43 protein-coding genes and 1 pseudogene are annotated in these 47,004 nt (G+C 65.5%); 31 read left to right on the top strand and 13 right to left on the bottom strand.

Going from position 1 to position 47,004, the window contains the following annotated elements; translation table 11 throughout:
• Positions 1-600 precede the first annotated feature (600 nt).
• Positions 601-2,022, bottom strand: coding sequence for a dihydrolipoyl dehydrogenase (locus ACTCB7_RS11885; RefSeq protein WP_463006834.1), 1,422 nt, complete (start codon positions 2,020-2,022; stop codon positions 601-603).
• Between the two features lie 289 nt (positions 2,023-2,311).
• Here ACTCB7_RS11885 and ACTCB7_RS11880 point away from each other — a divergent pair, with 289 nt between their 5' ends.
• From ACTCB7_RS11880 to ACTCB7_RS11865, 4 genes are all read left to right on the top strand, one after another.
• Positions 2,312-2,761 carry an OsmC family protein gene (locus ACTCB7_RS11880; protein WP_463006833.1) on the top strand — a complete coding sequence of 150 codons (450 nt, stop codon included), beginning with the start codon at positions 2,312-2,314 and terminating at the stop codon, positions 2,759-2,761.
• Positions 2,762-2,787: 26 nt separating this feature from the next.
• Positions 2,788-3,588, top strand: coding sequence for an enoyl-CoA hydratase (locus ACTCB7_RS11875; RefSeq protein WP_463006832.1), 801 nt, complete (start codon positions 2,788-2,790; stop codon positions 3,586-3,588).
• A 109-nt stretch (positions 3,589-3,697) separates the two neighbouring features.
• A complete protein-coding gene (locus ACTCB7_RS11870) occupies positions 3,698-5,338 on the top strand; it encodes an acyl-CoA synthetase (protein ID WP_463006831.1) in 1,641 nt (546 codons plus the stop codon).
• 128 nt (positions 5,339-5,466) lie between these two features.
• On the top strand, positions 5,467-6,414 hold the full coding sequence (locus ACTCB7_RS11865; protein WP_463006830.1) for a LysR family transcriptional regulator: 948 nt from the start codon (positions 5,467-5,469) through the stop codon (positions 6,412-6,414).
• 115 nt (positions 6,415-6,529) lie between these two features.
• Here ACTCB7_RS11865 and ACTCB7_RS11860 read toward each other — a convergent pair whose 3' ends face one another.
• From ACTCB7_RS11860 to ACTCB7_RS11830, 7 genes are all read right to left on the bottom strand, one after another.
• Positions 6,530-7,432: a hydroxymethylglutaryl-CoA lyase gene (locus ACTCB7_RS11860; protein WP_463006829.1), complete on the bottom strand. Its 903-nt coding sequence runs from the start codon at positions 7,430-7,432 to the stop codon at positions 6,530-6,532.
• A complete protein-coding gene (locus ACTCB7_RS11855; protein ID WP_463006828.1) occupies positions 7,432-9,489 on the bottom strand; it encodes an acetyl/propionyl/methylcrotonyl-CoA carboxylase subunit alpha in 2,058 nt (685 codons plus the stop codon). Before ACTCB7_RS11855 ends, ACTCB7_RS11860 begins: the two co-directional genes overlap by 1 nt.
• Positions 9,486-10,319, bottom strand: a complete 834-nt coding sequence (locus tag ACTCB7_RS11850; RefSeq protein ID WP_463006827.1) for an enoyl-CoA hydratase-related protein — start codon at positions 10,317-10,319, stop codon at positions 9,486-9,488. Before ACTCB7_RS11850 ends, ACTCB7_RS11855 begins: the two co-directional genes overlap by 4 nt.
• A 167-nt stretch (positions 10,320-10,486) precedes the next feature.
• Complete coding sequence (locus tag ACTCB7_RS11845) at positions 10,487-12,094, bottom strand: carboxyl transferase domain-containing protein (RefSeq protein WP_463006826.1); 1,608 nt, start codon at positions 12,092-12,094, stop codon at positions 10,487-10,489.
• Between the two features lie 141 nt (positions 12,095-12,235).
• Positions 12,236-13,405 (bottom strand): isovaleryl-CoA dehydrogenase, encoded by a 1,170-nt coding sequence (locus tag ACTCB7_RS11840; RefSeq protein ID WP_463006825.1) that lies wholly within the window; start codon positions 13,403-13,405, stop codon positions 12,236-12,238.
• Between the two features lie 203 nt (positions 13,406-13,608).
• On the bottom strand, positions 13,609-14,958 hold the full coding sequence (locus ACTCB7_RS11835; RefSeq protein ID WP_463006824.1) for a uracil-xanthine permease family protein: 1,350 nt from the start codon (positions 14,956-14,958) through the stop codon (positions 13,609-13,611).
• 67 nt (positions 14,959-15,025) lie between these two features.
• Positions 15,026-16,381, bottom strand: coding sequence for an 8-oxoguanine deaminase (locus ACTCB7_RS11830; protein ID WP_463006823.1), 1,356 nt, complete (start codon positions 16,379-16,381; stop codon positions 15,026-15,028).
• A gap of 257 nt (positions 16,382-16,638) precedes the next feature.
• Here ACTCB7_RS11830 and ACTCB7_RS11825 point away from each other — a divergent pair, with 257 nt between their 5' ends.
• Together ACTCB7_RS11825 and ACTCB7_RS11820 are read left to right on the top strand one after the other, a co-directional pair.
• On the top strand, positions 16,639-16,812 hold the full coding sequence (locus tag ACTCB7_RS11825) for a hypothetical protein (RefSeq protein ID WP_463006822.1): 174 nt from the start codon (positions 16,639-16,641) through the stop codon (positions 16,810-16,812).
• A gap of 87 nt (positions 16,813-16,899) precedes the next feature.
• A complete protein-coding gene (locus ACTCB7_RS11820) occupies positions 16,900-18,189 on the top strand; it encodes a D-amino acid dehydrogenase (protein ID WP_463006821.1) in 1,290 nt (429 codons plus the stop codon).
• 247 nt (positions 18,190-18,436) lie between these two features.
• Here ACTCB7_RS11820 and bioA read toward each other — a convergent pair whose 3' ends face one another.
• Positions 18,437-19,741, bottom strand: a complete 1,305-nt coding sequence (bioA, locus tag ACTCB7_RS11815) for an adenosylmethionine--8-amino-7-oxononanoate transaminase (protein ID WP_463006820.1) — start codon at positions 19,739-19,741, stop codon at positions 18,437-18,439.
• A 285-nt stretch (positions 19,742-20,026) separates the two neighbouring features.
• Here bioA and ACTCB7_RS11810 point away from each other — a divergent pair, with 285 nt between their 5' ends.
• The 8 genes from ACTCB7_RS11810 to ACTCB7_RS11775 all read left to right on the top strand — a co-directional run bounded on the left by ACTCB7_RS11810 (position 20,027) and on the right by ACTCB7_RS11775 (position 26,197).
• Positions 20,027-20,404 (top strand): histone-like nucleoid-structuring protein, MvaT/MvaU family, encoded by a 378-nt coding sequence (locus ACTCB7_RS11810; RefSeq protein ID WP_463006819.1) that lies wholly within the window; start codon positions 20,027-20,029, stop codon positions 20,402-20,404.
• Between the two features lie 257 nt (positions 20,405-20,661).
• Positions 20,662-20,907 carry a hypothetical protein gene (locus ACTCB7_RS11805; RefSeq protein ID WP_463006818.1) on the top strand — a complete coding sequence of 82 codons (246 nt, stop codon included), beginning with the start codon at positions 20,662-20,664 and terminating at the stop codon, positions 20,905-20,907.
• 163 nt (positions 20,908-21,070) lie between these two features.
• Positions 21,071-21,889 carry a motility protein A gene (locus tag ACTCB7_RS11800; protein WP_463006817.1) on the top strand — a complete coding sequence of 273 codons (819 nt, stop codon included), beginning with the start codon at positions 21,071-21,073 and terminating at the stop codon, positions 21,887-21,889.
• Positions 21,882-22,823: an OmpA family protein gene (locus ACTCB7_RS11795; protein ID WP_463006816.1), complete on the top strand. Its 942-nt coding sequence runs from the start codon at positions 21,882-21,884 to the stop codon at positions 22,821-22,823. The genes ACTCB7_RS11800 and ACTCB7_RS11795 overlap by 8 nt, the downstream gene beginning before the upstream one ends.
• 71 nt (positions 22,824-22,894) lie before the next feature.
• Positions 22,895-23,128 (top strand): hypothetical protein, encoded by a 234-nt coding sequence (locus ACTCB7_RS11790; RefSeq protein ID WP_163650551.1) that lies wholly within the window; start codon positions 22,895-22,897, stop codon positions 23,126-23,128.
• 103 nt (positions 23,129-23,231) lie between these two features.
• The gene (locus ACTCB7_RS11785) at positions 23,232-23,741 is read left to right on the top strand and encodes a hypothetical protein (RefSeq protein WP_463006815.1); all 510 of its coding nucleotides are present in this window, start codon (positions 23,232-23,234) and stop codon (positions 23,739-23,741) included.
• Positions 23,742-23,826: 85 nt separating this feature from the next.
• The gene (locus ACTCB7_RS11780; RefSeq protein WP_463006814.1) at positions 23,827-24,834 is read left to right on the top strand and encodes an NAD-dependent epimerase; all 1,008 of its coding nucleotides are present in this window, start codon (positions 23,827-23,829) and stop codon (positions 24,832-24,834) included.
• Between the two features lie 22 nt (positions 24,835-24,856).
• Positions 24,857-26,197, top strand: coding sequence for a UDP-glucose dehydrogenase family protein (locus tag ACTCB7_RS11775; protein WP_463006813.1), 1,341 nt, complete (start codon positions 24,857-24,859; stop codon positions 26,195-26,197).
• A gap of 78 nt (positions 26,198-26,275) precedes the next feature.
• Here ACTCB7_RS11775 and ACTCB7_RS11770 read toward each other — a convergent pair whose 3' ends face one another.
• Positions 26,276-27,274 carry a YeiH family protein gene (locus ACTCB7_RS11770; protein ID WP_463006812.1) on the bottom strand — a complete coding sequence of 333 codons (999 nt, stop codon included), beginning with the start codon at positions 27,272-27,274 and terminating at the stop codon, positions 26,276-26,278.
• Positions 27,275-27,386: 112 nt separating this feature from the next.
• On the opposite strand from ACTCB7_RS11770, the gene ACTCB7_RS11765 reads away from it, so the two are divergent.
• From ACTCB7_RS11765 to suyB, 3 genes are all read left to right on the top strand, one after another.
• Positions 27,387-28,277 carry a LysR family transcriptional regulator gene (locus tag ACTCB7_RS11765; RefSeq protein WP_463006811.1) on the top strand — a complete coding sequence of 297 codons (891 nt, stop codon included), beginning with the start codon at positions 27,387-27,389 and terminating at the stop codon, positions 28,275-28,277.
• Between the two features lie 227 nt (positions 28,278-28,504).
• Complete coding sequence (locus ACTCB7_RS11760; RefSeq protein WP_163650557.1) at positions 28,505-28,789, top strand: UxaA family hydrolase; 285 nt, start codon at positions 28,505-28,507, stop codon at positions 28,787-28,789.
• 2 nt (positions 28,790-28,791) lie between these two features.
• Entirely contained in the window at positions 28,792-29,961 is a 1,170-nt protein-coding gene (gene suyB / locus ACTCB7_RS11755; protein WP_163650558.1) for a (2R)-sulfolactate sulfo-lyase subunit beta, read from the top strand.
• 52 nt (positions 29,962-30,013) lie between these two features.
• Here suyB and ACTCB7_RS11750 read toward each other — a convergent pair whose 3' ends face one another.
• Positions 30,014-31,051: a LacI family DNA-binding transcriptional regulator gene (locus ACTCB7_RS11750; RefSeq protein ID WP_463006810.1), complete on the bottom strand. Its 1,038-nt coding sequence runs from the start codon at positions 31,049-31,051 to the stop codon at positions 30,014-30,016.
• 176 nt (positions 31,052-31,227) lie between these two features.
• Here ACTCB7_RS11750 and ACTCB7_RS11745 point away from each other — a divergent pair, with 176 nt between their 5' ends.
• The 7 genes from ACTCB7_RS11745 (at position 31,228) to ACTCB7_RS11715 (ending at position 37,781) form a co-directional block, all read left to right on the top strand.
• Positions 31,228-31,434, top strand: coding sequence for a hypothetical protein (locus ACTCB7_RS11745; protein WP_224414826.1), 207 nt, complete (start codon positions 31,228-31,230; stop codon positions 31,432-31,434).
• Positions 31,435-31,498: 64 nt separating this feature from the next.
• Positions 31,499-32,683: a TRAP transporter substrate-binding protein gene (locus ACTCB7_RS11740; protein WP_224414827.1), complete on the top strand. Its 1,185-nt coding sequence runs from the start codon at positions 31,499-31,501 to the stop codon at positions 32,681-32,683.
• Entirely contained in the window at positions 32,676-33,221 is a 546-nt protein-coding gene (locus ACTCB7_RS11735; protein WP_463006809.1) for a TRAP transporter small permease, read from the top strand. The genes ACTCB7_RS11740 and ACTCB7_RS11735 overlap by 8 nt, the downstream gene beginning before the upstream one ends.
• A gap of 11 nt (positions 33,222-33,232) precedes the next feature.
• A complete protein-coding gene (locus ACTCB7_RS11730) occupies positions 33,233-34,540 on the top strand; it encodes a TRAP transporter large permease (RefSeq protein ID WP_163650563.1) in 1,308 nt (435 codons plus the stop codon).
• 155 nt (positions 34,541-34,695) lie between these two features.
• Complete coding sequence (gene hisD, locus ACTCB7_RS11725) at positions 34,696-36,009, top strand: histidinol dehydrogenase (RefSeq protein ID WP_224414828.1); 1,314 nt, start codon at positions 34,696-34,698, stop codon at positions 36,007-36,009.
• A gap of 1 nt (position 36,010) precedes the next feature.
• Complete coding sequence (locus tag ACTCB7_RS11720; RefSeq protein ID WP_463006808.1) at positions 36,011-36,772, top strand: SDR family NAD(P)-dependent oxidoreductase; 762 nt, start codon at positions 36,011-36,013, stop codon at positions 36,770-36,772.
• 19 nt (positions 36,773-36,791) lie between these two features.
• On the top strand, positions 36,792-37,781 hold the full coding sequence (locus ACTCB7_RS11715) for an alcohol dehydrogenase catalytic domain-containing protein (RefSeq protein WP_463006807.1): 990 nt from the start codon (positions 36,792-36,794) through the stop codon (positions 37,779-37,781).
• A gap of 90 nt (positions 37,782-37,871) precedes the next feature.
• On the opposite strand, the gene ACTCB7_RS11710 is transcribed toward ACTCB7_RS11715, so the two are convergent.
• Positions 37,872-38,597, bottom strand: a complete 726-nt coding sequence (locus ACTCB7_RS11710) for a GntR family transcriptional regulator (RefSeq protein WP_224414831.1) — start codon at positions 38,595-38,597, stop codon at positions 37,872-37,874.
• Positions 38,598-38,978: 381 nt separating this feature from the next.
• Here ACTCB7_RS11710 and ACTCB7_RS11705 point away from each other — a divergent pair, with 381 nt between their 5' ends.
• From ACTCB7_RS11705 to ACTCB7_RS11680, 6 genes are all read left to right on the top strand, one after another.
• The gene (locus ACTCB7_RS11705; protein ID WP_224414832.1) at positions 38,979-39,962 is read left to right on the top strand and encodes a tripartite tricarboxylate transporter substrate binding protein; all 984 of its coding nucleotides are present in this window, start codon (positions 38,979-38,981) and stop codon (positions 39,960-39,962) included.
• A gap of 58 nt (positions 39,963-40,020) precedes the next feature.
• Positions 40,021-41,532 (top strand): tripartite tricarboxylate transporter permease, encoded by a 1,512-nt coding sequence (locus ACTCB7_RS11700; protein ID WP_463006806.1) that lies wholly within the window; start codon positions 40,021-40,023, stop codon positions 41,530-41,532.
• Positions 41,522-42,004, top strand: coding sequence for a tripartite tricarboxylate transporter TctB family protein (locus tag ACTCB7_RS11695; RefSeq protein WP_163650569.1), 483 nt, complete (start codon positions 41,522-41,524; stop codon positions 42,002-42,004). The genes ACTCB7_RS11700 and ACTCB7_RS11695 overlap by 11 nt, the downstream gene beginning before the upstream one ends.
• A gap of 17 nt (positions 42,005-42,021) precedes the next feature.
• Positions 42,022-42,951, top strand: coding sequence for a hydroxyacid dehydrogenase (locus tag ACTCB7_RS11690; RefSeq protein WP_463006805.1), 930 nt, complete (start codon positions 42,022-42,024; stop codon positions 42,949-42,951).
• A complete protein-coding gene (locus ACTCB7_RS11685) occupies positions 42,948-43,952 on the top strand; it encodes an Ldh family oxidoreductase (RefSeq protein ID WP_463006804.1) in 1,005 nt (334 codons plus the stop codon). Before ACTCB7_RS11690 ends, ACTCB7_RS11685 begins: the two co-directional genes overlap by 4 nt.
• A gap of 133 nt (positions 43,953-44,085) precedes the next feature.
• Positions 44,086-44,850 (top strand): aldolase/citrate lyase family protein, encoded by a 765-nt coding sequence (locus ACTCB7_RS11680; RefSeq protein ID WP_463006803.1) that lies wholly within the window; start codon positions 44,086-44,088, stop codon positions 44,848-44,850.
• A gap of 72 nt (positions 44,851-44,922) precedes the next feature.
• Here the strand turns inward: ACTCB7_RS11680 and ACTCB7_RS11675 are convergent, their stop codons facing one another.
• Entirely contained in the window at positions 44,923-45,918 is a 996-nt protein-coding gene (locus ACTCB7_RS11675) for a YjbH domain-containing protein (protein WP_263479101.1), read from the bottom strand.
• A gap of 41 nt (positions 45,919-45,959) precedes the next feature.
• On the opposite strand from ACTCB7_RS11675, the pseudogene ACTCB7_RS11670 reads away from it, so the two are divergent.
• A pseudogene (locus tag ACTCB7_RS11670) lies at positions 45,960-46,684 on the top strand (IS5 family transposase); the annotation flags it as partial.
• Positions 46,685-47,004 lie beyond the last annotated feature (320 nt).

Raw genomic sequence — 47,004 nt, 5'->3', positions numbered from 1 at the left:
AGTCGGCGCTGTATTGCCTGCGTTTCCTGCTCATGATCAGGTTCTCCTGTCGGAATGATCAGAGCTTAGCGCCTGGTCCGAATTTCGGGGTCCACTTCATGCTTGATGACTGACAGTGTCTTCATGTTTAAACCGGTGGCCCGCTCAGCAACAAGTGCCGTTGTCGCTTGTGCCAGTGAACAGGCACGAACCCGATACCCGACCTCTTGGATCACGCCATTTTCGATCACTGCATCAATGGTGACGCTATCCTTGCTTTCTGACTGGCTTGTAAGAGTGATCGTGCGAACATTGCTGCCTTGGAGGCGTCGGTCACGACGAACTCGAGATGCATATTCCCTAAGTTGAAGGATGAAGTCAGGATCCTCGGTTCCACCATTCATGCTGTCCAATTCATACCTCATAAACAGTGAGTGCGATTTTAAGAGTCACTGTCAAATAAACCCGAATGCCTCATTATGGTGACCCAATGGGATTCCGAAGCTCTCTTGGATGCTCACGGGCTTTCCGTACAGCGTGTACCCATAACCCGGGGTTCTGGTTTTGTCTGAATTGAGCGGGTATGCGATCGCAGAGTGACTTTTCTGAGGGCCTGACATGCTACGTCGGTGTAGTCAGGCGCATTGTCTCTGCTTCGTGCCGCCTGTGCTTTTTCCGGGCATCGATCAATACATCTCGCAGCAACTCTTCGGCACTGGGGTGATAGATGGGCATCGCCAGTACCTGTTCCGCCGTCATGCCGTGCGTGATGGCCAGGGCGAGCAGGTGTGCCAGGTGCTCGGCCTGGTATCCCAGCAGCTCGGCGCCCAGGATGACGTCGGTTCGTGCGTCTAGGTAGACCTGCATGCGCCCGTGCACCTTGTTCCAGACCACATGGCGGGCGCTGGTGAACGGCAGCTCACCGATGACGATCTCCCGGTCCTGAAGCTGCTGGTAGCTCTGGCCGATGACGGCGATCTGGGGGTCGGTGAAGAAGACCATCAACGGCGGTCGACGTTCTGCAGGGGTGGGGGACGGGTAGTTCAGCGCATTGTCGGCTGCGATTCGCCCCTCGTCGTAGGCTTCGTGCCATACCGGCAGGTGATCGGTGGCATCGCCGGCAATGAAGAGGGGCAGGTTGCCGCAGCGCATCGTGTGCGGATCGAAATTCACCTCGCCACGATCGGTGACCTCCACGCCTGCATGCTCCAGCCCCAGCCGGTCCAGGTTGGACACCCGTCCCGTGGCGACCAGGATCCTGTCGAAGACTCCGGTGATCCGCTGGCCATTCGACTGCTCGTACTCGATCCAGGCCCCGTCCGCGTCTTCCCGGGTGCTCAGCACCTGGCCACATGGGTGGATGTCCAGTTCGGCGGAGAGCACATCGAGCGCCTCGCGCTGCATGGTCGGATGGGTGAGGGCGTTGATCCTGCCGGAGCGGCCGTAGAAGGTCGTTTCGACACCCAGCCGATGGAGGGCCTGACCCAGTTCCAGCGCGATGACGCCCATGCCGATCACGGCAATCGAACGGGGAAGGTCTTCCAGCTCGAATATCGTGTCGCTGGTGAGAACGCGGGACATCACCGGGTTGAATACCTCACCGATCGCGGGGCGTGAGCCGCAGGCGAGGATGACCTTCTTCGCCCTGACCTCGACCGATTCGCCCACCATCAGGCGCCCCGGCCCGATAAACCGGGCGCGCCCCTCGAGCTTGTGATGGTCCGGAATCCTGTCGATGTAGCGGAGGTTGCGGGCGACGAACCGGTGGTCTCGCTCTCGGCGCATCCGCTCCAGTACCTTGCGTCCTTCCACGCGGCCCGAGGTTGGGACCCCGAAGAACTCGCTGGTGTGCAGGTGATGGGCGTGGTCGGCGGCGGTGATCAACAGTTTGCTGGGCATGCAGCCGACCCGCGCACAGGTGGTGCCGTAGGGGCCGTCCTGGATCATCACCAGGCTGTCGGTCCGGCGGCTGATCCGTGAATAGGCACCCAGGCCGCCGGTGCCGGCACCGATGATCGCGTATTCAACATCCATGGTCTTCATGCTCAATCGCCCTGTCCCGCGTGATCTCATGACGCATGCAGGCTAGCCGCGGCCATTCATGGGGGTAAAGTGACCCTTTCTAAGGGTTTGGCTTACTTTTTGTCATTCATCCATGTTCGCTATAGTCACTGGTCTCCCGCTCTCTACTGCCATGACGCCGCCGATTGGCCGGCCGCGGACTGTTCGATAAGTTTTGCGTTAGGTGGGCTAACCCTAGTGGTTAGCAATCGTCGTTTTACGGCTATCCTTCGGAGGGCATAGCCTGCGGGCATGCTCAGGAGGTGTTTCTATGTCAGTCCATCAGTCCGTCATCCGTTGGCAGCGTGCCCCGCACGAAAGCGATGCAAGCACCTATTCGCGTAACCACCGAATTACGTTGAACGGTGGTCAGCAGGTCGATGTTTCTGCATCGACCGAATTCAAGGGTGATCCAGACTGTGCCGACCCGGAACAAATGCTGATCAGCGCGGTGTCCAGCTGTCATATGCTGTTCTTTCTGGCGATCGCCGAGTTTCAGGGGTATCAGGTCGAAGCCTATGAGGACGATCCGGTCGGCTATCTGGAGAGCAACGATAAAAAGGGGCGGGAGGTGACGCGTATCGAGCTGTCGCCGCGCATCACTTTTAGTGGTGATGCCATGCCGGACCAGAAGGCAATATCCCGGATGCATGCCGGAGCCCACCGAAACTGTTTCATTCGCAATTCGATCACTGCCGAAGTGACGATCAATCACCTTTAATACTCGACTTTTGTCGCGAGGCATGTATGACTCTCAGTCACACTAGGGACGATATCCTTCTCAGGGAAGATAACGACGGGGCCGTCTATCTCACGCTGAACCGCCCGGACAAGTTCAATACTCTTTCCCAGGCGATGCTGACCGCATTGCAGCGGGAACTGGATACGATCGCTGATGATCCTGCCGTCCGCTGCGTGGTCATCGGCGGCAATGGTCGTGGCTTTTGTGCCGGACACGACCTGCGCGAAATGCGTGCCAATCCTGACAAGGCCTACTATCAGGAATTGTTTCGCAGCTGTAGCCGGGTGATGCAGAGTATCGTGGCCCTGCCGGTCCCGGTCATCGCCAGGGTCCAGGGCATGGCCACGGCGGCGGGGTGCCAGCTGGTGGCCAGCTGTGACCTGGCCATCGCCGGCCGGTCGGCCAGCTTCGCGGTGTCGGGCATCAATGTCGGGCTATTCTGCTCGACTCCGGCCGTCGCGCTGTCACGCAGCATCTCTCCCAAGCGGACGTTCGACATGCTGGTGTCGGGCGATTTCATCGATGCGGACACGGCCTTTGAGTGGGGGCTGCTAAGTGCGGTGACCGATGATGACAACCTGGACGCCGCCGTGGCTGACAAGGTGGAGCAGATTCTCGGCAAGAGTCCGGCCGCGGTTCGCTTCGGTAAGTCCATGTTCCATTCCCAGCGTCAGATGGCACTGGCTGATGCCTACGATTACGCCGGCAATGTGATGGCGGAAAACATGATGAGCCCCGACGCAGGCGAGGGGATCGATGCCTTCCTCGGCAAGCGCAAGCCCGTCTGGGAACAGCCAGGCAGCTAGGGAAGCGCTGATTCAGGCAATGTCGGAACACTGTCTGCGCTCGTCGACTCGTTATAGCGGTTAAAAGCCCGAATTATGAACCCTTCCCTAGAATAACAGGGGTCGATCCATGAACGATATTTGCCACTTCAATGAGGCTCTCGACAAAACGGCGGCGAATCATGTGGCGCTGTCTCCCTTGAGCTTCATCAAGCGGGCTGCCGCCGTTTACCCTGACAGGACGGCGCTGATCTACAACGAGACGCGGTACACCTGGCGGCAGACTTATGGCCGCTGCTGCCGACTGGCCTCCCTGTTGAAACACGTCGGCATTGGCCGAGGCGATACGGTCGCGGCCATGCTGCCGAATGTCCCGGCCATGTACGAGGCACACTTCGGGGTGCCGATGGCGGGGGCGGTGTTGAACGCCATCAACATCCGCCTGGATGCGGACGCAGTGGCCTTCATCCTCGATCACAGCCGCTCACGACTGTTGCTGGTCGATCCCGAGTACTCGGATGTGGTCGACAAGGCCCTGGCCCGGCTGACAGGACCGGCGCCCCGGGTGATCAACGTCTCCGACCCGAGCCAGGGCACGGAGCGTTTCCTCGGCGACCTGGAGTACGAGGCGCTGCTGGCCGAGCAGCCGGAACGGGAAGACTGGCAGCTGCCGGTCGACGAGTGGGATGCGATTGCGCTGGGGTACACCTCCGGCACCACCGGCAATCCGAAAGGGGTCGTCACCCACCATCGTGGCGCCTACCTGAATGCGATCAGCAATGTGCTGTCCTGGTCGATGCCCGCCGACGTGGTCTATCTCTGGACGCTGCCGATGTTTCACTGTAACGGCTGGTGTTTCCCGTGGACCCTGGCGGCACTCGGCGGGACCAGCGTCTGCCTGCGCCGAGTCGACCCGGAGGTGATCCTGGACCTGATCCGGCGGCATGGGGTCACTCACTACTGTGGTGCGCCCGTCGTCCACTCGATGATCGCCGATGCCGCCGTGGCGGCGCAGCAGCCGATCGATCACCCCGTGTCCGGCCTGATTGCCGGAGCGGCGCCCCCGGCGTCGGTGCTGGAGCGGATGGAGACCCTCGGCATCGAGCTCACCCATGTCTATGGATTGACCGAGACCTACGGCCCGGCGTCGGTGTGTGTCAAGCAGGAGGGCTGGGACCGACGCCCCCTGGAGGAGCGGGTCCGGCTCAATGGACGTCAGGGAGTGGCCTACCCCCTGCAGGAAGGCATGGCGGTGCTGGACCCTGTCACGCTGGAACCTGTCCCCGCCGATGGCGAGACGGTGGGCGAGATCATGTTCCGTGGCAACATCGTCATGAAGGGGTACCTGCGCAACGAGGCCGCGACCCGGGAAGCCTTTGCCGGCGGCTGGTTTCACTCCGGTGACCTCGCCGTGGTGGAATCGGATGGTTACGTCAAGATCCGCGACCGCCTCAAGGATGTGATCATCTCGGGCGGGGAGAATATCTCTTCCCTGGAGGTCGAGGAGGTCATCCAGCGGCATGATGATGTCGAGCAGGCAGCCGTGGTGGCGATGACGGACGACAAATGGGGGGAAGTGCCGGTGGCCTTCGTCCAGCTGCGCCCCGGAAGCGAGTTGAACGAGGCGGCATTGATCCACTTCTGCAGGGAGAACATCAGCCGTTTCAAGGTTCCCAAGAAGGTGATATTCACCCGGCTCCCGACCACCTCGACCGGGAAGATCCAGAAGTTTCAGTTGCGTCGGCAACTCGAGACCAGCCTGTCAGCCTGAAAAGCCGGGGCAGGAGGTGAATGCCTTGCAGTGGACGGTATGGTGTGTAGCCGGCAACGTCTATAGTGGCCTTTCATCGGGTCGCTCGATCGGGCCGGTGGCCACCGTCACTCAAGCGAGCACTGGTCATGTCACGACTTCCTCCCCTGATTGCGCTCTCCTACTTCGAGGTCGCCGCGCGAACCAGGAGCTTCGCCGCGGCGGCCAAGGAGCTCAATGTCACGCCGGCGGCGATCAGCCATCAGATCAAGGCGCTCGAGGAGTATCTCGGTGTTGATCTCTTTGTTCGCCACCATCGGCGGGTCAGCCTGACGCCGGCCGCGCGTGGCGCCTTGCCGGAGTTGCATGAAGGGTTCCAGACCCTGGGACGTGCGGTCGAGAAGATCCGCTCCTACGGCGAGGAGCGTCTGATTGTCACCGTTTGCGCCGAACCGCTGTTCGCCACCAAGTGGATTGTGCCGCGTCTGCACCGATTCTATGCCCGTTGCCCCGACGCCGAAGTGAGGTTGCAGGCGAGCCTGCATACGGTGGACCGCGATCGGGAGAGCGTTTTGGGTGTAGCCGATCTCAAGCGCGCCGGCATCGATGTCTCCGTGCGTCTTGGCTATGGCAATTATCCCGATCTGGCGCCTCGGCGGTTGTTGAGCCTGGACCTGGTGCCCATCTGCGCGCCGGAACTGGCTTCCTCCAGAGCGGGCATCGAAACATTGAAGGGGATGCCGTTATTGTGTGATAGCACCCTGAGCCGCTTGAAGGAGCCCTATGGCTGGAAGGAGTGGTTCCTGCAGCAGGGACTCGACACGGGCGCGCTACGCGAACTGCGATTCGGCAACGGCCTGCTGGCGCTGGAGGCAGCCATCGCCGGCCAGGGCGCTCTGCTCGGCAGCCGGGAGCTCCATCAGGCGGAGCTGTCCGCCGGAAAGCTGGTCGTGCTGGCCGATCGTCCGCTGAACACCGACCAGGCCTACTATGTGGTGAGCGCGGGCGAGAGTCTGGAGCGACCCATCGCTCGGCAGTTCCGTGACTGGTTGCTGGAAGAGGCCGGCACACAGGCCGACGCCGAAGAGAGCCGCTGACCCGCAGCCTTTGAGCCTGCCTTCCGCTGGCAAGCTCCCACCGACGCCGTCCGCTGGCAAGCTCCCACCGACGCCGTCCGCTGGCTGAGCCGGGGACGGCAGCCGTAACAAGGGGTCATCCCCTGGTGGCGAGGGCCACACCCACCTTCGACCGGTTGGGTCGCCCAATCGCTTGGGTGATCCAGGTGCCGGTTCCCGCCAGCTTTTTCAGGTCGATCCCTGTCTCGATACCCAGCCCATCCAGCAGATACACCACGTCTTCACTCGCCACGTTACCGGAGGCACCCTGGGCGTAGGGGCAGCCGCCGAGGCCGGCGACCGAGCTGTCAATCACGGCTATGCCTTCTTCCAGCACGGCGTAGAGATTGGCGAGTGCCTGGCCGTAGGTGTCGTGGAAGTGGGCGGCGAGCTTGGCCATGGGGATGTCGCGGCTCACGGCTTCGATCATGCGCTTGGCCTTGAGCGGGGTGCCGGTGCCGATGGTGTCGCCGAGCGAGACTTCATAGCACCCCATGTCATAGAGCGCCTTCGAAACCTCGGCGACCTTGGCCGGAGTGATGTCACCTTCGTAGGGGCAGCCGAGCACGCAGGAGACATAGCCGCGCACGCGCACGTTGGCGGCCTTGGCGCGTTCCAGCACCGGCTCGAAACGCGCCAGAGACTCGGCAATCGAGCAATTGATGTTCTTCTGCGAAAAGCTCTCGCTGGTGGCGCCGAACACCGCGACTTCCTCGACGCCGCATTCCAGTGCGGCTTCCAGTCCCTTGAGGTTGGGGGTGAGGGCGGAGTAGGTCACTCCCGGCCGACGGCTGAGGCCGGTCATCACTTCGCGGTGATCCGCCATCTGCGGTACCCACTTGGGCGAGACGAAGCTCGCCGCCTCGATGTGACGCAGGCCCGCCGCGCCCAGGCGGTCGATCAGTTCCAGCTTGGTGGCGGTGCTGATCGCGTCGGGCTCGTTCTGCAGACCGTCGCGGGGGCCGACCTCGACGATGCGAACCTGGGTGGGAAGTGCCATCAGCTGTCTCCTGACTGAAATTCCAGCAGCACATCGCCCTGGCCGACGGTATCGCCGCCCTGGAAGTGAAAGCTTTCCACGTGGCCATCGGCGGGGGCGCTCAGGGTGTGCTCCATCTTCATCGCTTCCATCACCATCAGCGGCGTGCCCTTTTCGACGCGCTGGCCCGGCTCGACGAGCAGCGCCACCACGGTGCCGTGCATGGGCGCGGTGAGGGTGGCATCCACCTCGTGGTGGCCGTGGTCGACGGCGTCGAGGCGCCGCCAGGCGAGGCGCACTTCGCCGTGGGCATCGCCGAGGATCAGCCGGTCGCCGTCGGTGGCGCGTTCGTGACGCGCCAGGTAGCGGCGGCGGTGGCCGTCGAGGGTGATCGCCACGGCGTCGCCGTCGAGTCGCTTCAGGTTGCCTTGGAAAGTCTCGCCGTTGACGCTCAAGTGCCAGTCGCCGTTGGCGCTCGGCCGCTCGGCGCGCACGGTGACGACGGCGTCGCTGTCGCTGGCATCCGCGGCGTGGGCCGGGTCGGTCAGGGCGATGCGCACCTGCCGGGGGGCGTTGAGCCGCCAGCCGTCGCGACGCGCCCAGGGGGTGTCGTTGGCCTCGCCCTGCAGGTGATCGAGCGCCTGCAACGCGACCTGCGCGTAGGTGGCGGCATCGGGCGCGCGATCCGCGAAGAGCTCGTCGTGGTGATGCTCGATGAAGCGGGTGTCGAGCTCGGCACGAAGGAAGGCGGGGTGGCCGGCCAGGCGCTGGAGGAAGGCGCGGTTGGTGGTCACGCCGACCACGTCGAGCGCGGCCAGGGCGCGGTTGAGGGTAGCCAGCGCCTGGTCGCGGTCGTCGCCGTGGACGATCAGCTTGGCGAGCATCGGGTCGTAGTGCATCGAGACCGCGTCGCCGGTTGCGACGCCGCTGTCGAGCCGTACCCGCTCGGCATCCAGCGCGGCGCCGGTCAGGTCCAGGCCGAAACGCTCGAGGGTGCCCGTCGCCGGCAGGAAATCCTGCGCCGGGTCCTCGGCGTAGAGACGCGCCTCGAAGGCATGACCGGTGATGGCCAGTTCATTCTGGGCCCTGGGCAGCGGCAGGCCGGCGGCCACGGCGAGCTGCCATTCGACCAGGTCCTCGCCGGTGATCATCTCGGTGACCGGGTGCTCGACCTGCAGGCGGGTGTTCATCTCCATGAAGTAGAAACGTCCGTCCGCATCCAGCAGGAACTCGACGGTGCCGGCGCCGACATAGCCGATCTCGCGGGCGGCGCGCACGGCGGCCTCGCCCATCTCGCGGCGCAGCGCCTCGGTCATGCCCGGGGCGGGGGCTTCTTCCAGCACCTTCTGGTGGCGGCGCTGCACGGAGCAGTCACGCTCGAACAGGTAGACGCCGTCGCCCTGGCTGTCGCAGAACACCTGGACCTCGACGTGGCGCGGCTGGGTCAGGTACTTCTCGATCAGCATGCGGTCGTCGCCAAAGGCGGCGCGAGACTCGCGGCGGCAGCCATCGAGCGCGGACTGGAAGGCCTCGCCTGACTCGACCACGCGCATGCCCTTGCCGCCGCCGCCGGCACTGGCCTTGAGCAGCACCGGGTAGCCGATGCGCTCGGCCTCGGCCTTGAGGTGATCGTCGTGCTGGTCGTCGCCGTGGTAGCCGGGGACCAGCGGTACGCCGGCGGTCTCCATGCGCGCCTTGGCGGCGGACTTGTCGCCCATGGCGGCGATCGCCGAGGCCGGCGGGCCGACGAAGGCGATGTCGGCGCGCTCGCAGGCGGCGACGAATTCGGCGTTCTCGGAGAGAAAGCCATAGCCCGGGTGGATGGCGTCGGCGCCGGTGCGCCGGGCGGCGTCGATCACGGCGTCGATGTCGAGATAGCTCTCGCGGGCCGGGGCGGGGCCCAGCCGCACGGCCTCGTCGGCCTCGCGGACGTGACGGGCGCTGGCGTCGGCATCGGAATAGACGGCGATGCTTCTCAGCCCCAGGCGACGGGCGGTGCGGATCACCCGGCAGGCGATCTCCCCGCGGTTGGCGATCAATACCGAGCCCAGCGGGCGGGGCGCATTGGCGAGACTCATGAGCGGGATTCCTTGTCGTCGTCGCCGGCCGGTTGCCAGGCGGGAGTGCGTTTGTCGAAGAAGGCGGCCAGGCCTTCCTGCCCTTCGTCGCTGACGCGCAGCTCGCTGATCACCCGGCAGGTGGTCTCGCGGATGACGTCGCGGTCGGATTCGTGGGCCACGTCGGCGAGCAAGGCCTTGGTGACGCGTTGCGCCCGGGGCGAGGCCTCGAGGAGCCGGGCGACGTAGTGCTCGACGCGCGCGTCGAGTTCGTGGCTGCCGGCGACCTCGTGGACCAGGCCCAGCGTCTGTGCGGTGGTGACGTCCATGACCTCGGCGGTCAGCGCGAAGCGGCGCATCTGGCGGCTGCCGATGGCGCGTTGCACGTAGGGGCTGATCACCGCCGGCGAGAGGCCGATCCTGACCTCGGAAAGACAGAAGCGTGCCGCCTCGGAGGCGACGACGAGATCGCAGCAAGCCGCGAGCCCCACCGCGCCGCCGTAGGCCGCGCCCTGAATGCCGCACAGCGTGGGGCAGGGCAGGCTGTCGATGCGTTGCATCAGGCGCGCCAGCTCGCGGGAGTCGGCCAGATTGTCGTCGACGCTGTAGTCGACCATGCGCTTCATCCAGTTGAGATCGGCGCCGGCGGAGAAGTGCTTGCCCTCGGAACCGAGCACCACCACGCGTACCTCGCCGCGCTCGGCCGAGTCGTGCAGGCGGTCGAGATGACGGTTGAGTTCGCCGATCAGCGCATCGTCGAAGGCGTTGTGGACGTCGGGCTTGGCGAGCGTCAGCCGGGCGACGCCGCGTTCGTCGATGTTCAGCCGGGAATATTGCGTCTCTTGGGTCATATTGTCGTCCATTCCCTGTCAGCGTTTCACTGCCGCCTTGCCCGGCCGGGGGCAGGGCGTCGCAAGGGCGCTGTGAACCCCTCCCTGGGCGCTACATTTGCCATCCATGGCAAATGACCCTTGCTTTGCCCTGTCCCCTGGCCTCGGACCGCCTGGCGGTGGGTTCATCACATTCGGAACACGCCGAACGTCGTGTCCTCTACCTCGGCATTCATCGCCGCGGCCAGCGCCAGCCCGATCACGTCGCGGGTCTGCAGCGGGTCGATCACGCCGTCGTCCCACAGCCGCGCGCTGGCATAAAACGGGTGCCCCTGGCGCTCGTACTGGTCGCGGATCGGCGTCTTGAAGGCGCTCTCGTCGTCCTCGCTCCAGGTTTCGCCGCTGCGTTCGAACTGGTCGCGCTTGACCTGGGCCAGCACGTTGGCGGCCTGTTCGCCGCCCATCACCGAGATGCGCGCATTGGGCCACATGAACAGCAGGTTGGGGTCGTAGGCGCGCCCGCACATGCCGTAGTTGCCGGCGCCGAAGCTGCCGCCGATCAGCACCGTGAACTTGGGGACTTTCGCGCAGGCCACCGCGGTGACCAGCTTGGCGCCGTGCTTGGCGATGCCTTCCTGCTCGTACTTGGAGCCGACCATGAAGCCGGTGATGTTCTGCAGGAAGATCAGCGGAATGCCGCGCTGGGCGCAGAGCTCGATGAAGTGCGCGCCCTTCACGGCGGACTCCGAGAACAGCACGCCGTTGTTGGCGACGATGCCCACCGGGTGGCCGCACCAGTGGGCGAAGCCGGTGACCAGGGTGTCGCCGTAGTAGCGCTTGAACTCGTCGAAGTCGGAGTCGTCGACCAGCCGCGCGATCACTTCGCGCACGTCGTAGGGTTTCTTGAGGTCGGTGCCGACGATGCCGTAGAGCTCGTCGGGGTCGAGCCGCGGCGGGCGCGATTCGCGCATCGCCAGTTCGCCGCGCTTCTGCCAGTTCAGCCGCGACACGGCACGGCGGGCAAGCTGCAGGGCGTGGGCGTCATTGTCGGCATAGTGGTCGGCCACGCCGCTGACCCTGGCGTGGACATCGGCGCCACCCAGGTCCTCGGCGCTGATCGTCTCGCCGGTGGCGGCCTTCACCAGCGGCGGGCCGCCGAGGAAGATCGTCCCCTGGTTGCGCACGATGATCGATTCGTCGGCCATCGCCGGCACGTAGGCGCCGCCGGCGGTGCACGAACCCATCACCACGGCGATCTGCGGGATGCCCTCGGCGGAGAGCGTGGCCTGGTTGTAGAAGATGCGCCCGAAGTGATCGCGGTCGGGGAACACCTCGTCCTGGTGGGGCAGGTGGGCGCCGCCGGAATCGACCAGGTAGATGCACGGCAGGCGGTGCTTGCGGGCGATCTCCTGGGCGCGCAGGTGCTTCTTCACGGTCAGCGGGAAATAGGTGCCGCCCTTGACCGTGGCATCGTTGGCGACGATCACGCACTCGACGCCGCTTACGCGACCGATGCCGGCGACGACCCCCGCCGCCGGCACCTCGGTGCCGTAGACCTCGTGGGCGGCCAGGGCGCCGATCTCGAGAAACGGCGCGCCTTCGTCGAGCAGGTGGTCGATGCGATCGCGCACGAACAGCTTGCCGCGCGACTCATGACGTTCGCGGGCCTTGTCGCCGCCGCCCCGGGCGATCGACGCGGTCAGCTCGTGCAGCTTGCCGACCTCGGCGCGCATCGCCGCGTCGTTGGCCTGGAAGGCCTCGGTGCGCGGATTAATTTGGGTCTGAAGAATAGCCATTTGTCGGCTTCCTTAGCTCTGAAGTTAAAATGTGCGAGCGAAGCTCAGACAAGGCAAAAATTGACGAAAGGGCGGAGTTTACTGCTGTAAATGAGTACCTTGAGTCAATTTTTAACGCCGTATGAGCGAGCGCAGCCATTTTTAAGCCGATTCGTTGAAGAGCTCGCGACCGATCAGCATCCGCCGAATCTCGCTGGTGCCGGCGCCGATTTCGTAGAGCTTGGCGTCACGCAGCAGGCGCCCGGTGGGGTATTCGTTGATATAGCCGTTGCCGCCGAGCAGCTGGATGGCGTCAAGCGCGACCTGGGTGGCCTTCTCGGCGCAGTAGAGGATCACCCCGGCGGCGTCCTTGCGCGAGCTGCGGCCGCGGTCGCAGGCGCCGGCCACGGCGTAGATGTAGGCGCGGCAGGCATTCAGGGTAGTGAGCATGTCGGCGACCTTGCCCTGGACCAGCTGGAACTCGCCGATCGACTGGCCGAACTGCTTGCGTTCGTGAAGGTAGGGCACTACCACGTCCATGGCCGCCTGCATGATGCCGATGGGGCCGGCGGCGAGCACGGTGCGTTCAAAATCCAGGCCGCTCATCAGCACCCTGGCGCCGCGGTTTTCCTCGCCGAGCACGTTCTCCGCCGGGACCTCGCAGTCCTCGAACACCAGCTCGCAGGTGTTGGAGCCGCGCATGCCTAGCTTGTCGAGCTTCTGGGCCGTGGAGAAACCGGCAAACTCCTTCTCGATGATGAACGCCGTGATGCCTTTGGAGCCGGCCTCGGGGTCGGTCTTGGCATAGACCACCAGCACGTCGGCGTCGGGGCCGTTGGTGATCCACATCTTGTTGCCGTTGAGCACGTAGGTGTCGCCGCGCTTCTCGGCGCGCAGCTTCATCGACACCACGTCGGAGCCGGCGCCGGGCTCGGACATCGCCAGCGCGCCGACGTGCTCGCCGCTGATCAGCCTGGGCAGATACTTGGCTTTCTGGTCGGCATTGCCGTTGAGCTTGATCTGGTTGACGCACAGGTTGGAGTGCGCGCCATAGGACAGGCCCACCGAGGCGCTGGCCCGCGAGATCTCTTCCATGGCGATGCAGTGGGCGAGATAGCCCATGCCGCTGCCGCCGTCCTCTTCCGGCACGGTGATGCCGAGCAGGCCCATGTCGCCGAATTTCTGCCACAGATCGTTGGGGAAGACGTTGTCGTGGTCGATCTGCGCGGCCCGCGGGGCGATCTCGTCACGGGCGAAGGCGTTGACATGATCGCGCAGCATGTTCAGTTCATCGGGGAGGCCGAAATCGAGTGGGGTGTAGGGGGCGTGCATGGCGTGTGTCTCCTGAACCGGGTGGCTTCGCGGGTCGGTGTGGCGCGGGTTGGCCACGGGCTGTCCGTCATGCAAGGCAGCATAGAAAGGGTTTACGTTAACGTAAAGTAGAGCTTTGGTCGCAGACGGTCGTTACACACAGAAACCCCGGCACGCGCGTGCCGGGGTGCCGGGGTGCAGGGGGAGGTAGAGGGGAGGGGGCGTCAGACGTTCTGGCGCATCGGCCGCTCGCCGTGAGGCAGGATCAGGTTGAGCACGATGGCGACCAGGGCGCCGGGGATCAGCCCGGAGTCGATGATCGCCGCCAGGTTGTCCGACAGACCCGAATACAGGCCTTCCTGGGCGGGCAGGCCCAGCGCGGTAGCCAGCGCCATGGCCATGATCAGCATGTTGCGCCTGTTGAACTCGATGCCGCTGAGCATCTTGATGCCGGCACTGGCGATCATGCCGAACATGATCACCACGGCGCCGCCGAGCACCGAGTTGGGGATGCCCGAGATGATCGCGCCCAGCTTGGGCAGCAGCCCGGCGATGACCAGGAAGGCGCCGCCGATGGCCACCACGAAGCGGCTGATCACACCGGTCAGGGCGACGATGCCCACGTTCTGGCTGAAGCTGATCTGCGGGTAGGCGTTGAAGATCGCCGCGAAGACGCTCGACAGGCCGTCGGCCATCACGCCGCCGGAGAGTTCCTTATGGGTGGGCTCGCGGTTGGCGCCACCCACCGTGGTGCCGACGATGTCACCGATCGATTCGGCGCAGGTGACCACTGCCAGCAGTACTACCGGCAGGATGGCGGACAGGTGGAACTCCACGCCGATGGCGAAGGGCACCGGCAGCGAGAACCAGGCGGCGGACTGCAGGCCGGAGAAGTCCACGTAGCCGAATGCCAGCGCTGCCACGAAACCGGTGACCAGCCCGAGCAGTGGCGACATTTCCGACCAGATGCCGCGACCGAACTGGTGAAAGCCGATGGTCACGATCAGCACCAGGGCGGCGAGCAGCCAGTGATGCAGTGCACCGAAATCCTCGGCACCGAAGCCGCCGCCGATGTAGGCGAAACCCACCGGCATCAGCAGCGTGCCGATCATGATCACGAAGGTCCCGGTAACGACCGGCGGGAACAGAAAGCGTACGTAGGGCAGGAACAGCCCTACCAGCGCCATGGCGACCCCGCCGCAGAGCGCGGCGCCAAGCGCCGTGGGTACGCCCATGCCCACGGCGATGGGGATGAGCACCGGCACGAAGCCGAAGCTGGTGCCCATGACGATCGGCAGCCGGGCCCCGATGGGGCCGAGCCCCAGTGACTGGACGAGGGTGGCGACCCCGGCGACGAACATTGCCGCCTGGATCATCAGCGTGGTCTGGGCCTCGGACAGGTCGGCGGCACCGGCAATGATGATCGGCACGGTGACGTTGCTGACGAACATCGCCAGCACGTGCTGAATACCCAGCGGTATGGCGCGCCCCAGCGGCGGCATGGCATTGACGTCATGGGTGCTGCGCACTGTCGGCGGAGCCTCCTGCATGGGCTGCTCGGAAGCGGTGGTCATTGTGTCTCTCCTTGCCTTGCTTGTTGTTGTTGAGGGGGATGAGCGATGCCACACCGCGGCATCGAGGTTACAGGGCGTGTCGCAGGCGCCGGGCGGCAGCGTCGTGCCGGGCCATGAGCGCCTCCAGATCGACGTCGCGGGGCATGCCGTCGGTGACTCGCCAGTGGCCGGCAACCATCACGCGATCGGCCCGGTGCGCGCCGCACAGCAGCAGTGCTGCCAACGGGTTCTCGGCGCCCGAGAAGCGTGCTTCGTCGAGCCGGAACAGGGCCAGGTCGGCCTGCTGACCCGTAGCCAGCCTGCCGATGTCATCGCGTCCCAGGCAGCGGGCCGAGCCGCGAGTGGCCCAGTCGATCACGGTTTGGTGCGATAGGGCTTCGGGGGAATAGCGCAGGCGGCCCAGCAGCAGGGCCTGGCGCATCTCCTCGGCAAGATTGGAGTGATCGTTGGAGGCGGAGCCGTCCACGGCCAGGCCCACCGGGGCGCCGGCTGCCTCCAGCTCCAGCGTGCGGCACAGCCCGGAGCCAAGCACCATGTTCGAGGAGGGGCAGTGGGCGATGCCGGTGCCGGCGCGGCCCAGTCGTGCGATCTCGTCGTCATCGAAGTGGATACCGTGGGCGAGCCAGGTGCGCTCGCTCAGCCAGCCGCAGGCCTCCAGATAGTCGAGCGGGCGCATGCCTAACTGGCGCTGGCAGAAGTCGGTTTCGTCCTGGGTCTCGGCAAGATGGGTGTGCAGTCGCACGTCGTTGGTCTCGGCCAGACGGGCAGTGGCTTCCATCAGCTCACGGCTCACCGAAAAGGGCGAGCAGGGCGCCAGGGCGAGGCGGATCATCGCGCCTTCTCCGGGCTCGTGGTAGCAGTCGATGAGGCGCTGGCTGTCGTCGAGGATGGTGCGTTCGTTCTGGACCACCGATTGCGGCGGCAGGCCGCCATCATCCCGGCCGAGGCTCATGGAGCCCCGGGTGAGCGTGGCGCGCACCCCGAGCCGGCGGGCGGTCTCGACCTGGATGTCGATGGCGTGGGTCAGCGCACCCGAAAACACATAGTGATGGTCGGCCACCGTGGTGCAGCCGGACATCAGCAGCTCGACCATCGCCAGCTCGCTGGCTAGTGCCAGTTGCGTCTCGCCGAGATTCGCCCAGACGTCGTACAGGGTGGTCAGCCAGGGAAAGAGCGGCTTGTTGAGCGCCGGCGAATAGGCGCGGGTCAGGGTCTGGTAGAAGTGATGATGGGTATTGACCAGTCCGGGTAGCAGCACATGGGCCGAGGCGTCGAAAACCTCGTCGACGTGGCCGGCGGGCCGCCCCCCGGCAGGCACGGCTTCGATGATTCGCCGGCCTTGGACGACCACGCCACCGGCCGCGGCGGCGTCGCTGCAGGCCAGTGGATGGCGAATCCAGAGAGTGCGCTGTGTCTCGGTCATGTCGGTCTCCTCCGCGATGGATGCAACACCCCCTTGTTCGCGATCAAGGGTTACCCACGCGAGGGTGGTTCAGGTGCCTGTCCGATGCTGGAGATGTTTTGTGTACTATTGTTGTATACCAAAATTGTCCACAAGGGGTGTCCTTGTCAACCCCTTCCTGTGTCCTTTGCGCTGTCGCTATCACGCGACTTATGGTGAGGAACGATTTTCGCTAAGCTTCAGGCATGAAACGAACCCGAAAAAGGAAGGAGACACCCATGATGATTCGTTCCTTGGCACTCTTGCTGGTGGGGCTTGTACTGGCGGGATGCAGCTACACACCGGCTCGTATCAACCCGGAGCCGGTGGTCGAGATTGGCGACGGGCATCATGGCCATGATCGCGGCGGCGATTTCTGCCCGCCCGGTCAGGCCAAGAAGGGCAACTGCTGAGACGATTTCGCGCCGGGTGAAGGCGGCCGTTCTCGACCCGCGAGCGCCGAGGCTTCAAGCAATACGTGGCGATAGACGGGAGGCGTCATGCATGTGGCGGTGATTGGCGGGGGCGTTGTCGGCGTGACCACCGCTCATGCCCTCGTCGAGCGCGGGTATCGCGTCACCGTCGTCGAACGTGGCGCTGATGTGGGGCTGGAGACCAGCCGCGCCAACGCCGGGCAGCGCTCCTACGGCTATGTCTCGCCCTGGGCTTCGCCGACGATGATTCGCAAGGCGCTGCCCTGGCTGCTCCAGGCCGACGGGCCGTTCAAGCTGCATCTGCCGCCGTCACTGCGTACCCTGCATTTCCTGTATGCGACCTGGCGCTTCGCCAACGCGGCCGACCTGTACGAGCGCAACAAGCGAGCCATGTTGCGCCTCGGTGCCTACAGCCGACAATGCTTTCAGGCGCTCGAGGCGCGCCACGATCTGGCCTTCGACGGTGGTCATGGCGGCCTGATTGATCTGGCCAGCGACACGACGGCGGCTGCCAGCCTCAAGGGCACGGCCGGTCTGCTCAGCGAGCTGGATATTGACCACCAGTGGCTGACGCCGTCGCAGCTGCGCGAGTACGAGCCGGGGCTGTGCGGCGAGGCGCCTCTGGTCGGGGCGTTGCGGCTGCCCGATGATGGCACCGGCGATTGCCATCGTTTCACGCGGGCACTGGCCGTGCGCTGTCGCGACGCGGGCGTGACCTTCCGTTTCGGCAGCGAAGTGACGGATATGGTGCGCCGCGAGGGCGTGATTCGTTCACTGGTGCTGGCGCCGGCCGGCGAGAGTGCGGGCTCGGACGGGACGACGGAAAACCTCGCGGCCGATGCGGTGGTGCTGTGTGCCGGCTGTCTGTCCCGCCCGCTGGCCGCGACGCTGGGTATCGAGATGCCGATCTATCCGGTCAAGGGTTACTCCCTGACCGCCGACGTGGCCGACCCCCAGCGTGCTCCGCGTTCCACCGTCATCGATGATTGTTACAAGGTCGTGGCCACGCGACTCGGCGAGCGGCTGCGCGTCACCGGCTTTGTCGAGCTGGCCGAGTTCGATCGGCGCATTCCCGCGGCGCGTCTGGCCACGCTGCGGCGAGCCGTCGAGTCGCGCTTTCCCGGCGCTGCGGACCTGATGCAGGCCGAATCCTGGACCGGGTTTCGGCCCATGACCCCGGACGGGCCACCCATCATTGGCCAGCTTCGGCGTGACAACCTCTATTTCAACACCGGCCACGGCACCTTCGGCTGGACCCTGTCGGCGGGGAGTGCCGCGCTGATCGCGCAGTTGATCGATGGCGACAGCCCTGCTATCGCGCTCGATGCTTTCGCGCCGGGGCGTTTCGCGCGCTGACGCGACAGAAAAAGGCCACGGTAGTCACCGTGGCGCGAAAACAAGCCTCCCTGCGCGGCCTTTCCCTGCCGCACGGCCCTTCTGGCCGCTCCTTCAGGCGCGTCCTGCGCCTCGGCGTCCCTGGTTGGCGTCGGGCAGTGTCCCTTGCCGTCGCGAGATGGCCCTGGCCACCTCGCCTTCGATTGTTGCAAGCGGCAATGTCAGTCACGTGACGACGCTCGGGCAAAACGATGACAGCCGCCGAGCGTCATGGCGTACCGCTGTCTCGCCTCTCCAGAAACCAGGCTTTCATCGTTGCCGTGATGGCGCGCATCTCGTCCGCACGGGTGATGTAGGCGGGCATGGTGTAGAGCCAGCGACCGAAGGGGCGCAGCCAGATGCCGCGCTCCCGGGCGAAGGCCTGAACGCCGTCGAGATCGGCGGGGTCGCTGACCTCGATGACGGCCGTGGCGCCGAGTACACGCACATCGGCCACGCGAGGGTCATGGCGCAGGGCGTCGTCGGCAAGCAGCTCGTCGCGCAACAAGATGTTGAGCGCGGCAATCTTGCCCAGGTAGTCCTCTTCCTCGAATACGGCGAGACTCTCCAGCGCGACACGACAGGCCAGCGGATTGCCCATGAAGGTCGGTCCGTGCATGAAGGCGTGGTTGGGGGCGTCGTCAAGGAAGGCGTTGAAGACATCTCCGGTGGCCAGGGTGGCGGCGTGGCCCAGATAGCCGCCGGTCAGCCCCTTGGAGAGCACCATGATGTCGGGTGTCACGCCAGCGTGCTCGGCGGCGAACAGCTTGCCGGTGCGCCCGAAGCCGGTGGCGACTTCGTCGAAGATCAGCAGCACGCCGAATTCATCACACAGCGCGCGTGCCGCCCTGACGTATTCGGGGGAGGTCATGTTCAAGCCGCCCGCCGCCTGCAGCAGCGGCTCCATCAGCAGGGCGGCAATCTCCTCATGGTGTTGCTCGAGCACGTCACGCAGTGCCGCGACATCCCCGGCGACGGCCTCGGGGGGGGCGTCGAACGGAGCGGTCGGGGCTGGCGCGAAGTGGTGGGTGGGCAGAAAGCCGGCAAACAGTGAGTGCATGCCTTCCTCGGGATCGCAGACGGCCATGCAGCCGCTGGTGTCGCCGTGATAGGCGCGCATCAGCGACAGCATGCGGTGCTTGCCGGGGCGGCCGCGCTGAACCTGATATTGCACGGCCATCTTCATGGCGACTTCCATGCCCACCGAACCGCTATCGGAAAAGAAGACGTGGTCGAGCCCGGGCGGCGTGACGCGCACCAGGGCGTCCGCCAGCGCCTGTGCCGGCTCGTGAGTCAGGCCGCCGAGCATCACATGGCAGAGTTGGTCGGCTTGTTCCTTGAGCGCGCGGGTCAGGCGCGGGTGGCCGTAGCCATGAATCATGCACCACCAGGAACAGGTGGCGTCGATGAGCGACTCGCCGCCGGCCAGGTGGAAGCGTGCCCCGTCGCCGCCGACCACCTGTGGAGCCGGGGATTGGGTCTTCATCTGGGCGTACGGGTGCCAGAGCGTGTAGGAAGGCGTAGGGGAATGCATGCTGTCAACCTGTTCATTGAGTTTATGTTGACAATGGTAAGGTGGGAGGGAGCGGTTTGTCCAAGTCGGTGAAAGCCAGTTCAAGTGGCGAATTGAAATGTGTGGCGATTGTCTTCCTCCAATTCCCAGGAGCGATTTTGGCGCTTAATGGGTTAAGTGTTTCTTAATTTTTATTAGCTCTCGTTGTTGGTTGTCGGACCAGTACCGATATGGACTTGGCATCATGAATAAAAACACGGATAATGCGTGCGCATTTCCTATCCCGAAATCCCGAGGTGCAAGATAATGTCCCTGTTAAGCGAATACATGAAAAAGGAACAGCTGCTCAAGCAGATCTCCGAGGAGTTGAAGCAGCTGGAGGGCGATGATCGCCTCAAGAGCGAACTGCAGTTCAAGGAGCGCCTCGAAGCCCTGATGACGGAGTTCGACAAGTCACCCCGTGACGTGATCGACATGCTTGATCCCAAGCCGCAGGCGAATACCTCGGTGGCTCAGCCCAAGAGCACCGGTGGTCGCCGCAAGCGCAAGTTGAAGATCTACAAGAACCCGCATACCGGGGAAGTCGTCGAGACGCGTGGCGGCAATCAGAAGACGCTGAAAGCGTGGAAGGATGAGCATGGCACCAAGACCGTGGAATCCTGGCTGGTGCGTACCGAAGACTGATTCTGCCGACCTCGGGTCGCTGGTCCTCCGCTTCCGGCGAGAGACGAAGCGACAGTGGCCCGAGGATGCCCCCTAACGGCACGGCAATGCCGTGTTTTCATTTTGCCTGGCTTCGGCTACCATGCTTTTCTCTCTTTGCAAGGCATGAATGCCATGCACCATGCCACAGTGTTCAGTATGTCTATTTTCCCTGACGGCCTGTTGCGCAAGGAGTTTCGAAGACCGGCCTGTCCTGATGGCCTTGCTGCAGTCAATCTATGAAAAACTACGGTTCGAGAAAACCCGCGCAACTCAGCGAACGCGAGAAGTTGCGCAAGTTCAGTGAGCTCGATGACGCCTTTGCCAGGGCATTGCGTGACCTGGAAACGCCCGAGTCTCGGCAGGAAGAATATGTGCCGCAGGATTTCGAGCAGCGTCTGCGTACCCTGATGGCCGACTTTCATCAGTCCGAGGAAAGTGTGCGAAACCTGCTGTCGCTCATGCTGGAGAGCGATGCCGGCTGATTCCCGGCGCTTCGGAAAAGCGTGCACTGTTCCTGCTTCCTGCCCCGGAGCATGCGCTGCAAGCCTTGAAGAGTGGTGCCCGTGTGACGCTTTTCATGGCTTTGTCGTTCGACGGCGGCGTTAGGATGGCACCTTCACCGAATCCATCGACAGTCGACCCTTCATGAACGCCTCCACCTTCATCGGCATCATCGCCAGTTTGCTGCTTCTGGCCTGCGTGGTTCTGCTGAGTGCTGATTCGGCCATGAGCTTTGTCAATCTGCCGGGCCTGATCATCGTGCTGGCCGGCACCCTGGCGGCAACCTTCATCAGTTACCCCCTGCGAGAGGTCGTGCGTGTCGTGCGGCTGGTGCTGGTGGTCTTTCGGCGCGAGGACGATTACGCCGAGCAGGACATTCAGGAACTGGTTGCCATGGCGCGCTTGTGGTTCAAGGGCGATATCCGCGCCGTTGAGCGTGCGCTGGAGGAAACCCGTAACCCGTTTCTGCGTACCGGCGTGCAGCTGGTCATCGACAATACCCGCGAGGAGGAAATCATCGACCTGCTGCACTGGCGGATCGCGCGTCTCAAGGCGCGAGAACTGGCCGAGGCCCAGATATTCCGCACCATGGCGGCCTATGCGCCGGCCTTCGGCATGATCGGCACACTGGTGGGGCTGGTCGACATGCTTGATGTAATGCAGGTCGGCGATATTGCCACGATCGGTTCGCGCATGGCCGTGGCGCTGCTCTCCACCCTCTACGGCATTCTGCTGGCCAACCTGGTGTGCAAGCCGATCGCGGTCAAGCTGGAGCGTCGTACCGAGCAGCGGCTGATCGCCATGAACATGGTCATGGAAGGCGTGTCGCTGATCGCCCGGCGGCGTGTACCGTCCTTCATCGAGGAAACCCTCAAGTCGTTCGTGGCCACTCCGCCGGACGAGATTCGCGAGACCCTGCCGAGGTCCGCTCGCGAGAAACGGGGCGCTGCCGTCAATGCTTGACGTGCCGAGGCACCGCAGTCGCCGGGAGCGCCTGCTGTCGGTGCGTCACGAGGGGCGCGACGGCGAGGGGTGGATGATCAGCTACATCGACATCATGACCCTGCTGGTCACGCTGTTCGTGCTGCTGCTGACGCTCAGTGGCAAGTTCGGTGTACTGGCCGCGGTGGCCGGCGGTGGGGTGGCCGATGGAGCGCCGGCTGTGCCGGTGAGCGAAACGGCGGCCCGGGTGGCTGTTGCCGTTCAGGCTGCGCCGGCGGCTGCCTCGCCACGCTTTCCGCTCGAGACGAACCGGGTGACCGGGATCCGCGTATCGGCGCTGCTGGCGCCGCCACGCTTGACGCCGACGGCACTGGCCAGCGCCCGGCTGGTTGCCGGCCCCATGCTGTCGCCGGTCGGCACGCCACCTCCCAGGCTGTCACATGCCGCCATCACCGCCGCCGAACGGCTGTCGGCTGCATCGCCTGTCCGGCTCGATCCGGCGGCCAGAGACGCCGCGCTGCGTGTCGCCGAGGCGGCATCGCGCCCGCTGCCCGTCATCAATGGTGTCGAGGTGTCGCGGGTCAAGGGCGGCATCAACCTGCGCATCCAGGATCACCTGCTGTTCGGTTCCGGCGATGCCGCGCTCACCGGGGGCGGGCGCGAGATGATCAATCAGCTGGTGGCGATTCTCCAGCGCTACGACGGCGAGATTTCGGTCGAGGGCCATACCGACAGCGTGCCCATCGACACGCCGCGGTTCCCCTCGAACTGGGAGCTGTCGAGCGCGCGGGCCACTGCCATTCTGCGCTATCTGGTTCAGGCCGGTATCGACCCCGAGCGCCTGCGTGCCGTCGGCTATGCGGACACCCGGCCGCTGCAGAGCAACCGCAGCGCCGCAGGACGAGCGGCCAATCGCCGGGTCGAGGTCATCATTCATGCCCCGGAAGCGCATTGAATGCGGTATCATGAATAAAACCAGTGAATCATCGTCCCGTTATCGGGCAATCCACGAGATTGTGGCAGGTCATGTCGAACAAGCGCGTTAATACCTGGAAGGCACGTCAGCATCAGTCCGGCAGCATCTATACGGACAAGCAGATCGAACAGTACCTGTTCCTGCTGATCTATTCGGGGCGTCACAGCGATGCGGAAAGCCTGTTTGCCGAACTCCGAAAGATGCTGCCGGGCGTCGACCCCACGCAGATGAACCGGGTCGCCCATCAGTTCGCTTCCGAACTGAAGAACGCCGGCCTGTATTAATCGAGGTACGTCCGAGAAAGCGGCGGGCCAGCGGACGGACCCGCCTGACGTCAGCAAGGGATCGCGCTACCCTGTATGGCTTTGCCGTGGACGAGAGCCGAGCATGCCCGCGTTGATCTTCTTCATTTCGTTGCTGGCACTGAGCGGTATCCTGGCCGTTTCCCTGGTGCGCTTCACGAGACGCCGTATCGCGGCGCGCAGTGCCCCCGCCACCGGATCCCGCAAGCGGCGCCGGTCCGGCACGTCGTCCAAGGCCTCCGGTGCCCGCCGCCGGCGATCCTCCACCGACAGTGGCAAGCGCTCCGCCGGTCGTTCCGCCGGCAAGGCCGCTTCCGCTTCCCGCTCCCGGCGTGGCTGGCGGCTTCCCGCCATGCCGAGCCTGCGTGTTCCCTTTCCGCGTGGTATGGCGGCCTGCCTGCCGCTGGGGCTGCTGCTGGGACTGATCGCCGGGGCCGGTCAGCTGTCTCTCTATGGCCTGCGTCAGGCGCAGGGCGCGCTGAACGACCCGCGGCTGGTCTCGCTGGACAATGCGCTCGCGGCGATCTCGCTGGGTGCGCTGCTGCTGATCGTGCTGGGATTGCTGGGGCGGTTCTCGGCACGGCGGGCGACCTGATGCCCGGCATGGCCCTCATTCACCCGTTTCCGCCCTGCGGGGCACGCGATGTCGTGTGTCCCGCGTTGCCTGGTGCATTGCGCTCATGAACATTCTGATCACCGGCATGGCCGGCTTCATCGGTCATGCGGTTGCCAGACGGCTGGCTCGTGAAGGACACGCCATCGTCGGCATCGACAACCTCAACGACTATTACGACGTCGCGCTCAAGCAGGCGCGTCTCGCGGATCTGAAGGCCTTCGACAACGTGCGTTTCGAGTGCATCGACCTGGCCGACGGCGAGGCCATGCAGCGGCTGTTCGCCGGCGAGCGCTTCGATCGCGTCGTGCACCTGGCCGCCCAGGCCGGGGTGCGCTACTCCCTCGACAATCCGCACGCCTACGTCCAGTCCAACCTGGTGGGGCACCTCAACGTGCTCGAGGGGTGCCGCCATCAGCAGGTCGGCCACCTGGTCTATGCCTCGTCGAGCTCGGTCTACGGCATGAATCCCAAGGTGCCGTTCGACACCCGGGACCCGGTCGATCATCCCATCAGCCTGTATGCCGCGACCAAGAAGTCGAACGAGCTGATGGGGCATACCTATGCCCATCTGTACGGCATCCCCATGACCGGGCTGCGCTTCTTCACCGTCTACGGCCCCTGGGGGCGCCCCGACATGGCGCTGTTCAAGTTCACCCGGGCGATACTCGAAGGGCGGCCGTTGCCGGTCTACAACCATGGCGAACTGTCACGGGATTTCACCTACATCGACGATATCGTCGAGGGGGTGGTGCGCATCCTCGATGTGGTGCCCGGCGGGCATGCCGAATGGCCGCAGGAAGCCACCACGCCGGATACCGCCAAGGCGCCGTTCACGCTCTACAACATCGGCCACGGCAGCCCGGTGGCGTTGATGGACTTCATTCGTGCCATCGAGCGTGCCACCGGCAAGACCGCGCTGTGCGACTTCCAGCCCATGCAGGCCGGCGACGTGGTGCAGACCTGGGCCGATACCGAGGCGCTTTTCGAGGTGACCGGCTACCGGCCGCAGGTCAGTGTCGACGAGGGGGTGTCCCGCTTCGTCGACTGGTATCGCGACTTTTATCAGTGTTGATTGTCGACTCAAGGAACGCCTCATGCAGATCACCATCTTCGGCACGGGCTACGTGGGCCTGGTTACCGGTGCCTGTCTGTCGGACGTCGGCCACGAGGTCCTGTGCATGGACGTCGATGCGGCCAAGATTGCCCGCCTCGAGGCCGGCGAGATCCCCATCTACGAACCGGGGCTCGAGGCCCTGGTCAGCCATAATGTCGCCGAGGGGCGCCTGCGATTCACGACTGATCCGGCGGCCGCCGTGGCCTTCGGCACCCTGCAGTTCATCGCCGTGGGTACGCCGCCCGACGAGGACGGCAGTGCCGACCTGCAGTATGTGCTGGCGGTGGCGCGCACCATCGGCGAGCACATGGACGGCTATCGGGTCATCGTCGACAAGTCCACCGTGCCGGTGGGCACCGCCGATCGGGTGCGCGAGGCGGTGAGCGGGGCGCTGGCGGCACGCGGCAGCGAGCTCGAGTTCGACGTCTGTTCCAATCCCGAATTCCTCAAGGAAGGCGCGGCGATCGAGGACTTCACCCACGGGGCGCGGATCATCGTGGGTACCGACTCGCCGCGCGTCGAGGCGCTGATGCGCGAGTGCTATGCCCCCTACAATCGCCACCATGAAAAGCTGATGTTCATGGACGTGAGGAGCGCCGAGCTGACCAAGTATGCGGCCAACGCCATGCTCGCCACCAAGATCAGCTTCATGAACGAGATCGCCAACCTCGCCGAGCGGCTGGGGGCGGACGTGGAGGAGGTGCGTCGGGGCATCGGCTCGGATCCGCGCATCGGTTATCACTTCATCTACCCGGGGTGCGGCTACGGCGGTTCCTGCTTCCCCAAGGACGTTCAGGCGCTGGCGCGCACGGCGGGCGAGGTGGCGTACCGGGCCGAACTGCTCGAGGCGGTGGAGGCGGTCAATCACCGCCAGAAGGCGACGCTGTTCGCCAAGCTGGCCCAGGCCTTCGACGGCGACCTGAGCGGCAAGACGGTGGCGCTGTGGGGGCTGGCCTTCAAGCCCAACACCGACGACATGCGTGAGGCACCGAGCCGGGTGCTGATGGAGGCGCTCTGGGCCGCCGGCGCCCGGGTTCAGGCCTACGATCCCGAGGCGATGGACGAGTGCCGTCGGCTGTACGGCGAGCGCGACGACCTGGTGTTGGTCGAGGGTCGCGAGGCTGCCGTGGCCGGCGCCGATGCCCTGGTGATCTGCACCGAGTGGAAGGCCTTCCGCAGTGTCGATTTCGTCTGGCTGCGTCGGACCCTGACGACGCCCGTGGTGATCGATGGGCGCAATCTCTACGATCCGCAGGCAGCTCGCCAGGCCGGGCTGCTTTACTATGCCGTGGGGCGCGGCGCCTCGCTGGCCGGCGACTGATTCACGCCATCATCCTCACGAAAAAGCGCCCCCGACTCATTGAGCCGGGGGCGCCTGGTATCGGCTGAGAGCGCGGGATCAGCTCATCAGCAGCGGGGTGACCAGCATGCCGCCGCCGATCAGCATGGCAAACAGTCCCAGCGCCAGCAGGAACGGCTTGATGCCCAGCGCCTTGAGCTTTTCCAGGCGTGTCTCGAAGCCCAGGGCCGCCATCGCCATGGCCAGGGCGATCTGGCCGATCACCACCAGACCTTCGTGAAGCGGCGCGGGCAGGACGATGAAGCTGTTGAAGATCACCACCGCCAGGAAGCCGAAGGCGAACCACGGGATCACCAGCCCGCCGCGGGCCACCTCCGTCGTGTCATCGGCTGCCCGGCTGCGGATCCACCATTGGCCGACCACCAGCAGGAAGGGCACCAGCAGCATGACCCGGACCAGCTTGACGATCACCGCATTGGCCAGTGCCTGCGGGCCGACCGCATCACCGGCGGCGACCACCTGGGCCACTTCATGCACGGTGGCGCCGATGTAGATGCCGAACAGTCCTTCATCCATGCCGGTGAGCGGATAGAGCAGCGGATAGACCAGCATCGCCAGCGAGCCGAACAGCACCACGGTGGCCACCGCCATCGAGGTGGCCGCCGGCTTCGAGCGGATCGTGGTTTCGGTTGCCAGTACGGCGGCGGCGCCGCAGATCGCGCTGCCGGCACTGGTCAGCAGCGCCGTCTCGCGATCGAGTCCCAGCAGGCGCGTGCCCGCCCAGTAGCCGACCACCAGCACGGTGGTGATGACCAGGGTGTCGAGCAGGATCACCTTGGGACCGAGGCCCAGCACCTGCTGGAGGGTCAGTGACAGGCCGAACAGCACGATGCCGCTGCGCAGCAGCCAGCGGGTGGCGAACTGCAGTCCCGGCCGTGCCTGAGGCAGGCGGCCGATGAAGGGCAGGTTGCCGATCACCAGGCCGAGCAGCAGCGAGAAGACCAGCGGGCTGATCCCGCTGTCGGCGATGCCGGGTGCATGGGCCAGCAGGAACCCGCCGAGGGTCAGGCCGGCGCAGAGTATCAGTCCTTGCCACATGATTGCGCTCTCCCGTATCTGACGATGTCGTCGTTATATTGCTCGATAGGCTAAACGGGAATAGCGATATGTGTTATTGGATAATAACGAAATGACTGTTAAGTAGAACCGTATGCTGCCCCCCATCACCTTTCGTCAATTGCAGGTCTTCGTCGCCGTGGTGCGCTTCGGTACCGTCAGTGCCGCGGCACGCCATCTCAGCCTGTCGCCATCGGCCACCAGTCAGGCGTTGGCGGATCTGGAGCGCCAGCTCGGCGTGGTGCTCTTCGAGCGGCTGGGACGACGGCTCGAGCTCAACGACGCGGCGCTTCGCCTGCTTCCTCACGCCGAGAAGGTGCTCAACGGGGTCGATGACCTGGTCGTCGCCGCGCGCGAGCCGGAAGGGGAGCTGCGGGGAACGCTGCATGTGGCCGCCAGCGCGACGATCGGCACCTACCTGTTGCCGACCCTGGCCGGGCGCTTCATCGAGCAGCATCCCGGGGTGGATCTGCAGCTGCGCCTGCGCAACACCGAAGACGTGATGCGCGACATTCTGCGTTTCGACGCGGATCTGGGGCTGATCGAGGGGCAGTGCACCGAGTCACGGCTGATCAGCGAGGTATGGCGCCAGGACGAGATGGTGGTGGTCGCCGGCCCGCAGCACCCATTCGCGCAACGCGAGGCGCTGGATGCCGAGGCACTGCAGTCGGCGCAGTGGATCCTGCGCGAGCCAGGCTCGGGGACGCGTTCGATCTTCGAGGCGGCAATTCATTCCCATGTCGAGCGCATCCGCGTGCGCATGGAGCTCGATCAGCACGAGGCGATCAAGCAGGCCGTGCGTGCCGGCTTCGGCCTGGGTTGCCTGTCCCGGCTGAGCGTGGCCGGCGAGCTCGAGCGCGGCGAACTGGTGGCCCTGCCGTCGCCCCTGCAGCTGACCCGGGCCTTCTCGCTGGTCTGGCACCCCGAACGCTATCGCAGCCCCCTCTGGCAGGCCTTCAAGGTCTTCCTGCTCGAATCCCGCTGATCCCCGGCGCCGGCGTCCGTTCCGGCGCTCGGGCACTCTCGATTCATTCCTTCCCGTTGTTTCGTGTTCCGCACTGCGGTGCCCGTCAGGGCCGTGGCAGGAGTGCATCCGTCCGTCGGCCGCATTGACAATCTTGTCGAGATTGCTTGACTGTCCTATATACTATGTCATATACATGAGTTGAGGCGACACCAAGGCGTCGCTCGGGCAACAACAAGGAGAGGAGCATGAGCATCGATTTCGTGGTCCACGATGCCGACGACGCGGTCGGCGTGGTGGTGGTGGAAGGGGTCCAGGCGGGTCAGACGCTGACCGGCTGGGTCATGGATCAGGACAAGACCCTGCAGTTCGAGGTCAAGGACGCGATCCCGATCGGCCACAAGCTGGCGATCCGCGATCTCGCCGAGGGCGAGACGGTGATCAAGTACAGCGTCGACATCGGGCGGGTCGTGAAGCCGATTCGCCAGGGCGAGCACGTTCACGTTCACAACGTCAAGACCAAGAGGTGGTAAGCATGGAACTCAAGGGACGTACCTTCCTGGGCTATCGTCGGGACAACGGCCGGGTCGGCATCCGCAACCACGTGATCGTGCTGCCGGTGGACGACATCTCCAATGCCGCGGCGGAAGCGGTGGCCAACAACATCAAGGGCACGCTGGCGCTGCCGCACCCCTACGGTCGCCTGCAGTTCGGCGCCGACCTGGACCTGCACTTCCGTACCCTGATCGGCACCGGCTCCAACCCCAACGTCGCCGCGGTGATCGTGATCGGCATCGAGCCCGGCTGGACCGGCAAGGTGGTCGACGGCATCCGGGCCACCGGCAAGCCGGTGGAAGGCTTCTGGATCGAGCAGAACGGCGACCACAACACCATCGCCGCGGCCTCGCGCAAGGCCCGCGAGTTCGTGCAGTACGCCACCGAGCTGCAGCGCGAGCCGTGCGACATCGGCGAGCTGTGGGTCTCCACCAAGTGCGGTGAATCCGACACCACCTCCGGGTGCGGCGCCAACCCCACCGTCGGCGATGCCTTCGACAAGCTCTACGCCGAGGGCTGCACCCTGGTGTTCGGCGAGACCTCCGAGCTCACCGGCGGCGAGCATCTGGTGGCTGCGCGCTGCGCCAACGATAAGGTGCGCGAGGAGTTCCAGGCGATGTTCGACCGCTACAGTGCGATGATCGACCGTCACAAGACCAGCGACCTGTCCGAGTCGCAGCCCACCAAGGGCAACATCGAGGGCGGGCTGACCACCATCGAGGAAAAGGCGCTGGGCAACATTCAGAAGATCGGCAAGGAATGCCGGGTCGACGGCGTTCTCGACAAGGCCGAGACACCCACCGGTCCGGGGCTGTGGTTCATGGATTCCTCGTCGGCGGCCGCCGAGATGGTGACGCTGTGCGCGGCTTCCGGCTACGTGGCGCACTTCTTCCCGACCGGGCAGGGCAACGTGATCGGCAACCCGATCCTGCCGGTGATCAAGATCTGCGCCAACCCGCGCACGGTGCGCACCATGGGCGAGCACATCGACGTCGATGTCTCGGGTCTGCTGCGCCGCGAAATCAACATGCCGGAGGCGGGAGATCAGCTGCTGGAAATGCTGCTGCGCACGGCCAACGGCCGGAATACCAGCGCCGAGGCACTGGGACACCGGGAGTTCGTGTTCACGCGTCTGTACGAGAGTGCGTAAGGCGATGGGCTGCGAGGTGCACGGACGGCGGATGGGGCAGCGACGAGCTGCCTCATGCCGGCTGCGTCTCGTGCAGCGGCGGGGCCGTGGTGCCCCGCAGCACCACCTGCGCCTCGAGCACCTGACGATGGGGTGTCTGGTCACCGCGGATGCGGGCGACCAGGGTGTCGGCCACCAGTCGGCCCACCTCGGCGGAGGGGGCGGCGACGGTGGTCAGCGCCGGGTGCATGAAGCGCGATTGCGGCAGGTCGTCGAACCCGGTGATCGACAGGTCGTCGGGAATCGCGATGCCCGCCTGCGCCGCGGCGAACATGGCCCCGAACGCCAGCACGTCATTGCCGCAGAGGATCGCCGTGGGGCGGGGCGTGAGCCGCATCAGGTCGGCGAACGCCGCCGCCCCTTCCTCGATGCCGTACTCGACGGTGACGACATGGTCGTCGGGCAGGTCGAGTCCGGCGGCCTCGAGCGCCTGACGAAAGCCCGTCAGGCGAGCGCGGGCGCGGTCGTTGCCGTCGGCGGGCGCCGAGATGACGCCGAACCGGCGGTGCCCCAGCTGGATCAGGTGTTCGGCCAGGTGACGAGCCGGGGCGGCGTTGTCGAAACCGATGCTCGGCCAGTCCGGGTCCTCCTCGCTGTGCCAGCAGGTCAGGTAGGGCACCTCGTGACGCCGGAACAGCTCCAGCGTGGCGGGGAGGTGATCGTGGCCGATCAGCACCGCCCCGTCGATGCCCTGCTGGATCAGGGTGCGCAGCGACTCGACTTCCTCGTCGAGACGGTAGCGATAGGTGGCGATCAGCAGCCGGCAGTCGTACTGCTTGAGGCGTTGCTCGAGGCTGTCGATCATCGCGCTGAACACGGGATTGTCGAGTGTCGGCACCAGCGCGCCGATGGCGCCGATGCGCCGCGAGGCCAGAGCCCTGGCCGTGCCGTCGGGCACGTAGCCGAGGCTGTTTATCGCCGCCTCGACACGGCTGCGCAGCCGCTCGCTGACATGCGGTGCCCGGTTGAGTACCCGCGACACCGACGCCGTGGAGACGCCGGCTTCCCGGGCGACGTCCTGGAGCAACGTGCGTTTGGCATCCCTGTTCATGATGAGCCTCTTGAGCGTTTGCTTGAGCGTACCATCCGCGTCCGGCAGGCCCCAGTCATGTTGACGAACGTCTAACTGGACAGCGCATGGCCCCTTGACTAGCTTTGAGAGTAGCTTGATTGTAAGCGCTTACAATAAGGACTTGTAAGCGGCCACACAACAACAACAGGAGAGGCATGATGCAGACGACGAACCCCACGCCCCATCGGCGCCACGGTCATATCCTGCTGATCGTCGCGGGCCTGCTGATGGCGGTCTTTCTCGCCCGAGTGGCCCTGGAAAGCGCCGGAATCACGCTTTTCACGCTGTCACCGGCGGAAGAGGCGCTGCTGCTCGTAGCGGCCGTCGCCTGCTTCATCACGGCCTGCATCCGACTCGAGTAGCGGGCCAGGTGGGTGGCCGAAAATCCACCATGCAGCACCACGATAACAACACAGGAGCTTCAGCATGCTACGCCAATCCAGACTCTTCACACGCACGTCCGGCGACAACGCCGAGCCACAGCGTCCCGAGCGTCGTCACTTCCTGAACATGGTGGGGCGCTATGGTTTCACGACCGCCCTGATCGGTGCGCTCGGCGGCAGCCTGTTCTCGGAATCGGCCATGGCCGCCATCTCCCAGGAGGAAGCCGAGCGTGAAAAGGCCGCGGACACGGTGCTGGTCATGGCCACCGGCTATCGGCTCGGGGCCTCGCGCGCCTATCCGATCATGCAGCTCAACTTCAAGGAGAACCTGCAGAACTTCAGCCGCGGCAAGCTCTACGTGCGCCTGCAGCCGGGCGGCCAGCTGGGTGCCGGCGGTGCCCTGATCACCAAGGTGCAGAACGGCACCATCGCCATGGCCCAGCACTCGATGTCGAACCTGTCGGCATTCGCGCCGGAGGTTGATCTGATCAACATTCCCTACTGGTGCGGGGAGAACCAGCACCTGATCAACCTGGTCACCTCCGACACCTGGAAGGACGTGGTGCACGGCAAGGTCGAGGATCGCGGCTTCAAGGTGCTGTCCTACGTCTGCATCGACCCGCGGACGGTGGCCGTGCGCAAGGGGCTGCTCGACCATCCGGTGCGCACTCCCGACGACATTCGTGGCATCAAGTTTCGCGTGCCGTCCTCGCAGATCCTGCAGAAGGTCTACAAGCTGGCCGGCGCCAACCCGACGCCCGTGGCCTGGGGCGAGACCTCCTCGGCGATGAAGCAGGGCGTGGCGGATGCGCTGGATCCCAGCGTTCAGGCGCTGTTCGTCTATGGCTTCACCGATGTGCTGGCGTCGATCTCGACCATCCAGTCGGTACCCGATGCTCAGGTCTACACCTGCAACAAGCAGTGGTTCGACGCTCGGCCCAAGGACGTTCAGGACGCCATCATGCGCGCCTCCGACGTGACCTTCCGCGAGAACCTGGCCAAGGTGCCGGCGGCGCGGGCCTACGCCTACTACGAGATGCGCCACGCCGGCATCGACATCTATTCGCCGACCGAGGACGAAATCGCCCAGTGGAAGGCCAAGTGCGGTCATCAGCTGGAGACCTGGAACGACCTCAAGGTCCAGCTGGCCGGATCGATGGACAACTTCAACGCGTTGCTGGAGGCGACGGGGGTGTCAAATGGCTATCACGTCGACAGCAATGTCTGAGAAAAAGCCGCAACGCCGCTCATGGGGCGACCGGTTCGCGATCCTCGATCGTCGGGTCGAGCGCTGGATCCTGCTGACGTTCTACGCCCTGATCATCACCACCGTGTCGGTTGAGGTGCTGCGTCGCTTCCTGCTCGACTATTCGTCCGTTTGGGGCGAGGAGCTGTCGCGCTATGCCTTCATCTACCTGGCATGGATCGCTGCGGCCGCCGCGGTCAGGGACCGTGCGCACATTCGCATCGACGTGCTGGTCAACCTCGGCGGACCTCGGGTCCGCCGGCTGGCCTGGTGGCTGTCGGACATCGCCACGCTGGTGCTGGCCGTGTGGGCGCTGTGGCTCTCGCTGTCGCCGGTGTTGACCTCGCTGCAGTTCGGCTCGGTGACGCCGGGGCTGCGGGTCTCGCAGGCGATCTTCCTGGCCGCGATCCCGCTGGGCTTTCTGGTCGTGGCGGGGCGGGTTGTCCAGTCGATGGTGATGGACATCCAGCGCATGCGCCGGGGCCAGCCACCGTTCGACGGCAACAAGCTTTTCGATTGAGGAGGTGACGCATGGAATTTCTCGCTGCACAGCAGGCCGTGTCGTCGCTGGACTGGACCTTCTATCTGCCGCTTGGATTGCTGGTGGCGATGATCGCGCTCGGGGTGCCGGTGTGGGTCTCGATCGGCCTGGGCGCCCTGGGCATGCTGACGCTGACCGATACGCTGCCGCTGTCGGTGTTCGGCGAGGCGCTCTTCGACGGCATCAATGCCTTCGCGCTGATCGCGGTCCCGCTGTTCATCCTGACCGGTGATGCCCTGGTGCGATCGGGGCTGTCCGACAAGCTGCTCGATGTGGCCGAGGCCACGGTCGGCGGGTTGCGGACCGGGCTGGGCAACTCGACCACCCTCGGCTGCGGCTTCTTCGCCTGCATCTCGGGCTCGGATGCCGCGGGGGCGGCGGCGGTGGGGCGGATGACCATCCATCGCCTGGTCGATCGCGGCTATCCGCTGCCCGCAGCCTGTGCGCTGGTAGCGTCGGGGGCCTGTACCGGCATCCTGATCCCGCCCTCCATCGCCTACATCGTGATGGGGCTGGTGCTGGGCATGTCCGCCTCCACGCTGTTCCTGGCGGCGGCGATCCCCGGGGTGCTGGTGATGATGTCGGTGATGCTCACCAACATGCTGATCAACCGCCGCTATGGCTACGAGGCCGAGAAGTCGCCGTTTTCCTGGCGGCGCTGGCTGAGCACGGTCTGGGACGCCCGCTGGGCGCTGTTCGTGCCGGTGGTGATCCTCGGCGGCATCTACTCGGGCATCTTCACGCCCACCGAGGCGGCGGCAGTGGCCGTGGTGGTGGTGGTGATCATCGGCCTGCTGCAGAAGCGCCTGGTGCTGGGCGACATCCCGCGGATGCTCGAGTCCTCGGCGCGGGTCTGCGGGGTGATCGTGCCGATCATCGCCGTCTCGCTGCCCCTGGCGCAGACGCTGTCGAGTCTCAACATTCCGCAGACCCTGGTCGGCGGGGTGAGCGCGATGACCGACTCGCCGACCCTGATCATCCTGATGATGATCGGCATCCTGGTGCTGGCCGGTTGCGTCATGGAGACCACGCCCAACATCGTCATCCTCTCGCCGTTGCTGCTGCCGCTGGCGCAGCAGGCGGGCATGAACGAGTTCCACTTCGCCATCCTGATGGTGACGACGCTGGGGCTGGGCTTCATCACGCCGCCGCTGGGGCTCAACCTGTTCGTGGTGTCCGGACTGACGCGCTGTTCGGTGCTGGCGGTGGCGCGACACGCGGTGCCGTTCGTCATCGGCATGCTGATCGTGGTGCTGCTGGTGGCCTTCGTGCCCTGGCTGTCGACGTGGGCGCTGTGATGAGGAGGCGAGCGACCGGTCACGCAAGAGATCGGTCATCGTCAAAATTGTAAGCGCTTACAAAATGGCCCGAAAACAACGCTCAGGCGCGAGTGGGCCGCATTGACCGAAAGGCCGCCGAAGGTCGGCGGCAACAACCCAAGGAGAGTGACGTCATGGCTATCGACTACTACAAGAAAGCCGAGAAGAATGCCTCGACCGGCTACGGTCAGACCCAGGAAACCGTCTCGCGCATGCTCGCCGAGATCGAGGCCGAGGGCGAGGCCAAGGCCAAGGAATACTGCCGGACGCTGGACGGCTGGGAAGGCGATGTCGTGGTCAGCCGCGAGCAGATCGAGGCGGCCAAGGCCCGGGTGCCCGAGCAGCTCAAGGCCGACATCCACTTCGCCTACGAGCGGGTCAGCCGCTTCGCCGCGGCCCAGCGCGACAGCATCCAGCCGTTCGAGACCGAGCTGTCGCCGGGGCTGTTCGCCGGCCAGAAGCTGATCCCCATGGAGACCGCCGGCTGCTACGTGCCGGGCGGGCGCTACGCGCACATCGCCTCGGCGATCATGAGCGTGGCCACGGCCAAGACCGCCGGGGTCAAGAATGTCGTCGCCTGTTCGGTACCGCGTGACGAGAACGGTATTCACCCGGCGATCCTCTATGCCATGGACCTCGCCGGTGCCGATACCATCCTGCAGATGGGCGGGGTGCAGGGCATCGCCTCGATGGCCTTCGGGCTGTTCACCGGCAAGCCCGCCGACATCCTGGTCGGCCCGGGCAACCGTTTCGTCGCCGAGGCCAAGCGCCAACTGTTCGGCCGCTGCGGCATCGACATGTTCGCCGGCCCGACCGAGATCGGCATCATCGCCGACGAGGCCGCGGATCCCGATATCGTCGCCGCCGACCTGGTCGGCCAGGCCGAGCACGGTCCGGATTCCCCGGCCTGGCTGTTCACCACCTCGCGCAAGCTCGCCGACGCCGTCACCGAGCGCATTCCGGCGCTGGTCAAGGCGCTGCCGGAAACTCAGTCAAAGGCGGCCGACGCGGCCTGGCGCGACTACGGCGAGATCGTGATCTGCGATACCCGCGAGGAAGTCGTCGAGGTCAGCGATCGGTACGCCTCCGAGCACCTCGAGCTGCAGGTCGAGGATCTCGACTGGTGGACGCAGCGGCTCAACAGCTACGGTTCGCTGTTCGTCGGCGAGGAAGCCACCGTGGCCTTCGGCGACAAGTGCTCGGGCACCAACCACATCCTGCCCACCAAGGGGGCGGCCCGTTACACCGGCGGCCTGTGTGCCCAGAAGTTCCTCAAGATCGTCACCTACCAGCGCCAGTCCCGCGAGGCGACCCGCGACGTGGCGGCGACGACCGCGCGGCTCTCGCGCTGCGAGGGCATGGAAGGGCATGCGCGCACCGGCGACGTGCGCCTGGCCAAGTACTATCCCGGCGAGCACTTCGATCTGGTGATCGACGAGGAGGTGTGACATGCGCCCGGCCTTCGATCTCACGGGGCAGGTGGCGCTGGTCACCGGCGGCAGCAGCGGACTGGGCCGGGGCATGGCCCAGGCGCTGGCCGCCGCCGGGGCCGCGGTGGTGGTCGCGGCGCGGCGGCGAGCCGCGCTCGACGACACGGTGGCGGCCATCGAGCAGGAGGGCGGTCGTGCGGCCGCCCTGGTCGCCGATCTCGCCGATGCGGCCGCACTCGAGAGCGTGGCACAGCGCGCCGCCGAGCCCTTCGGCCCGGTCACGGTGCTGGTCAACGCGGCGGGGGTCAACCTGCGCCAGCCCATCGACGAGGTGGACCTGGCCAGCTGGAACCTGACCCTGCAGCTGCATCTGGGCACGCCGTTCTTTCTCGCCCGGGCCCTGGTGCCCGGCATGCGCGAGCGTGGCTACGGGCGCATCATCAACCTGGCGTCGCTGCAGTCACAGCGCGCCTTCCCGGACAGTGCGCCCTACGGCGCCGGCAAGGGCGGCATCGTCCAGCTGACCCGGGCGATGGCCGAGGCCTGGTCGCGGGACGGCATCAACGCCAACGCCATCGCTCCCGGCTTCTTTCCCACCGAGCTGACCGCCTCGCTGTTCGACGACCCGGAACGCACCCGCGAGCTGGCGGCGCGCACCGCGATCGGCCGCAACGGTACCCTGGAGGATATCGCCGGGCCCACGGTCTTCTTCGCCTCGCCGGCCTCGGCCTACGTCACCGGGCAGACGCTGTTCGTCGACGGCGGCTTTACCGCGCGCTAGCGACTCACTGGAGGAACACATGATGCAAGCGCTTTTCTATACGGGCCCCGATCGGCTCGAGATCCGCGAGACCGAGGTGCCGCCGCTGGCTGCCGGCGAGTCGCGGGTGCGCATCCTGGCGACCGGGATCTGCGGCTCCGACCTGCATGCCTACCACGGCCACGACCCGCGTCGGGTGCCGCCGATGATCCTCGGTCACGAAGCGGCCGGCGAGGTCATCGAGGGGGCGCTGGCCGGCAAGCGGGTGACCATGAACCCGCTGGTGGTCTGCGGCCACTGCGACTACTGCCTCGAGGGCCGCCAGAACCTGTGCAGCAACCGCACCATGCTGGGGATGAACCGGCCCGGCACCTTCGCCGAGAGCGTGGTGGTGCCGGATCACTGCCTGATCGAGCTGCCCGAGGACCTGGAGCCGGTGGCCGCGGCGCTCACCGAGCCGGCGGCGACGGCGCTGCACGCCATCAACCGCCTGGAGCGCAGCCTCACCCGGCCGCTGGCCGAGGCCAATGCGCTGGTGATCGGTGCCGGGGCGGTGGGGCTGCTGGTCGGCCTGATGCTGCGTCAGCGCGGCGTACGCCGACTGACCCTGGCGGACACCAATCCGCTGCGCCGCGAGACCGCCGAGAAAGCGGGGTTGACGGTGATCGATCCGCGCGACACCGCCGTCGACGCCGACAGCATCGAGGCGGTATTCGACTGCGTGGGAGCCTCGGCGACGCGCTCGATGGCGATCCAGGCGGTGCGCCCTGGCGGGGCGGTGATGCACCTGGGCCTGCAGGACAACGACGGGCCGCTGGACGTGCGCAGCCTCACCCTCAAGGAAGTCACCTTCCTCGGCGCCTACACCTACACGCAGAACGACCTGCGGGCGACGGTCGACCTGCTGGCGTCCAAGGCCCTCGGCAGCCTCGAGTGGGTCGAGATCCGTCAGCTCGCCGACGGTGCCGATGCCTTTGCCGATCTGGCCGCGGGGCGTACCGCCGCCGCTAAGATCGTGCTCACTCCCTGACATCGATCCCGTTCGATCTTCTTTCCATGAACGATACACGGCCGCCGGCATCCCCGGCGGCCGTGTCATTGTTCGCGTTCATTCCGGGCGTTACAGCCGGCTGGCATAGCAGTACTCATTGGTCGCCAGCCGCGAGATGCGCAGTTCCAGCGGCTGGTCCTGATAGTCCTGGGCGACACGGCGAATCTCGATCAACGGCTCGCCGGGCTCCACGCTTAGATGGGCCACATCCTGATCGTCGGCACGCACCGCCACGAGCTGCTCGTCGGCGTGGGCGACGGTGGCGCCGAACTGCTGTTGATAGAGCTGATAGAGGGTATTGGGCAGCACCTCGGGCTGATGCTCGAGCGTGGCGAAGGTGCCGGCATCCAGCACGATGGTCTCGAGCAGGGTCGGCTTGCCTTCCAGCTCGCGAATGCGCCGGATATGGATCACCTCGGCGTCCGCGGGGAGCTGCAGCGCCGTGGCTTCCTCGTCCGTCGCCCGGCGGCGCGAGCGGCCCAGCACCCGGGAGACCGGCAGGCTGCGCTCACCGTCCCGACGTACCACGTTGAAGAAGCGGAACAGGGCCCGGTCGGCATCGTGGGTGGCCACGGCGGTGCCCTTGCCCTGGCGACGAATCACGACGTTGTCGGTGACCAGCTCGTCGAGCGCCTTGCGCAGGGTGCCGACGCTGACGTTGTAGCTGGCGGCCAGCGAGGCCTCGCTGGGGATGAAGGTCCCCGGCGGCCATTCGCCGGCGGTGATCCGCTCGAGCAGCAGGTCCTTGATCTGCCGGTAGAGGGGCTGAAACGTGGGGCTTTTCGGAGCACTCATGTTGGAGGGGGCCTGGGTCGTCCTTGGCGATGAGGATGTGTCGTGGGCCGAAGTATACCGGGGAAAGGGCATGCCGACATCTCCTTGACTGTTTTATATACTATGTCATATATATGAGTTGAGGGCGAGGCAAGCCGGTCATGCATCAGGGCGGTATCGCCTGACGAAAAAAGCCGAGATCCTCTAGACCAAAGAACAGGATCGACAGACAACGCGGTGAGGCCGGAATGCGCAATACTGGGTTCGGCCCGCCGGTAAACCAAGAACGACAAGAGCAACACCGCGCATCGCGACATGGCGATGGGCGATGTGTCGCCGGGCCCGCGGGCTCGCTCCATACCGAAGCACAACAACAGCAACAAACCGAATCGGAGACGAAACATGCGCCAGACACGCTTCACGACCTGGAAACTGGGCGCCCTCATGGGCGGGCTGCTCAGCGCCGCCGCCATCGCCGGCCCTGCCATGGCCGCCGATACAGGCTCCTTCCCCGATCACAACATCCAGTACATCATTCCCTTCGGCCCGGGCGGCGAGTCGGACATCAGCGCCCGCCTGCAACAAAAGTACTTTCAGGACATCACCGGCCAGCAGCTGATCATCCAGTACATGGCCGGTGGCGGGGGCGCGGTCGGCTGGTCGCAGCTCAACGAGATGGATGGCGACGGCTACACCATCATGGGCACCAACCTGCCGCACATCATCCTCAAGCCGATGGGCAAGGACCCGGGCTTCAAGACCGAGGACCTGAAGAACTTCTTCTACTTCCACTATTCGCCGGACGCGCTGATCGTCAAGAAGGACAGCCCCTACAAGACCCTGGATGACCTGATCGCCGCCGCCAAGAAGGCGCCGGGCAGCGTCACCGTCTCGGGTAGCGGGACCCAGTCGGCCAATGACATCGCCAATCGGCGCTTCGAGTCCATGGCCGACGTCAAGACCACCTACATCCCCTTCAAGGGCACCGGGGCGGCGGTCACGGCGCTGCTCGGCGGCCAGGTACAGGCCGAGTGGGGCTATACCACCACCGCGGCCAACCACAAGGACAAGGTGCGCATGCTGGCGGTGGCCGCCAACGAGCGCCATCCGTTGTTCCCGGACGTGCCGACCTTCAAGGAACTCGGTTATGACATGACCGGCGGTGCCTACCGCGGCATGGCGGTGCCCAAGAGCACGCCGGAGGACGTGACGAAGAAGCTTTCCGAGATCTTCGGCAAGATCAACCAGAATCCCGAGTTCCGCCAGAAGATGGAAGATCTGGGCTTCGTGCTGATCGACGTGCCGTACGACCAGATGGATGACTTCATGGCCAAGCGCCGCGCCGAGTACGAGAAGGTCGCGCGCGAGATGGGCATCATCAAGTGAGTTGATCGACCTTCCTCGGGCCCCGCTTGGCGGGGCCCGTTCGGTATGGAGGTAGTGCATGGATACCCTGAGTTTCATGGCCGCCGCCCTGTCCCCGATCAACCTGATGCTGGCCATCGTGGGGGTTGCCGCCGGCATCCTCATCGGGGCCCTGCCCGGGTTGTCGGCGACCATGGCGGTGGCGGTACTGGTGCCGGTGACTTTCGGCATGCCGCCCGAGGCGGCGCTGATCATGCTGGGAGCGATCTACACCGGGGCCATCTACGGCGGTTCCTACGCGGCGATCCTGGTCAACACGCCGGGGACGCCATCGGCGATCGCCACGACTTTCGACGGCTTCCCCATGGCCAAGCGCGGCGACGGCGATCTGGCGGTCACGCTGTCGACCCTGTCATCGATGATCGGCGGGCTGGTGGGCGCGGTGGCGCTGCTGACCCTGGCGCCGCTGCTGGCCCAGATCGCCCTGAAGTTCGGGCCGGTGGAATACTTCTGGCTGGCGATCTTCGGCCTGACGCTGATCTCGGCGCTCTCCGAGGGCTCGACCCTCAAGGGTTTCATCGGCGCCGGGCTGGGGCTGCTGCTGTCCACGGTGGGGGTCTCGGTGATCGGCGCCGATATCCGCTATGCCTTCGGCTCGCAGTTCCTGCTCGGCGGGGTGGAGACCATCTCGGCGCTGATCGGTCTGTACTGCATCCCGGTACTGATCGACCTGGTGGCCACACCCAGCGCTCACCTGGAGCCGCCCGAGGAGGGGCGCGGCATCCGCTTCGGCGAGGGGCTCTCGCTGATGTGGCGGGGCAAGTTCAATGCCCTGCGCAGCGCGATCATCGGCACCGCCGTGGCGATCCTGCCGGGGGCCGGCGGCTCGATTGCCAGCCTGGTGTCCTATTCCGAGGCCCGGCGCACCTCGCCGCGCAGTGACCAGTTCGGCAAGGGCGAGCCGGACGGCGTGATCGCCACCGAGACCGCCAACAATGCCACCGTCGGCGGCGGTTTCATCCCTACCTTCGTGCTGGGCATTCCGGGCACACCGCCCGACGCGGTGATCCTGGGTGCGCTGCTGGTCCAGGGATTCCGCACCGGGCCGGAGATGTTCACCACCAATGTCGGCGTCACCTACACCTTCATCGGCGGGCTGTTCATCGCCACGTTGCTGATGCTGCCCATCGGGCTGCTGATCGGCCGTTATGCCTTCAAGTCGATCGTCAGCATCCCCAAGGCACTGCTGGTGCCGAGCATCGCCTTCATGACCATCATCGGCACCTACGCCATCCGCAACAATCCCTTCGACGTGGTGGTGATGGTGGTGCTGGGCGTGGTCGGCTGGGTGCTGTCGCGCTACGGCGTGAAGCCGTCGCCGATCGTGCTGGGGCTGATCCTGGGACCGATCGCCGAGCAGGGCTTCGTCCAGGGCTACCTGATGGGCAATGCCTCCGGCTCGGTGATGGGCGCCTTCTTCGGTCGGCCGCTGTCGTTGGCGATCATCGCGCTGGTGCTGCTCTCGGTGCTCTTCCCGCTGTGGCGCGCCTGGCGCACCCGTTCACCCAAGGAGACCGCCAATGGCCACTGACCACGAAACGTCGACGCTCGACGCCCGTCCGTCGGATCGCGTGCTGGCCGTGGTGATGATCGTCATCGCTACCGGGGCGATCGTCTTCAGCCGGGACATGTCGATCATGGCCAGCGTCTTCCCGCGCACCATCGCCACGCTGCTGCTGGTCTTCAGCGCGGCGTTGCTGATCAAGAGCTTCGTGGTCCATCCGCGGCGTGCGCGGCCCGAGCCGGGCAGCGTCGGCCGGCGCCTGGGGCTGATCGCGGTGATGCTGGTCTGGAGCTTCGCGCTCAAGTGGCTGGGCTTTCTGGCGGCGAGCCTGATCAGCGCCGCGGCGCTGGCCGTGCTGGCGCATTACCACGCCTGGACGCCGCGACGCGTCGGGGGCTACGCCATCGCCCTGGCGGCCATTATCGGCGCTTTCTACACCCTGTTCGCCGTGGTGCTGAACGTGCCGCTGCCGGTGGGCCTGCTGTGGCGTCAATTGTGATTAACGAGGAAAACGGCATGACGGATGTGTTGATCAGTGAGTTCATGGACGAGGCGGCCGTCGCGGCCCTGGCGAAGGATTGCGAGGTCACCTTCGACCCGACGCTGGTGGAGGAACGCGAGCGTCTGCTGGGGCTGGGGCAGGGTGTGAAGGCGCTGATCGTGCGCAATCGCACTCGTGTCGATCGTGAACTGCTCGATCGGTTCCCCGACCTGAGCGCCGTGGGGCGGCTGGGCGTCGGGCTCGACAATTTCGATCTCGACGCCTGTCGCGAGCGGGGGGTCGAGGTACTGCCGGCGACCGGTGGCAATACCGTGTCGGTCGCCGAGTATGTGCTGACCGGCATCTTCATGCTGCGTCGCGGCGCCTATCTGTCCACGGCGCGGGTTCTCGGCGGCGAATGGCCCCGCCAGGCGCTGATGGGGCATGAAACCCAGGGCGCCGTGCTGGGGCTGGTGGGCTTCGGCGGCATCGCCCGGGACCTGGCGCGGCGCGCGCAGTGTCTGGGCATGACGGTGATGGCCTTCGATCCCTTCGTGACCGAGGGCGATGCTGCCTGGGCATCGGTCGAGCGCGTCGAGCACCTCGAGACGCTGCTGGAAAGCGTGGACGCCGTGAGCCTGCATGTGCCGCTGACCGATGGCACACGCCACCTGATCGATACCGCGGCGCTGGCGAGGATGAAGGCCGGCAGCGTGCTGATCAACACGGCCCGGGGCGGCATCGTCGATGAAGCGGCCCTGGCCGCCAGCCTGGGAGAGGGCCATCTGGGCGGGGCGATGCTGGATGTCTTCGAGAACGAGCCGCTTGCCGAAGGCTCGGTGCTGGCCGGGGTCGAGGGGCTGATCGCCACGCCGCATATCGCCGGGGTCACCCACGAGTCCAACACCCGCATCAGCTGGATCACCATCGACAACGTGCGCCGCGCGCTGGGAGTCCCCGCATGAAGACGCAACTGACGCTGGACGAGGCGCAGGCCCTGGCCCGCGATGCGCTGCTGGCCGTCGGTGTTCCCGAGTGGGAAGCCGGTGTCTGCGCGCGCGCCCTGCTGGACGCCGAGCGCGACGGCCTGCCGTCTCATGGGCTGTCGCGCCTGCCGTTCTACCTGGCCCAGGCGCGCAGCGGCAAGGTGGTCGTCGATGCCCGCGCCCGGGTCGACGTCAAGGGCTCGGTGATTCGGGTCGATGCCCGGCACGGTCTGGCGTTCCCGGCAATCGCCCGCGGTGTCGAACGAGCGATCCCGCTCGCGCGTGAGCTGGGCATGGTCGCGGTGGCGATCGCCCGCTCCCACCATTTCGGTGTCGCCGGAGCGCCGGTCGAGCAACTGGCGCGGGAAGGGCTGGTGGCGCTGGCCTTCAGCAATGCGCCCTCTGCGATGGCCCCCTGGGGCGGCAAGCGGCCGCTGTACGGGACCAATCCGATCGCCTTCGCCTCGCCACGTGCTGCGGCCGATCCTCTGGTGATCGACCTCTCGCTGTCGAAGGTCGCCCGAGGCAAGGTGATGCTGGCGAAGAAGGCGGGAGAGCCGATTCCCGAGGGCTGGGCGCTCGATACCGAGGGCCGGCCGACCACCGACCCCGATGCCGCCATCGCCGGCAGCATGGTACCCGCGGGGGATGCCAAGGGCGCAGCGCTGGCCTTGATGGTGGAACTACTGACCGCGGGGCTCACCGGCAGCCACTTCGGCTTCCAGGCGTCCTCCTTCTTCGAAGCCGAAGGGGAGCCGCCCGGGGTCGGCCACCTGATCCTGGCCTTCGATCCGGCGCATTTCAGCGAGGGCTACACGGGGCATGTCGAGACCCTGCTGACGGCGATGCTCGAGCAGGAGGGCGTGCGCCTGCCCGGCGACCGCCGCTATGCCACGCGTGAACGCCATGCCGAGAGCATCGAGCTTCCCGTGGCCCTGGTCGAGGAGCTCAGGGCCTATTGCGGAGCGTCGGCCGATTGAATGGGCTGGCAGAGCAGTGCCACCGGCCAGGCCTCGCCATTCCGGCTGCCTTGTGTATGCTTGCATGACAGGTTGATGAAGTGACCGTATTGAAGCGGTCACTTCTTGGGTCCGGCAGGGGGAGATCCGAACGATGCAAATGACCGAGAATGACTTCAAGCGCCGGCTTCGTGCCGGCGATGTTCTTCACGGGATCTGGCTGGGGCTGGCGAGCCCCTATGTGGCGGACATGGCGGCAACGGCCGGCTTCGACTGGTTGCTGCTGGATGGCGAGCACGCGCCGAACGATCTGCAGAGCCTGCTGGGACAGCTGCAGGTCATGGCCGCGCACGCGAGTCATCCGGTCGTGCGCCCGCCGACGGGCGATCCGGTGTTGCTCAAGCAGTATCTGGACATCGGGGTACAGAACTTCCTGATTCCCATGGTCGAGGACGCCGACCAGGCCGCGCGGCTGGTCGCCGCGACACGCTATCCGCCCGCCGGCATTCGCGGGGTCGGCAGTGTGCTGGCACGCGCCTCGCGCTGGGGGGAAATCGAGGACTATATCTCCCGGGCCGATGACGAGGTCTGCCTGATCCTGCAGGTCGAGAGCCCGGCGGCACTGGACAATATCGAGGCCATCGCCGCCGTGGAGGGCGTGGATGGCCTGTTCATCGGCCCGGCGGATCTCTCCGCCGCCATGGGCTACCCGGGGCAGCCGGACCACCCGGCCGTCACGCGGGCCATCGACGACGCCATCCGGCGCATTCGCGACGCCGGCAAGGCCGCCGGCATCATCACGCTGGATGACGCCCAGGCCCGGGCCTGGCGGGACGCCGGCTGCACCTTCATCGGCGTGGGCGTCGATGCCCTGCTGCTGGCCGGGGCGATGCGCGAACTGGCCCGGCGTTACCGCTGAGGAGGCGCTTGCCGGTCGTCCATGACGTGCGGGCTCGCGGCTGACCGGCGGCCATGGACGAGCGAGGTCTCGCTACGGCTCCATGATCGTCCTGGCGTCTTCCCAGTAGCTGCCCATGTCGCGCTCCTGCGTCAGGCCGTAGAGGGAGTAGCGCCGGGCGAGACGCGCGCCACCGTCCCGGGTCAGTGGCTGCCAGGCAATGGTCGAGTAACCGCGGCTGGATTCGACGAAGAACGCATCGAGCGGGATGCTGATGTAGACACCCTTGTCGAAATCTCCTTCGCCATAGGCGTTGCCGGCATCGGTCAGGGTCACCCAGGCGCCCACGTTCACGCCGTTGGCGAACCGGCGCGACAGGTCGAGCGTGGTCCCGAGATCTCCGGCGAGATAGCGACCCACGCTGAGCTTGGCGAGCACGTCCCCGACGCCGGTCTGCAGGTAGGCGGTGGCGTGGCCGGTCCAGGTGCTGTAATCGCGCAGGTCGAAGCGCTGGTCGAAATCACGCTGCCGGACCCAGTTGAGGTCGGCGCCCAGGGCCAGCGGGCTGTTGAACGGGCGATAGAGCACCTCGCCGCCGGCACCGGCATACATCATCTCCAGCAGGCCGCCATAGCCCATCGCGTACCAGTTGCGGGCGAAATGCGTGGTGCGGGTGTACTGGAGAGTGTGGATGCCGACACGGCTGCCGGCCAGGTAGTCACCGATGTGCGTGCGCACGCGGGGCAGCTCGGAGTCGGCGATGTAGGTGTAATTGTCGAGGTTGTCGGCCAGGTTGACGCCGATTTCGCCGGATAACCAGCCGTTGGTGTCGGTGCGGTATTCGGCATCCAGGCGCGCATAGAGCTGATACAGATAGCCGTCCGGCCCACCGAGGTTCTGGTTGAGCCCCGGCGACAGGGCCCAGGAAAAGTCGCGCAACGAGGATTCGTGGAGCACTTCGCCGCGAGGCGGCGTGGCGTCGGGCCGGGTCAGGGCGGTGGCGTAAAGGCTGTGGCGATAGATCGCATCGTGGGCCGCCGACCGGCTGGCGGCGAGAAAGGCACGACGTGGCTGGATATCCTCCCGCAGCCCCAGGCCGCGGGACTGCCAGCGGTAGCGGAAGGTATCGACGTCCGCCGATAGTTTCCAATCGTGCAGCCCTGACAGGCATCCTATTCGTCCTGCGCTCGGGTATCCCTTGGGAGATGTTGCCTCAAGAGATGGGATGCGGTTCCGGCGTGACCTGTTGGCGGCGCCTGCGTGACTGGCAGGAAGCGGGCGTCTGGGAACGCTTGCATCAGACGCTGCTGGAACACTTGCAGCATGCGGATCAACTGGATTGGGAGCGAGCCTGTATGGACAGTGCCTCCTTACCGGCAAAAAAGGGGGCTCATCGATCGGCCCCAACCCGACAGACCGAGGAAGACCGGGCACCAAGCGGCACCTCCTGACCGATCGTCAGGGAGTCCCGTTGGCTGTCCTGCTTTCGGGAGCCAACATGAACGATAGTGTGCCATTAACGGCTCTGTTCGATAGCGTTCCACCGATTTCGTCGGGGCGACCGGGACGGCCTCGCCGTCGTCCCGACAAACTCCATGCGGACAAGGCGTGCGATCATCGCCGTTGCCGCCGAGCCTGTCGGCGACGTGGCATTCAGCCCCGTATTGCTCGTCGAGGTGTCGAGGATAGTCAGCGACTCGGCTGCCATCGCTGGGTTGTCGAACGAACCTTTGCCTGGCTGGGCCGGATGAGGCGACTCACCACGCGCTATGAGCGACGAGTCGATATCCATTATGCCTTTACGCTGCTGGGCTGTTCCTTGGTCTATCTGAACAAGCTTCAAGGCAGGTTTTGAAAGGCGCTCTTAATAGGTTGGGTAACTGAAACATTGTTACCGAAATGATCTGTATATATAAAATCTAATATTTTCTCGCCTTTTCCGTAAAACGCCCAGCTCGCTGGGCGTTTTACATGGCTGCCCGGTTTTGATCACGAGCGCATAAATGTAGGGGCCCGGATGATCAAATGAGTTATAGGAGTTATTCTCTGCTGGCAGCCAGAGAGCTTCTACAGCAATTCATTCGGGAGCAGGTTCATGGACATCAAGCTGCATAAGCAGGCCACCACGACACCGAAGGTCCGTGCTGAAATCCAGGCGGCACCGTCCAGCATCAC

This window comes from Modicisalibacter sp. (assembly GCF_055145905.1).
This window is presented reverse-complemented; position numbering and strand designations above follow the sequence as displayed.

Excerpts from the sequence above, each read along its gene's own strand:
- ACTCB7_RS11885 (WP_463006834.1), bottom strand. The coding sequence starts at position 2,022 with ATGAAGACCATGGATGTTGAATACGCGATCATCGGTGCCGGCACCGGC.
- ACTCB7_RS11880 (WP_463006833.1), top strand. The coding sequence starts at position 2,312 with ATGTCAGTCCATCAGTCCGTCATCCGTTGGCAGCGTGCCCCGCACGAA.
- ACTCB7_RS11875 (WP_463006832.1), top strand. The coding sequence starts at position 2,788 with ATGACTCTCAGTCACACTAGGGACGATATCCTTCTCAGGGAAGATAAC.
- ACTCB7_RS11870 (WP_463006831.1), top strand. The coding sequence starts at position 3,698 with ATGAACGATATTTGCCACTTCAATGAGGCTCTCGACAAAACGGCGGCG.
- ACTCB7_RS11865 (WP_463006830.1), top strand. The coding sequence starts at position 5,467 with ATGTCACGACTTCCTCCCCTGATTGCGCTCTCCTACTTCGAGGTCGCC.
- ACTCB7_RS11860 (WP_463006829.1), bottom strand. The coding sequence starts at position 7,432 with ATGGCACTTCCCACCCAGGTTCGCATCGTCGAGGTCGGCCCCCGCGAC.
- ACTCB7_RS11855 (WP_463006828.1), bottom strand. The coding sequence starts at position 9,489 with ATGAGTCTCGCCAATGCGCCCCGCCCGCTGGGCTCGGTATTGATCGCC.
- ACTCB7_RS11850 (WP_463006827.1), bottom strand. The coding sequence starts at position 10,319 with ATGACCCAAGAGACGCAATATTCCCGGCTGAACATCGACGAACGCGGC.
- ACTCB7_RS11845 (WP_463006826.1), bottom strand. The coding sequence starts at position 12,094 with ATGGCTATTCTTCAGACCCAAATTAATCCGCGCACCGAGGCCTTCCAG.
- ACTCB7_RS11840 (WP_463006825.1), bottom strand. The coding sequence starts at position 13,405 with ATGCACGCCCCCTACACCCCACTCGATTTCGGCCTCCCCGATGAACTG.
- ACTCB7_RS11835 (WP_463006824.1), bottom strand. The coding sequence starts at position 14,958 with ATGACCACCGCTTCCGAGCAGCCCATGCAGGAGGCTCCGCCGACAGTG.
- ACTCB7_RS11830 (WP_463006823.1), bottom strand. The coding sequence starts at position 16,381 with ATGACCGAGACACAGCGCACTCTCTGGATTCGCCATCCACTGGCCTGC.
- ACTCB7_RS11825 (WP_463006822.1), top strand. The coding sequence starts at position 16,639 with ATGATGATTCGTTCCTTGGCACTCTTGCTGGTGGGGCTTGTACTGGCG.
- ACTCB7_RS11820 (WP_463006821.1), top strand. The coding sequence starts at position 16,900 with ATGCATGTGGCGGTGATTGGCGGGGGCGTTGTCGGCGTGACCACCGCT.
- bioA (WP_463006820.1), bottom strand. The coding sequence starts at position 19,741 with ATGCATTCCCCTACGCCTTCCTACACGCTCTGGCACCCGTACGCCCAG.
- ACTCB7_RS11810 (WP_463006819.1), top strand. The coding sequence starts at position 20,027 with ATGTCCCTGTTAAGCGAATACATGAAAAAGGAACAGCTGCTCAAGCAG.
- ACTCB7_RS11805 (WP_463006818.1), top strand. The coding sequence starts at position 20,662 with ATGAAAAACTACGGTTCGAGAAAACCCGCGCAACTCAGCGAACGCGAG.
- ACTCB7_RS11800 (WP_463006817.1), top strand. The coding sequence starts at position 21,071 with ATGAACGCCTCCACCTTCATCGGCATCATCGCCAGTTTGCTGCTTCTG.
- ACTCB7_RS11795 (WP_463006816.1), top strand. The coding sequence starts at position 21,882 with ATGCTTGACGTGCCGAGGCACCGCAGTCGCCGGGAGCGCCTGCTGTCG.
- ACTCB7_RS11790 (WP_163650551.1), top strand. The coding sequence starts at position 22,895 with ATGTCGAACAAGCGCGTTAATACCTGGAAGGCACGTCAGCATCAGTCC.
- ACTCB7_RS11785 (WP_463006815.1), top strand. The coding sequence starts at position 23,232 with ATGCCCGCGTTGATCTTCTTCATTTCGTTGCTGGCACTGAGCGGTATC.
- ACTCB7_RS11780 (WP_463006814.1), top strand. The coding sequence starts at position 23,827 with ATGAACATTCTGATCACCGGCATGGCCGGCTTCATCGGTCATGCGGTT.
- ACTCB7_RS11775 (WP_463006813.1), top strand. The coding sequence starts at position 24,857 with ATGCAGATCACCATCTTCGGCACGGGCTACGTGGGCCTGGTTACCGGT.
- ACTCB7_RS11770 (WP_463006812.1), bottom strand. The coding sequence starts at position 27,274 with ATGTGGCAAGGACTGATACTCTGCGCCGGCCTGACCCTCGGCGGGTTC.
- ACTCB7_RS11765 (WP_463006811.1), top strand. The coding sequence starts at position 27,387 with ATGCTGCCCCCCATCACCTTTCGTCAATTGCAGGTCTTCGTCGCCGTG.
- ACTCB7_RS11760 (WP_163650557.1), top strand. The coding sequence starts at position 28,505 with ATGAGCATCGATTTCGTGGTCCACGATGCCGACGACGCGGTCGGCGTG.
- suyB (WP_163650558.1), top strand. The coding sequence starts at position 28,792 with ATGGAACTCAAGGGACGTACCTTCCTGGGCTATCGTCGGGACAACGGC.
- ACTCB7_RS11750 (WP_463006810.1), bottom strand. The coding sequence starts at position 31,051 with ATGAACAGGGATGCCAAACGCACGTTGCTCCAGGACGTCGCCCGGGAA.
- ACTCB7_RS11745 (WP_224414826.1), top strand. The coding sequence starts at position 31,228 with ATGATGCAGACGACGAACCCCACGCCCCATCGGCGCCACGGTCATATC.
- ACTCB7_RS11740 (WP_224414827.1), top strand. The coding sequence starts at position 31,499 with ATGCTACGCCAATCCAGACTCTTCACACGCACGTCCGGCGACAACGCC.
- ACTCB7_RS11735 (WP_463006809.1), top strand. The coding sequence starts at position 32,676 with ATGTCTGAGAAAAAGCCGCAACGCCGCTCATGGGGCGACCGGTTCGCG.
- ACTCB7_RS11730 (WP_163650563.1), top strand. The coding sequence starts at position 33,233 with ATGGAATTTCTCGCTGCACAGCAGGCCGTGTCGTCGCTGGACTGGACC.
- hisD (WP_224414828.1), top strand. The coding sequence starts at position 34,696 with ATGGCTATCGACTACTACAAGAAAGCCGAGAAGAATGCCTCGACCGGC.
- ACTCB7_RS11720 (WP_463006808.1), top strand. The coding sequence starts at position 36,011 with ATGCGCCCGGCCTTCGATCTCACGGGGCAGGTGGCGCTGGTCACCGGC.
- ACTCB7_RS11715 (WP_463006807.1), top strand. The coding sequence starts at position 36,792 with ATGATGCAAGCGCTTTTCTATACGGGCCCCGATCGGCTCGAGATCCGC.
- ACTCB7_RS11710 (WP_224414831.1), bottom strand. The coding sequence starts at position 38,597 with ATGAGTGCTCCGAAAAGCCCCACGTTTCAGCCCCTCTACCGGCAGATC.
- ACTCB7_RS11705 (WP_224414832.1), top strand. The coding sequence starts at position 38,979 with ATGCGCCAGACACGCTTCACGACCTGGAAACTGGGCGCCCTCATGGGC.
- ACTCB7_RS11700 (WP_463006806.1), top strand. The coding sequence starts at position 40,021 with ATGGATACCCTGAGTTTCATGGCCGCCGCCCTGTCCCCGATCAACCTG.
- ACTCB7_RS11695 (WP_163650569.1), top strand. The coding sequence starts at position 41,522 with ATGGCCACTGACCACGAAACGTCGACGCTCGACGCCCGTCCGTCGGAT.
- ACTCB7_RS11690 (WP_463006805.1), top strand. The coding sequence starts at position 42,022 with ATGACGGATGTGTTGATCAGTGAGTTCATGGACGAGGCGGCCGTCGCG.
- ACTCB7_RS11685 (WP_463006804.1), top strand. The coding sequence starts at position 42,948 with ATGAAGACGCAACTGACGCTGGACGAGGCGCAGGCCCTGGCCCGCGAT.
- ACTCB7_RS11680 (WP_463006803.1), top strand. The coding sequence starts at position 44,086 with ATGCAAATGACCGAGAATGACTTCAAGCGCCGGCTTCGTGCCGGCGAT.